Origin of the sequence: Amphibacillus indicireducens, from assembly GCF_039539605.1 — a bacterium.
Classification (GTDB): Bacteria; Bacillota; Bacilli; order Bacillales; family Amphibacillaceae; genus Amphibacillus; species Amphibacillus indicireducens.
Genome location: NZ_BAABDL010000014.1, coordinates 67,892 through 111,681, shown reverse-complemented (window position 1 = coordinate 111,681; position 43,790 = coordinate 67,892). Strand labels below are relative to the sequence as shown.

General features: G+C 38.2%; 36 protein-coding genes, 3 pseudogenes and 1 riboswitch. Of the genes and pseudogenes, 27 read left to right on the top strand and 12 right to left on the bottom strand.

The window, feature by feature from the left end:
* Positions 1–219 precede the first annotated feature (219 nt).
* Positions 220–342: a hypothetical protein gene (locus tag ABD814_RS01420; RefSeq protein ID WP_344909652.1), complete on the top strand. Its 123-nt coding sequence runs from the start codon at positions 220–222 to the stop codon at positions 340–342.
* A gap of 539 nt (positions 343–881) precedes the next feature.
* Here the strand turns inward: ABD814_RS01420 and ABD814_RS01415 are convergent.
* Entirely contained in the window at positions 882–3,047 is a 2,166-nt protein-coding gene (locus ABD814_RS01415; RefSeq protein ID WP_344909651.1) for an EAL domain-containing protein, read from the bottom strand.
* 337 nt (positions 3,048–3,384) lie between these two features.
* Between ABD814_RS01415 and ABD814_RS01410 the strand changes: the two genes are divergently transcribed.
* The 3 genes from ABD814_RS01410 (at position 3,385) to ABD814_RS01400 (ending at position 4,855) form a co-directional block, all read left to right on the top strand.
* Positions 3,385–3,609: a hypothetical protein gene (locus tag ABD814_RS01410; RefSeq protein WP_344909650.1), complete on the top strand. Its 225-nt coding sequence runs from the start codon at positions 3,385–3,387 to the stop codon at positions 3,607–3,609.
* A gap of 71 nt (positions 3,610–3,680) precedes the next feature.
* Complete coding sequence (locus tag ABD814_RS01405) at positions 3,681–4,007, top strand: hypothetical protein (protein WP_344909648.1); 327 nt, start codon at positions 3,681–3,683, stop codon at positions 4,005–4,007.
* A 95-nt stretch (positions 4,008–4,102) separates the two neighbouring features.
* A complete protein-coding gene (locus tag ABD814_RS01400; protein WP_344909647.1) occupies positions 4,103–4,855 on the top strand; it encodes a YecA family protein in 753 nt (250 codons plus the stop codon).
* Between the two features lie 60 nt (positions 4,856–4,915).
* Here ABD814_RS01400 and ABD814_RS01395 read toward each other — a convergent pair whose 3' ends face one another.
* The 6 genes from ABD814_RS01395 to ABD814_RS01370 all read right to left on the bottom strand — a co-directional run bounded on the left by ABD814_RS01395 (position 4,916) and on the right by ABD814_RS01370 (position 11,332).
* Positions 4,916–6,775 carry a beta-L-arabinofuranosidase domain-containing protein gene (locus tag ABD814_RS01395; RefSeq protein WP_344909646.1) on the bottom strand — a complete coding sequence of 620 codons (1,860 nt, stop codon included), beginning with the start codon at positions 6,773–6,775 and terminating at the stop codon, positions 4,916–4,918.
* A 214-nt stretch (positions 6,776–6,989) separates the two neighbouring features.
* Positions 6,990–7,760 carry a hypothetical protein gene (locus ABD814_RS01390; protein ID WP_344909645.1) on the bottom strand — a complete coding sequence of 257 codons (771 nt, stop codon included), beginning with the start codon at positions 7,758–7,760 and terminating at the stop codon, positions 6,990–6,992.
* Positions 7,761–8,083: 323 nt separating this feature from the next.
* The gene (locus ABD814_RS01385; RefSeq protein ID WP_344909643.1) at positions 8,084–9,202 is read right to left on the bottom strand and encodes a YcjF family protein; all 1,119 of its coding nucleotides are present in this window, start codon (positions 9,200–9,202) and stop codon (positions 8,084–8,086) included.
* Between the two features lie 475 nt (positions 9,203–9,677).
* Complete coding sequence (locus ABD814_RS01380; RefSeq protein WP_344909642.1) at positions 9,678–9,869, bottom strand: hypothetical protein; 192 nt, start codon at positions 9,867–9,869, stop codon at positions 9,678–9,680.
* 101 nt (positions 9,870–9,970) lie between these two features.
* The gene (locus tag ABD814_RS01375) at positions 9,971–10,270 is read right to left on the bottom strand and encodes a hypothetical protein (protein WP_344909641.1); all 300 of its coding nucleotides are present in this window, start codon (positions 10,268–10,270) and stop codon (positions 9,971–9,973) included.
* 438 nt (positions 10,271–10,708) lie between these two features.
* Positions 10,709–11,332, bottom strand: a complete 624-nt coding sequence (locus ABD814_RS01370; protein WP_344909639.1) for an RpnC/YadD family protein — start codon at positions 11,330–11,332, stop codon at positions 10,709–10,711.
* Between the two features lie 292 nt (positions 11,333–11,624).
* Between ABD814_RS01370 and ABD814_RS01365 the strand changes: the two genes are divergently transcribed.
* The 3 genes from ABD814_RS01365 (at position 11,625) to ABD814_RS01355 (ending at position 15,107) form a co-directional block, all read left to right on the top strand.
* Positions 11,625–12,791, top strand: coding sequence for a nucleotide sugar dehydrogenase (locus ABD814_RS01365; RefSeq protein WP_344909638.1), 1,167 nt, complete (start codon positions 11,625–11,627; stop codon positions 12,789–12,791).
* Positions 12,792–13,554: 763 nt separating this feature from the next.
* Positions 13,555–13,660: riboswitch (SAM riboswitch) on the top strand.
* 106 nt (positions 13,661–13,766) lie between these two features.
* Positions 13,767–14,864, top strand: a complete 1,098-nt coding sequence (locus ABD814_RS01360) for a 5-methyltetrahydropteroyltriglutamate--homocysteine S-methyltransferase (protein WP_344909637.1) — start codon at positions 13,767–13,769, stop codon at positions 14,862–14,864.
* 54 nt (positions 14,865–14,918) lie between these two features.
* Positions 14,919–15,107, top strand: a complete 189-nt coding sequence (locus tag ABD814_RS01355; protein WP_344909635.1) for a 2-hydroxymuconate tautomerase — start codon at positions 14,919–14,921, stop codon at positions 15,105–15,107.
* A 111-nt stretch (positions 15,108–15,218) separates the two neighbouring features.
* On the opposite strand, the gene ABD814_RS01350 is transcribed toward ABD814_RS01355, so the two are convergent.
* Entirely contained in the window at positions 15,219–16,085 is an 867-nt protein-coding gene (locus ABD814_RS01350; protein ID WP_344909634.1) for an Ltp family lipoprotein, read from the bottom strand.
* 266 nt (positions 16,086–16,351) lie between these two features.
* Here ABD814_RS01350 and ABD814_RS01345 point away from each other — a divergent pair, with 266 nt between their 5' ends.
* Together ABD814_RS01345 and ABD814_RS01340 are read left to right on the top strand one after the other, a co-directional pair.
* On the top strand, positions 16,352–17,425 hold the full coding sequence (locus ABD814_RS01345; protein WP_344909633.1) for a GHMP family kinase ATP-binding protein: 1,074 nt from the start codon (positions 16,352–16,354) through the stop codon (positions 17,423–17,425).
* A 10-nt stretch (positions 17,426–17,435) separates the two neighbouring features.
* The gene (locus tag ABD814_RS01340; protein ID WP_344909632.1) at positions 17,436–18,167 is read left to right on the top strand and encodes a nucleotidyltransferase family protein; all 732 of its coding nucleotides are present in this window, start codon (positions 17,436–17,438) and stop codon (positions 18,165–18,167) included.
* A gap of 73 nt (positions 18,168–18,240) precedes the next feature.
* Here the strand turns inward: ABD814_RS01340 and ABD814_RS01335 are convergent, their stop codons facing one another.
* Positions 18,241–19,884 carry an SWIM zinc finger family protein gene (locus ABD814_RS01335; RefSeq protein WP_344909631.1) on the bottom strand — a complete coding sequence of 548 codons (1,644 nt, stop codon included), beginning with the start codon at positions 19,882–19,884 and terminating at the stop codon, positions 18,241–18,243.
* Between the two features lie 1,042 nt (positions 19,885–20,926).
* Between ABD814_RS01335 and ABD814_RS01330 the strand changes: the two genes are divergently transcribed.
* Together ABD814_RS01330 and ABD814_RS13285 are read left to right on the top strand one after the other, a co-directional pair.
* Positions 20,927–21,229: a type II toxin-antitoxin system RelB/DinJ family antitoxin gene (locus tag ABD814_RS01330; protein WP_344909629.1), complete on the top strand. Its 303-nt coding sequence runs from the start codon at positions 20,927–20,929 to the stop codon at positions 21,227–21,229.
* A gap of 26 nt (positions 21,230–21,255) precedes the next feature.
* Positions 21,256–21,414, top strand: a pseudogene (locus ABD814_RS13285) (type II toxin-antitoxin system RelE/ParE family toxin); the annotation flags it as partial.
* A 301-nt stretch (positions 21,415–21,715) separates the two neighbouring features.
* Here ABD814_RS13285 and ABD814_RS01325 read toward each other — a convergent pair.
* On the bottom strand, positions 21,716–21,901 hold the full coding sequence (locus tag ABD814_RS01325) for a hypothetical protein (RefSeq protein ID WP_344909628.1): 186 nt from the start codon (positions 21,899–21,901) through the stop codon (positions 21,716–21,718).
* Positions 21,902–21,993: 92 nt separating this feature from the next.
* Here ABD814_RS01325 and ABD814_RS01320 point away from each other — a divergent pair, with 92 nt between their 5' ends.
* The 12 genes and pseudogenes from ABD814_RS01320 to ABD814_RS01265 all read left to right on the top strand — a co-directional run bounded on the left by ABD814_RS01320 (position 21,994) and on the right by ABD814_RS01265 (position 36,414).
* Positions 21,994–23,361: a plasmid pRiA4b ORF-3 family protein gene (locus ABD814_RS01320; RefSeq protein WP_344909627.1), complete on the top strand. Its 1,368-nt coding sequence runs from the start codon at positions 21,994–21,996 to the stop codon at positions 23,359–23,361.
* Between the two features lie 312 nt (positions 23,362–23,673).
* The gene (locus ABD814_RS01315; protein ID WP_344909626.1) at positions 23,674–24,108 is read left to right on the top strand and encodes a hypothetical protein; all 435 of its coding nucleotides are present in this window, start codon (positions 23,674–23,676) and stop codon (positions 24,106–24,108) included.
* 113 nt (positions 24,109–24,221) lie between these two features.
* Positions 24,222–25,710 (top strand): annotated as a pseudogene (locus ABD814_RS01310) (amidase).
* A gap of 198 nt (positions 25,711–25,908) precedes the next feature.
* Positions 25,909–26,586: a uracil-DNA glycosylase gene (locus ABD814_RS01305; protein ID WP_344909657.1), complete on the top strand. Its 678-nt coding sequence runs from the start codon at positions 25,909–25,911 to the stop codon at positions 26,584–26,586.
* Positions 26,587–26,663: 77 nt separating this feature from the next.
* Entirely contained in the window at positions 26,664–26,930 is a 267-nt protein-coding gene (locus ABD814_RS01300) for a phasin family protein (RefSeq protein ID WP_344909625.1), read from the top strand.
* A 56-nt stretch (positions 26,931–26,986) separates the two neighbouring features.
* Entirely contained in the window at positions 26,987–28,666 is a 1,680-nt protein-coding gene (locus ABD814_RS01295; RefSeq protein WP_344909624.1) for an ABC1 kinase family protein, read from the top strand.
* A 701-nt stretch (positions 28,667–29,367) separates the two neighbouring features.
* Positions 29,368–30,552: a sugar ABC transporter substrate-binding protein gene (locus ABD814_RS01290; RefSeq protein WP_344909623.1), complete on the top strand. Its 1,185-nt coding sequence runs from the start codon at positions 29,368–29,370 to the stop codon at positions 30,550–30,552.
* Between the two features lie 72 nt (positions 30,553–30,624).
* Positions 30,625–31,995, top strand: a pseudogene (locus ABD814_RS01285) (ATP-binding cassette domain-containing protein); the annotation flags it as partial.
* Positions 31,975–32,925, top strand: coding sequence for a helix-turn-helix domain-containing protein (locus ABD814_RS01280; RefSeq protein ID WP_344909656.1), 951 nt, complete (start codon positions 31,975–31,977; stop codon positions 32,923–32,925). The pseudogene ABD814_RS01285 and the gene ABD814_RS01280, both read left to right, overlap by 21 nt.
* Positions 32,926–32,979: 54 nt before the next feature.
* Positions 32,980–34,062, top strand: coding sequence for a sugar ABC transporter substrate-binding protein (locus tag ABD814_RS01275; RefSeq protein WP_344909622.1), 1,083 nt, complete (start codon positions 32,980–32,982; stop codon positions 34,060–34,062).
* 403 nt (positions 34,063–34,465) lie between these two features.
* Entirely contained in the window at positions 34,466–35,389 is a 924-nt protein-coding gene (locus ABD814_RS01270; protein ID WP_344909621.1) for an AEC family transporter, read from the top strand.
* A 206-nt stretch (positions 35,390–35,595) separates the two neighbouring features.
* On the top strand, positions 35,596–36,414 hold the full coding sequence (locus tag ABD814_RS01265; protein ID WP_344909619.1) for a PD-(D/E)XK nuclease family transposase: 819 nt from the start codon (positions 35,596–35,598) through the stop codon (positions 36,412–36,414).
* A gap of 72 nt (positions 36,415–36,486) precedes the next feature.
* Here the strand turns inward: ABD814_RS01265 and ABD814_RS01260 are convergent, their stop codons facing one another.
* Positions 36,487–37,245 carry a helix-turn-helix transcriptional regulator gene (locus tag ABD814_RS01260; protein WP_344909618.1) on the bottom strand — a complete coding sequence of 253 codons (759 nt, stop codon included), beginning with the start codon at positions 37,243–37,245 and terminating at the stop codon, positions 36,487–36,489.
* A gap of 123 nt (positions 37,246–37,368) precedes the next feature.
* On the opposite strand from ABD814_RS01260, the gene ABD814_RS01255 reads away from it, so the two are divergent.
* The 4 genes from ABD814_RS01255 (at position 37,369) to ABD814_RS01240 (ending at position 42,768) form a co-directional block, all read left to right on the top strand.
* The gene (locus ABD814_RS01255) at positions 37,369–39,288 is read left to right on the top strand and encodes a right-handed parallel beta-helix repeat-containing protein (protein WP_344909617.1); all 1,920 of its coding nucleotides are present in this window, start codon (positions 37,369–37,371) and stop codon (positions 39,286–39,288) included.
* Between the two features lie 201 nt (positions 39,289–39,489).
* Positions 39,490–40,659, top strand: a complete 1,170-nt coding sequence (locus ABD814_RS01250) for a nucleotide sugar dehydrogenase (protein ID WP_344909615.1) — start codon at positions 39,490–39,492, stop codon at positions 40,657–40,659.
* Between the two features lie 136 nt (positions 40,660–40,795).
* Positions 40,796–42,118 (top strand): AAA family ATPase, encoded by a 1,323-nt coding sequence (locus tag ABD814_RS01245; RefSeq protein WP_344909614.1) that lies wholly within the window; start codon positions 40,796–40,798, stop codon positions 42,116–42,118.
* 98 nt (positions 42,119–42,216) lie between these two features.
* The gene (locus ABD814_RS01240; protein WP_344909613.1) at positions 42,217–42,768 is read left to right on the top strand and encodes an RloB domain-containing protein; all 552 of its coding nucleotides are present in this window, start codon (positions 42,217–42,219) and stop codon (positions 42,766–42,768) included.
* Positions 42,769–42,947: 179 nt separating this feature from the next.
* On the opposite strand, the gene ABD814_RS01235 is transcribed toward ABD814_RS01240, so the two are convergent.
* The gene (locus tag ABD814_RS01235; RefSeq protein WP_344909611.1) at positions 42,948–43,187 is read right to left on the bottom strand and encodes a hypothetical protein; all 240 of its coding nucleotides are present in this window, start codon (positions 43,185–43,187) and stop codon (positions 42,948–42,950) included.
* Positions 43,188–43,790 lie beyond the last annotated feature (603 nt).

Here is a 43,790-nt window from a genome sequence, read left to right as displayed (position 1 = left end):
ATTGATTGGTTATTTTTAATTGATTTGATGCGGTTTATTCAGGTTTTATGATTGGGCTATGAATAATCTAGGGATTAATTATATTTTTAAACATAATTATCTTTGTGAAGTGATACATGATTTCAAAGAATTAGTTTTATCTACTGTAAATTAACACGCATATAAGCATTGATATTAGCTACTAATGAGGTTGAAAGATTAACAAAGGAGCTGATAAGAATGACTAATATTAAGCCAATTTCTTATTTTAGGAACTATACTGCGGGTTTGAACGAAGCAAGAGAAAATAGCCCTGGTAATTTGACTAGAAATGGCCGAGGGGAATTGCGATTATCAAACTAGAAGAACTTGATAAATTAAAAGCAACAATTAAATTACTTGAAGTTTTTAGTTATGTCAATAGTTGAATACTCTCATCAATCTGTAAAGGATTTAAAAGATACTCAGGGTAGAATTAAAGATAATTGGGAAGATGAGATCGCAAGTGAAATATTATAAAATATTTTTATTCAAATTGACACATTAGGATAGTTGCCTTTTTGGGGGTTAATCCCAACAAACTATCGCTTTATTTTTGTTGAGAGGAACTATATTTTTTACTACATTGATTCCGATAAAGTTCTAAAGGTAAGAATATTATACGAACACCGAGACTTTGTACATCAGCTATTTGAGCGTGATGTAAAATGTTTGGAGCGAAGTAGGATGTTTAAATAAATATTAATTGCCTAGTTTGTAACAGTAGGACCTTACTTCACTTGCGTTTAACATCGAAAAACACTCACCATTTGGTGGATGTGTTTTACTTTTGACCATTCATCAAAATAGTGTAATGAAACAGGGGATGCCAGTTTTAACTGAGTTCCCCTAAATAAATATCCTCATTTATTATTCCTTTCATTAAAAACTAGTTTTCTCAAGTAAAGTACGGGATCATCCTCAGTCATACTACTGTCTACAAATGATGGTTTTTCTCGTAACAGTGCTGATAGTTGGAATAGGGATGATGTGAGTTTTTCGCGTTTAGTTTCGCTGATGCTGAATTCGACTCCGTATTCGAAAATGTCTTTTTTGATTTCTCTGCTCCAAATGATTTTTCCTGTTAGGTTATAGTGTTCGTCGAGTAGTTGTAGGTCAAATCCGTAGACGATATCCTTGTTTCTTGGGAGGTTCAGGTAGCTAGCAAATTTGATGCTATCTGGACCGATGTCTTGGATTAAGATTTTCGTGTTTCGTTCTAGGGTTATTTCTTTTTCCTGGATTGAGAGTATTTTCATTTCAGCTAGTAATGCGTTTGTTAATTTCACGCGGAAGTATTTTCGTCGGTCTAAGCTTCTTGCTTCATTGTCATTGCTCGGTGTGGCGTATGTCATTTGAAACCATCTTAACATGTCTTGACTGGAAATCGAGGGGCTGAAGTAATAGCCTTGGGTTTCATCGGCTCCCATTTCTCGGATCAGGTCAAATTGTTCTTTTCGTTCGACACCTTCAACGATTGTTTTCACTTTTAGGCGGCTGCAAAGGTCGAGTAGCGAGTTAATGATAATTTGTTGTTTTTCGTTATTTTCTAAATCATCAATTGCTTGTCGGTCAATTTTAACAGTATTAAAGTTGTAGTGGACAAGGTCATAAATGGATGCAAAGCCATCTCCCATGTCATCAAGAGCTAAGCGGATACCAAGACTTTGAATCTTTTCGATTGTATTTATCAGCATTTCATCGTAATTGAGTTTTGTTTCTTCGGTTACTTCGATTTCTAATTGTTCAGGATCAACTTTATGCTTATTTAGTGTCTTCTTAATATAGTTATATAAGTTTGGCATTAAGAAGGTCTCTGGCGCCAAATTTATCGCCACTTTTGGATTTTGTACACCAGCGTCTTCCCATATCCTTAGTTGCTTGATTGCTTTGCCGATCACGAACGCGGTGATGTCTTCGCCTAAGCCCATGTTTTGTGCCAGTGGGATAAATTCATTAGGTGGGACGTTCCCCCAAATTGGATGTTTCCAGCGCAATAGTGCTTCAGCTCCGGTCACTTCTAATGTCTTCACATTAATTTGTGGTTGGTATTCTAAATAAAATTCGGCGTTTTGGATGCTTTGAAATAAGTCAGCTGTAAGTTGGGATTGTCTCAATAGATCAATGCTTTTGTCTTGAATGTAAAAACCTTTCCTTCCAGGTCCCAACTTGACAGCATCAGTTGTTGCAATTGTCGTGTGCTTGATTAAATCAACTACATTCTCACCATCATTTGGGTAGATTCCAATCCCGACATTTGCGGTTAGCTGAAATTTTTGTTGCCTAATTGCCATTGGTTCTTGGACGACTTCAATCAATTGTTTAGCAATTTCATGGATATTTTCACTTTTTTGAATGATCGCGTACCATCCGTCAGTATATGAGTGGAACAGGAAGCCTTTATCGAACATAAATTGATTGAGTCTTCTTGATGTTTCGAGTAAGATTTGCTCTGCTACCTCATGGCCAAGTGTCATTAAAATATTATCATACGTCGGAATAATAATTTTATATAGCGTGAATTTACGTTTCTTTTGTTTGTTTTCGTCGATTGTTTTCTGCAAAAATTTTCTTCCGTAAATGAGGTTAGGTAAGTTTGTGTATACGTCTTGATGATTCGGAATTTTATTGTTTTCCGGGTTGAAGATTTCTTTTCTTTCGGTGACGAATCCGGCAGCAAACTCTATGCGATTCTGTTCGTCTTCAATTGCAACGATTGTCGTATCAAACCAGATTGAGTCACCATTTGGTAGACCAATAAAATAGGAGTGAAAAAATTCCTGTTTTTCTTCAAATGTCTCTTGCATATATTTTAAGTCATGTGGAGCATTTTTTTCGATCAGACGGAATATTTCTTCTTTTGTTAATTTCTTGTTTGTGATCAATTCAAATTGTTTCATTAATTCGTTCGAAATAAAAATGAAGTCTTCACTTTTCATGTCCCAAAGCCAGACAGATAAATGAGCTTTATTAATAAACTGAGTTAGTGATGTCAATTTGAGTGAATAGGGTTTATTTAAACTAAGCATATTAAATGCCTCCTTGGAAATGAAAGGTATTAAAGCGCTTTCATTTATGATCTATTTAAAATTTCAAGAAATACAATCGATACTAATGCTCCGCTGTCCTCCTTAATAGACTTTTATGTATGTCATTTAACTCTAGATTACCATAATTGTTGTCATGATGGTAGAAATACTGTATATATATTGTCAAGGTTGCATTAAATTCATTTAAAATTCGAATTGTGAGAATTTTATATGAACGCCAAGCCTTTTTACATTAACTATTTGGAAGTGATTTAAAATCTAAAGTATCCGTGATAAAGCGATCTCAGACAAATAATTTCAAAAGATAGGTGTTTATATGTCAAAACGAAAAAAACATAAAGATCAAGAAAAAGAAGCAAGTTTGTGGGAAGAAAGTGATGAAACATTTGCTTATATTGCTGGTTACACTTCAGGAGGTGTCCCTTACGGTGTTACCTGGGAAGAATGGGATGAATTATATGATGAAGGTTATCCCGGGGGAAATATCCATCATAAAGATACAAATAGACTAGCTATTGCTGACAAAGATCTTCCGTTTTAATGATAATCTTTATTTATACATAAAAATGGAAGTTAAAAGAGTTTAAATGATTAGAGAAGGAATTGTTGATTTTGTTTTCAAGATCGACGTATTTTAGAGAAATGTATTATAGGGGGAAAATTGAGCGTGCGGAAACGGTGGATGTTGAAATGGGTGCTGAACTGAATGCGACTCTGTCTGACGAGCAGCTATCGGTCATTCAAGAGCTGCTGATCGATACAGACTGGAAGAAAACCAAAGAGGATCTTTCTACAACAGAGTATATGTTGTTTGATGATAATTTGTTGGTTGGTATTTTGGATGTGAGAGATAGAGAGTTGACGATTGGGATTGGGCAGAATCAATTTTTACTTGAGGATGTTGAGGTTGATATTTATTCTGTTATATTTGGTGAGTGATAATGTTTACCATTAAAGAAGGGTGCGCGTTGTTATTTAAGGTTGGGTTGGTGAGTTTTTGCCTAAGAATCTTTATATTTTGGAGGTGTGAGGCTATGGAGTTGTTGCGGGAGTATGTTGGTGCGCTGGTGAATTTGTATGGGATGTTTCATAAGGAGAAGTTGTTGGAAATTTATAATGAGCAGAATGAGGAACAGATCTCGATGGGTGATATAGAGGCGTTGATGGTGGATGAGTCTGTGATGGTGCCTGGGACGTTTGCTTATCCGTATGGGGATTATTTTGCGCATGAGGTTATTGCGATGTATGATGAGTTTGATGAGTGGTTTAGGAAAAAAGGTGATAAGCCTTATTATGTACCGAATAAGGCAGAACTTTTAAGATATGTAGACGATTTTTATTTTGAGAAATCAAAGGCTTATCGGAATTTGTACAGTTATGTTGGAGAAAACTTCATATCGAATAATACTGAAGAATTGAAGGATGTATGTGAGCAAGTATTTGATAATTGTCATTTAAATTTTGATCTGCAATACACGTTGAATGATTTAGTAAGAATGGGTGTGAAATTTTCAAGTGAAAAGCAGATGAAAGAAGTGGTTGATCTTATTATAGATCTTTCGAACAATGTACGTTTATGGGAGAATAATGGCCATACGCCTAATGAGATTGCACTGGTATTTGGCAGACCGAATTTAAGTCCGGTGATAGAAGGTTCGTCTGTTGCTCGTGGAGAAAATGTGATTGATTTTGCTGAACGGAAAAAGCAGAATGTTGGTAGGAATGATCCATGTCCATGCGGAAGTGAAAAGAAGTATAAGAAGTGTTGTTTGGGAAAAGATTTGTGAATAGATAAAGGTGTTAGTGAGATTAGATAAACTCACTAACACCTTTTTAATCGATCGACATTATTTTTTTATCGTAAAGTAAACTTGATATGGGTCATACCCAATATCTCTGATCCGGCTAAATTGAATGCCTGGGTCTTGATTTGTTGTCTTGAAGAAATAGCGCCAGCTACCCCATTCACGTTCATTTTCTTGAACGAGTTCTTCGGTTGGATCGTCGCTTTCCAGATGAAGAATGCGTTCGTGTTCACAGATGCCAGCTAATACGTCTGGGCCGAAGCGGAAAGCGCCGGTGTTTTCGTCATCTGGTAAGGGAATAAAACGCAGTCCGATTGGGAAGGTGATGCTGACTTTATCGCCATTAGACCATTCTTGGGTGAGTTTGTAGAAAGATTGGCTGTCAGTTGTTTTACCAACGAGCTCGTCATTGACATAGATACTTGCTTCTGACATGATCCACTCAGGAATTCTGAGTGCGAGTGTAAATGTTTTTGCCTGATCAAGGTTGATTGTAAAATCATATTTCTTAAAGTCAGGTGTATTTTCATAGGTTGATGTCGTGTCACTTAACTTTTGTTGACCGGCGATCGTTGAAGACGTCAACATACTGCCGTTCATAAAGTCTTGTGTTTGGTTAATGATTAGTGCGTCGCCGCCAAACGTCGTTTCTAGCTCTGAATGGAAATATTGAGAGACATAGATTTCGTCTTGATTTTGATAATAAATGCCTCGATTTAGTTTGGCATTTGCTTGAACCATTGTGCCGTGGCAACAGAAGAAGCTATTTGTTTCTGAACTCCATTCTTTATGCAGGCCGGCCTTCATCGGCAGGAAATAAGTGAGTAAACCTGTCCAAGGGTGATTCTTTTCCGTCCCTGCCACGTGATAGGACTGATGATAGGCTTGTGCCATAATCCCGTTGTAAAGATTGTACTCAATATATTGACCGTAGGATGGATCTTTTGTTTGCTGGAATAGGAAATCAGCCAGGCGAATCATATTATACACCGTACAAAATTCTTGGTTTTTATCGCCGAGGCGCGCCTTGATTTTCATTTTTGGCATCCAAACCTCACCAGACGTATTGCCCCCAGTTGCCAGCGTCCCGCGTTCGGTCACAGCACATGCCCAGTAAGCATGGACAATATCAAGCCATCTTTGTTCACCCGTCACCTCATAAGCGCGCGCACAACCCAGCACTTCAGGAATCGTCGTATTTGCATGCATATTCGTTAGTGGATCTTTCCCTTCTAATAGCGGTTTAAATAGCCTTTGACGATAATATTTTTCTAACAAAAACTCATACTTCTTATTTTGAGTGATAGCAAGTAAATCTGCCCATACCTCAAGCATCCCGCCTGTTTCAACATCTAAAATATCGTCAAATTGTTTTCTTGTGAAACTTTCACTCCACTCCACAAACCAATCGGCAAACTGATCGGCGATCTCAAGTGCTTGGTGATTGTCAGTATAGGTATACATGTCAACCAAGCCCATGAATAGCTTGTGTAGGTTGTACTGTGGTGCCCAAATCTGTTTGCCTTTAGCAATCAAATGTAAGTACTTCTCAGGAATCGGCCCGATCCACTGACCGCCATTATCTTTTTGGCATTCAGCGAGTTCTTTAATGATTTGGTCTGCCTTGACCTTAAGCTCAAGGTCTCCCGACTGATCGTATTCGAGTGCAGCAGCAGATAGCCAGTGACCTAGAAAATGGCCGCGAATCTGACAAACTGGTGTCTCCCAACCTCCATGTGCATCTCTCGGAATCTCACGGCCGTGGAATCGCCCCGCTTCCACGCGGTAATTAAATAGTAGATTATCATTTGTTAAGCTCATTAAATAGTTACGATTCGTTTCTTCACGACGTTTTAAGTCGCCGTCACGAACGATGACGTTTTTACCTTTTAAAACTTTCATTTATCGTGTCCTCCCTATATAAGTGTATACGCTTACAACAATTATGAGCAAAGTTGGAGTGGAAATCAACCGGGGGAAGGATAGGTTTAGTGGGATGATGTATGAATGATGAAATGGCGCTCTGATTGCCTTTTATTGTTTATTTTATGCAGATAAATAGAAGGAGCGATAAATACATGATCATTCGTATTTATCGCTCTGGTTAATTTACAAATTAATAATTTTCTAGAAATTCATCCAGATTACCCATCACATATTCAATCGTCAGTTGGTCTGGTGCGATCACTTGATAGCCACTGTTTTGATAGGCTAGTAACATGCGGTCTTCAAAATCGTTTGGTAATTCGAAAGTAGAGTCGATATCTAATAAGATTTCCATTACGTAGGTGTTTGTATCAAAATCAGCCGCTAAGATGTTTTGGGCATACAACATCGGTACTGCTTTTTGAACAAAATAGATGAATTGTCCTCTTGTTTGGTGCCAGACAAAATCATCTGCGGGCATAATTTCGATTTCGATATCTTCAAATACTTCCTTTGGGTCAGCGGTTTCGTCGGCGACTGTATTTTCTCGGACATCTTGGTTTAATAATTTATTATATTCTTCCTCTGATATGTAACTGACAGTACCGTCGATATCTTGAAGGATGATGTGGCCTTCTGGTAATTCGCCTAGTTCGGCAATCTGTTCTTCATATGTTGCGACGTTACTTTCAGTGGAGGATGGATTTTCTATTTGATCTAACTCATTTTTTTCTGTGATCTTTCTCTCAACATTTTGGTATGCTTCATCTGCATGGTATGCTTTGCTGTTGGATTGTGAGTTTGATTGAATTAAGACGATGATTAGAATCACTAAGACAGTGACAGTAGCAAAAATCAATCCGCGTTGTTTGTTAGAAAAAGTTTGTTTCTTTTGATCATCAATCTTGTCATTCGCATGATCAGGTGCCTTATTTAAATGATGATTACTTTTTTCTCTCATAATCTTCCCCTCGGTGTATAGTGTTTATTCTTATAGTATAGCAGATTTTTTCTAAAAATATGGACTTAACGGTTTTACTGTTTATTAGCAAATGCTAGTCAAAAAAAGAAGAGCCTGCTGAAACCAGGATCTTCTTAATAGAAAATTACTACTCTATCGCAAATATTTATTTTATGCGCGAACGCGTGTAAAAATAGGATTTCGCGTGTAAATCGAGAATATCGCGTGCAAATTTGAATTATCGCGTGTAAATTTCAAAATTCGCGTGCAAATTAAGAATATCGCGTATAAACCAAATAACACCACTAAACTTCTAGTTCATTTCACTGTTTCGATGTTTTCAGCTCTTTTTCAAATTGTTCTTTGACCATTTTGGCGATGTCTTGATGGGTGAGTTCGTTTAGATCGTCGACTTCACTGAGTTTTTCACATACTTTAATATAGGCGAAGGCGAGTGTTGTCGTTAGTGTTGATGCGACGGTTCCGCTGATCAGGCCTCCTGCGACGGTACCGACGCCTGGTATGAATTTCAAAATGTTGCTGACGAGTGATTTACCGATCAGTGTCGCGGTTCCGGTTCCAGCTATCGCCGAGATGATCGTTTGGATCAGGGCTCTGGAGTTTGGGAAGCCGAATATATTTGTGATTTTTGCGATTAGTGTCATTTGCATTCCTGATAGAACGATCGCGTCTGAAAATGGGATTGGTGTGAAACCGACGCCGAATGAGCTGGCGATAAACCCCATTGACCACTTTTTTGCTTCGTTCACCTTGAGTGTGATATCAGATTTTTGGGCGTTGACGAATGCTTTTCTAGTAGCTTCTGGGAGCACGTCAAATGTGAGCTGGACGAGTGTGTTTAGCCCATATGCAGGTACGTCGAAATTGCCGATGATTTGTTTGGGTTCGGCTAATAGTTTGACGATGTTGACAACGGGTAAATTGAGATTGTCTAAGTACTTTGAAAAGCTTTCGTCATCACTAATTGATTGCGTTAGGACAAGGATGACGGGCATTTTTTCTGAGAAAAGTTTGATCCATTCGATTTCTTCTCGTTCGATTCTGCCTGATTCGTAGGCAATGCAGTACCACATCAAGTGAATGTGGTCACTGACGTCATTGCTTCTTGAGCGATTTTCGATTTCGGCTAATATTTCTGAGCGGATCTCTTCTCTAGCGATATCTTCAAGTTCGAGTCCTTTCGTATCAAAAAGATTTACCGGTACAGAGGCTTTCTCGATTTTTTTAAGGTGTTTTGTGATCGGTTGTCCTGTCCCTGTTTCGGCAAGTTTTTCTCTAAAAATGGCGTTGATCAAAGTGCTTTTTCCAACGCCTGTTTTTCCAGCAATCATTATATTTGGTTTGATCATTTGATTAAAATCAGATTCCAATTCTTCAATTAAATTTTCAAGTGAGAAATCTTTTTTCTTTTTTATATCCATGGTGTAGCCTCCGATCTATTGTGATGAGTGTCTCTATTAGTTGAGTTTACCACTTTTAGTTTGTTATTAAACTTAACGAAAGTATAATGACGGTCATTATATAGATTAAAGGATCTCTGCAAGGTATTAGGTTATCGAGGAGTGATCGTGAAATAGTGTTTGGTATGTTTAGTGCACAAAAGTAAAATTAAAAAAGTAGTGTTCATTATTAATTTAACAGGAACTACAGTAATGATTAACGAAAGATTACGGTAGTTCCTGTATTTTAGTTGAGACGTTCGGATTCTTGTGACAAATCGCATATAACATAACTAATTCTTAATTATTCATCGTTTATTGAAAAAAAGTAGTGATGATTAAATTAATTCCTTTTTTTACATGTTTGCACTCGCTTAAAAAGTTAGCTGCGGCCATCCCCCGCGGAACGCGAAGTATTTTCAGATGACGACCTGTAATATGATTAATTCGGGCTAATTCAGATGCAATGTTTTTGTAATTTTTTAACATCGTGAATCTCTAGGTTTGTAACTTCAGCAATAAAGTTTAAATCAATATTTTTTTTCAACATGTTAAGAGCAACTTTTCTATAGCCAATTTCTTCGCCTATTTCTTTTCCTTTCTCTTCATAATAAATTGCTATTTCAATTATCTTCTCATCTTCTAGCAATTTATTGGGCTCATTCATAAGAAAGTCATTCCTTTCTATTTGTTCTATAATTTAATGTAGTTATTTCAGTCTACAAATCTTCTTAATTCTAAAGTCATCCTTTATTTATTCGTTATTTTTTTTATGACTTCAATATCTAGATGAGTGACTTCAGATATAATATCTAAATCAATTTCTCTATTTAACATTGCAATTACAATTTCCTTTGTTACAATCTTTCTCTCCGTAACCTTTCCTTGTTCAAAACCAATTTCTATACCAATAGCTTTTCCTATTTCCATTCCAATTTCTATACCAATATCTTTGCCAATCTTTTTTCCGATCTTTTTCCCTTTCTCTTCATAAGATATTGGCAATTGTAAAACCATCTCAGCTTCCGATAAAATATTAAATTCTTCCATAAAAATTCTCCTTAATTCTTATTTAAATAAATATTAGATACGAAGACCAATAGTTGCTAATGAGTATGATAATTTAGTTGTTAGTTTAAGAGAAGGTAATTGAATTAATCAGCCAGATTAGCAATCGACTTTTTTAAATAACCCCTTTTTTTATTGTGTCTATGTCAGTTCTTGCTTTAATTTCTTAAGTTCCTCAATATCTAGGTGTGTAACTTCTGCAATTAGATTCAGATCCAGTTCTTTTTTGAGCATTTCAATCGCCACTTCTTGTTTGCCGATTTCTTTCCCAATCTATTTCCCGATTTCTTTCCCTTTCTCTTCGTATGAAACGGTCAGTTCGAAAATCTTGTCTGCTTCTGGCAATTTGTCTACTTCGTTCATTAATTGTTCCTCCTCTTCAGCTGTTAGCTTTAAATAAGATTCAAAAAATCCGTATAGTCATTTTTGTTTGGCGGGGTTTAGTTGCATTCGGGTAATCATTCGTAAAAATTCCTTTTTAACTTCGATTCGTTCTTCATCCTTATATCCCATCTCACTTAGTAATGCCGCAGCAATTGGATTGTCTGAGTGAATATAGTCACGCCAGTTTTGTTTTCGTAGGTGTAAAGTTAAATAATTAAATGTGAGTACGTGGAAAAAGTCGAAATCTATTGTATACTGGCTTTCCTCTGGTTGTTGGTCAAGATTGAAAACGGCAATTGGAATAATTGGTTTTTTGTACTTGTTGAACAGCATACTAAAATAATGGTACATGCGTTTATTAAAGTCGGGTTGTCGATAGCTTTGAGGTTCGATATGCACAATAATCACAACGTCGGAATTTTTTAGCTTTGTTTCAATCACAAGATCGAGCCTTCTTGTATCACCATCTAACATATTCGTATAGACTTCTTCGGATAATGGTTTGATTTTTCGAAAGTCAATTTCCTTGTGAACGTCCGGGAAAAAGACTTCGAGAAATTCTTCAAAAAAAGTGCCGATTAACTCTTTGTACAGTTGATCATGTTTTGTGTGGGTCGATTCTTGGGATTTTTCTTTGATGAGTAGTGGCGTGGTTGCCATTGGATCACATCCTTGTAGGTTATGATGTGGGGTCTGGTTGAAGGTTCTAGCTATAATATAGCATGGTTTTGTAGCAGGGGCAATTGGTAAAGTATCTATGAAAATGGTGAATTGATTTAATGTTTCATAGACTTATAAGTAGGATTAGTTGTGCTAGTCTTAACAATGTGAATATGTTAAAATATAGTTCATTAGCTAAAGATAGGCTACCATTTTGTAGTGTTACTGAATGTTCATCAACGTTTGTTGGGTGAATTTTTCACACAAAAAATAAGAAAGTGAAGGTGTACATATGAAAATTGCAGTTGCGGGGACGGGTTATGTTGGTTTGTCGAATGCGGTTTTGCTTGCGCAGAATCATCAGGTGTTTGCGCTTGATGTGATTGCGGAGAAGGTTGAGTTGATTAATCAGCGGGTTTCTCCGATTGGTGATGCTGAGATTGAGCGTTTTTTTGCGGAGAAGGAGTTGGATTTGACGGCGACGTTGAGTCCGGAAGAGGCGTATCGGGGTGCGGAGTATGTTGTGATTTCGACGCCGACGAATTACGATGAGGAGAAGCATTTTTTTGATACGAGTTCGGTTGAAGCAGTGATTGAGGACGTCCTTGAGATTAATCCGGGGGCGACGATGATTATTAAGTCGACGGTTCCTGTTGGGTATACGTTGGAGATTCGCGAGAAGTATGGTGTTGATAATATTATTTTCTCTCCTGAGTTTTTGCGTGAGGGGCAGGCGCTTTATGATAATCTTTATCCATCGCGGATTATTTTGGGTGAGGATTCAGAGCGTGCGCGTCGGTTTGCTGATCTGCTTGTTGAGGGGGCGGAGAAAGAAGATATTGATGTGTTGTTTACCGATTCGACTGAGGCGGAAGCGATTAAGTTGTTTGCGAATACGTATCTTGGTTTACGTGTGGCGTTCTTTAATGAGTTGGATACTTATGCGGAAGTGCGTGGGTTAAATACGAAGCAGATTATTGAGGGTGTTGGTCTAGATCCGCGGATTGGTTCGCATTATAATAATCCGTCGTTTGGTTATGGTGGGTATTGCTTGCCGAAGGATACGAAGCAGTTGCTGGCAAATTACGAGGATGTGCCGAACAATATTATTCGGGCGATTGTGGATTCAAATAGTACGCGGAAGGATCATATTGCGGATAGTGTGTTAGCAAGTAATCCGAAAGTTGTTGGAATTTACCGTTTGACGATGAAGACGGGTTCGGATAATTTTAGAGCGTCGGCGATTCAGGGTGTGATGAAGCGGATTAAGGGCAAAGGTGTCGAGGTTGTTGTTTATGAGCCTGTCCTAGAGGAAGATGATTTTTATAATTCGCGTGTGGTGAAGGATCTTGATGAGTTTAAGCAGGTTGCAGATGTGATTGTTGCGAATCGACTGACTGATGAGCTTAAAGATGTGAAGGATAAAGTTTATACGCGGGATTTATTTAGTCGAGATTAATTTGAAGAGTTAGGGCACCTTGTCGGTAGTGTGATGGGGTGCTTTTTTTATTTGGTAAGGCTGTGGTGGTTGTCAGTTTGGAGATTTGGAGTTAATCGTTAGATATCCGCTTTTGAATCTGGTTGATCTCTAATGAATAGGTGCTAATCGTCAGAAATCCGTCTTTGAATCTGGTTGATCTCTAATGAATAGGAGCTAATCGTCAGAAATCCGTCTTTGAATCTGGTTGATCTCTAACGAATAGGAGCTAATCGTCAGAAATCCGTCTTTGAATTTGGTTGATCTCTAACGAATAGGGGTTAATCGTCAGAAATCCGTCTTTGAATCAGGTTGATTTCTAACGAATAGGAGCTAATCGTCAGAAATCCGTCTTTGAAACTGGTTGATTTCTAACGAATAGGAGCTAATCGTCAGAAATCCGTCTTTGAATCTGGTTGATTTCTAACGAATAGGAGCTAATCGTCAGAAATCCGTTTTTGAATCTGGTTGATTTCTAACGAATAGGAGCTAATCGTCAGAAATCCGTCTTTGAATCTGGTTGATCTCTAACGAATAGGTGCTAATCGTGTCCTCACTCGTGTGAAGTCTATAAACAGGTAACGGTTAGGTGGTTGGACATATTGGGATTGAGTAGGTGGAGGAATTATTAGTGTCTATTTTCTGAATTTTTTTAAAAAGGCTTGCTATTTTCACGTGAGTGGCATAAGATAATAATAATTTAACCTGCGCAGGTTAAGGTTAGTTAAAATTTTATCATAAATATTTCTTATCGAGAGAGGCGGAGGGATTGGCCCTGTGATGTCTCAGCAACCACCTTTTTAAAAGGAACGGTGCTAATTCCAGATAGGCGTGTGCCTTGAAGATAAGAAGGATGTCTCTTTACAGGTAAAGACTTTCTTCTTAGAAGGTCTTTTTTATATTTGTGGGGAGAGTTTTTTATTAATCAATTAAAAATTAAGAAGGTAGGGATTAGTTGTGACGGTTAAAGCGCCATTTCATGCGGATCATGTTGGGAGTTTGTTGCGGCCTGAGCGGTTAAAAAAGGCTCGGCGGGATTATCAGGCGGGGAAAATTGAGTTGGCTGAGTTGAAGCAGGTTGAGCTTGAGGAAGTGAAGCGGGTTGTTGATAAGCAGATTGAGGTTGGGTTGGATGTTGTGACGGATGGTGAGTTTCGTCGGGATTGGTGGCATATTGATTTTCTGGAAAATTTGAATGGTTTTGAGGGGTATGTTCCTGATCATGGTTATTTTTTTGAGGGTGTTGAAACGGAGCCTTATGATGTTCGTAATATAGGAAAAATTTCGTTTAATCCGGATCATCCGTTTATTGATGATTTTAAGGTGTTGAATCAGATTGTTGATGGTCGGGCGGTTGCTAAACAAACGATTCCAAGTCCGAATCAACTGTTCCATGTTGATATTATTAATAATGAAATTTATCCAGACTATGAATCTTATGCGAAAGATATTATTCAGGCGTACCGGGATGCGATTCAAGCTTTTTACGATGCAGGTGTTCGCTATTTACAAATTGACGATGTTTATTTAGCCGTGCTTACTTCGCCAGAGATTGATTTTGATAGTGGACCTTACAAGCGTGATTATTTAATTGAATTAGCTGTTCGAGTAATTAATGAGATTCTGGTTGATAAGCCTGAAGATTTACAAGTGACGACACATATTTGTCGTGGCAATTACCAGTCGACGTATGCATTTTCGGGGAGTTATCAGCTGATTGCGCCGACTGTATTTGCTAAGGAAAAGGTTGATGGCTTTTTCTTGGAGTATGATGATGAGCGGTCTGGTGATTTTGAACCGTTAGCTCATATTCCAAACGGTGGGGCGAAAGTGGTGCTTGGTTTAGTGACGTCAAAAAACGGTGAACTTGAGGATCCTGAGTTAATCAAAGCGCGGATCAATGAAGCGGCGAAGTATGTGCCGTTAGATCAACTGTGTTTGAGTCCACAGTGTGGTTTTGCTTCGACGCATCATGGGAATATTTTGACTGAGGATGATCAGTGGAACAAGCTTGAACATATTGTTAAGATTGCTAAAGAGGTGTGGGGGAATTAAGCTCTGTGACCTGAATTGTAACTATCATTAACGGAAAAAAAGGAGTAAATCGTAATGCCATATGTGACAATAAAAATGTTAGCAGGCCGCACTGATGAACAAAAGCGTGCTTGCGTTGAAAAAGTAACCGATGCAGTTGTTGAAACGACTGGAGCTTCTCGTGAAAAGGTCGTTGTCTTTTTGGAGGATATGGAAAAATCCGAGTATGCGGTTGGTGGCGTTCTTTTCAGCGATCAAGCATAACTATTTTAAGCAAAATAAGGCCAGACCTGAGCGATCGCCATTCAATCGAGTGCTCAAGGTCTGGCTTTTTTCTGGGTAAAACTCAGGTGAATTTTTCACGAAAAAAACATATTAATCTAAGTGATCAATTGCGTATTGTGCTTCTTGTTCGGTGAATTGGTCGCCATATTCTGAGGTCAGTTGGTCTTTGATCGCGTCGTTGGACATGTTCATCATTTCTTGGTAGACTTTGGCTGATTTTAGGGCGTTTTCGTTCCAGTCTGCTTTGATGTTGTCGATCGCGTATTGTGCTTCTTGCTCGGTAAATTGGTCGCCGTAGTCTGAGATCAGTTGGTCGTAGATGTTGGCTTTCGACATGTGCATGATGTCGGAGTATGTTTCGGCTGATTTGAGTGCGTTTTTGTTCCAGTCTGTTTCGATTTGATCGACGGCATATTGTGCTTCTTGCTCGGTAAACTGGTCGCCGTAGTCTGAAACTAATTGGTCATAGACGCCTGCTTTTGACATGTTCATGTGGTCGACATAGGCTTCCGCTGATTTGAGTGCATTTTCATTCCAGTCTGCTTCGAGGTTGTCGATCGCATATTGGGCAACATCTTCAGGGAACTGATCACCATATTCTGATGTGAGTTGTTCATAGATACCGATTTTAGACATATGCATGACGTCAGCATAAATCTCGGCAGAGTTTAGGGCGGCTCTGTATTCGCTCGGCACATCGTCATCGTCATCATCATCGTCAGCTTCTGGACTTGACGTCTCAGTTTCTTCAGTTGTAGTGACTTCTTCAGCAACTGAATCCTCCTGTTCATCATCAAGAATCGGTTCAATATCTTCGTCTAGTATATCCTCATCGATTTCCTCAATTTCGGGTTCTTCTTCAATTGTGGTATGATCAGCTTCCTCACATCCAACAGCAATTCCTAACACCAAAATCAATAAACTATAAAAAAATGATTTCATTAATTTGCGCTTCATCTGATTACTCCTTCTTATCATCATTCTTGATATTATAGACCTAAGTATTAAGTTCGTCAAAAGCAAAATCGACAGTAATTTCACAATCACGAACGACAATTTGTTATAATAAAAAAGATCAACTAGAAATCTAGCAAATGAGGTCATAATTTCATGGAGAATCTATTAAATAAGTTCATAGAGTTGTATGGTGAGCAAAAACGAAGCAGGTGAAGTAACCGCTTCGAATCTGCCCTTTAGGTGCACACGTTGATCATCAGGATGGTGTGGTAACTGGGATGGCGCTTGATTCAAATGTCGAGATGGTTTTTGCACCGACGGATGATGGTTATATTCGGGTGCGGAGTATGGATTTCCTAGATGTCGAGTATTTCCATATTGATTCTGTACCAGATATGCTTCCTAGTTTTTGGGGAAATTATTTGCGTGGTGCGGTGTTGTCGTTGAAGCGGGATCATCGAATCCGGAAAGGCTTCCAGGCAGTCATTAGTGGCAAGCTTCCGATCGGCGGCTTGAGTTCATCGGCTGCGGTAACGACGGCATATTTGATGGCACTTGCAGAGGTTAATCACCTAGAGATTCCAAAACGTGAATTTGTTTTTTACAGCCACTGGGTTGAAACAGAATTTATCGGACTCAAGAATGGCATTTTAGATCAATCAGCTAATATTTTGAGTGAAGATAATCAGTTGCTCGTGATGGATTGTCAAACGAGTGAGCATCACCTTGTCGAAAAATCTACGCAGATGCCTGATTTTGAAGTGCTCGTCGTCTACTCAGGTGTCACAAAAGCATTGATCGGAACGGATGACAATAATCGCGTCGATGAATGTAAAGTTGCCGGCTGGATTATTGAAGAATTAGCTGGCAAAAAGCGTCAGGCTCTAGAAGACGTTAAGCTCCGTGATATTCCAGAAGCACTCTATCAAAAATATCGTGATCAAGTTCCTGGCAAATTTCAGAAAAGAGCCGACCATTATTATACCGAACAACAGCGTGTTCATGCCGGAATCGATGCTTGGCGCAATGGAGACCTCGAGACATTCGGTCAACTGATGTTCGAATCTGGTGCAAGCTCGATCCACCAATATGAATCAGGTTGCCCTGAATTGATCACAATCTACAATATTCTTAAAGAAACAACAGGTGTCTACGGTGCACGCTTTAGTGGTGCAGGTTATCGCGGTTGCTGTGTCGGCTTGATTGACCCAGCATATAAAGCAGAGATTAAAGCAAAAATTGATGCAACATATCCTGTAGCACACCCCGACTATCAAGATATTTATAAAGTGTATTTCTGCCAAACAAGTGACGGCGCGCGAATCGAAAATACATACTGAGGTGAAGCAAATGAAAGTCATTATTTTAGCGGCGGGTTATGCCACCCGTCTTTATCCAATCACAAAAAACAAAGCCAAACCACTCCTAGAAGTTGGTGGCAAAACAATCCTGAATCACATTATGGAGAAAGTCGAAAAAGTAACCGAGATCAACGAAGTCTTCATCGTTACAAACGAAAAATTCACCCCAGCTTTTACTGAATGGGCTGAAAATTATCAAGGCGACAAGCCGATTGTAGTCATTAATGACCAAACAACAACAAATGACAATCGATTAGGTGCGATCGCTGATATGCAGTACGTAATTGAAACAGAAAAAATTGATGAGGACATTATGGTACTAGCAGGCGATAATCTATTTGAATTTGAGTTGACCGAGTTCGTTGAATTTTATCAACAAATGAACGCGGATTGCATCACAGCACACGAACTAGATGATATCGAAGATTTAAAACAAACAGGCGTCGTTTTTCTAAGTGAAGACAATCGCGTCATGTTGTTTGAAGAAAAACCAAACCAACCGAAATCAAATTATGCTGTCCCACCATTTTATATTTACCAGAGAAAAACACTACCATTAATTAAGCAGTACTTGCTTGAAAGTCACAATCCAGATGCACCAGGAAATTTCGTACCGTGGTTAATTAACCAGCGAATAGTTTACGCCTACCTGTTCGAAGGCATGCGCCACGATATCGGGACAATTGACAGTTATCATAAAGTACAGGAATTATTTAAGTAAAATTTAATCGTAATCGATCGATTAAAATAGAAAGAACTGGCCCTGGCCAGTTCTTTTTGCTGATCATTAATAATTAGCTAATCCGAATCTTACTCAATTCATCTAAAAAAGCCGGTTTTCTGTGATAGCGCTGTTCAAGTTCTTTAATGATTTTCGCAGTGTTTTCATGGTCGGTGGCTTTGTTAAATGTTCTAATGATCTTACAAACGCCACGGTATTCTTTGCGATTTGAAGAATGCTCTGCAATTGAACGAATGGAGTGAATAAATATTTCCTTCACTTGTTCAGGGTATTCCGTCATCAGATCGGGATAGAGTTCGCTAACCATAGACGGGTTATTTTTACAGAATGTTAACAGCTTGTCTGTCAGATTTTCTGCTTTTAAGATTTGTAAGTAGACGTGATTTCGGTATCCCGTTTGATCGATATTTTCAGTTATATAGTCGAGCACGGCAGGCCACTGATCTTTTTCGTGCAATTTTTTTAGTTTGCCAAAATAATCATAGTCGCCTGCTAATAAGAGTGACATCCCTAACGATTTCTGATTTTCGAGATCGTTTAACTGTTCATATGCTTGATAGCGGTAGTTTTTCCATCTAGAAACTAGACCGGCGTAATCATGGTCTAACTTCTCACCATCCACACACAACTCCAATGCTTGTTGATAATCTTTTTGTTCAAAGTGTTGTAAAATAATCTGTTCTCTAATTTCTGGAATCGCAATGTTTTCTGCTAAAAATCTCTGGGTCTGCTCATCTGAATCGTATTTTTTAATTAGCTCAGCTTGGAGGAGCTTGATTTCTTTAAGTAGATATCTGTTAGGCTTAGCTTCATTCGAAAGTTTTTCAAGCTCGTTTTCTAATAAAGTTCGGCAGTCTGCTACATCGCAAAGTGGCAAGCAAATTTTGAGTAGTGCTAATTGCCAGTCGCTCCAGCCTTGATATCTTTCATGTTGGGAAGCTTTCACCAGTAGTTGAACAATCTCTAGTTTTTCTTTAGTGGAAAGATGGGCGGTCGTTTGAGCTGTTGCGTAAGCCATATTTTCGATTGCTTGATCAATCACACCACCGATTGCCCCACCTGAATCATCACAATAGCCAATCAGATCGGTCATTTCTGCTAAAATCATTTCGCCGAGGAGGATAATGGTTTTGGTTTCATCGCTGTCAAGGTAGTTCAGCATTTTTTCGAGCACAAGTTCAGCGCCATAGACAGCGTCCCAGGCGTCATTATATGAGACAAATCCGTTATCTGTTGCTGATTCGATATATTCCTTAATTAGCGCTCTTGATGCAAAAATTTCATCTTCTTTTGGTCCAAAGTTTAATCGTAATTCTAGCTCTAATTCTGGATTTTTATTAGTCTGATCAATTAAAAAATCAATTAATTTTTGTTTGGGGAGTTTTTGTAATAAATCTTTTAGTTCAGGTTCTTCTACGGATTCGATTGTGTTTTGGTCACGTAATTCAAAGAAAACGGCGACTTCATGCTTGCAAATGTCACCAAAGTCATAAGGGCAAGTACAGGCTGAAGCAATGATGTTGTTTGCTTGATCAAGTTTCACTTTAACGGTGTATTTTTTTGAGCCGCTGACTGTTGCTTTGTAATCACCATTTTTTGTTTGATTAATTTGTTTGACATATTTATTTAGATAATAATGCTCGCCACGATAGACAATCAGGTCACCAATATATTCTTCAAAATTATTGAGATTCAATTTTTACCCTCCTGTTTATTTCTTAATTCCTCAACTTTCGCAGCAAAATCTTTAGTCTGTCATTAGATTTATTAAGGTTGGCATTGCTTTTAAGTATAGTACTTGACTTAACGACTTAATTGTGGACAAAACACGAATCATTTTGTTGGTGCTAGACGCGTGATTTCCACTCTAGGCGGACGCTTTCAGGCCTACAGGATGTAGGTCATGCAGGCGTTGTCACAGGACGTGACGGTTTTAGCCGGCCTTCCTTTAATCGGCCTCAACTTTTATTGCTCCACTACCGTGTCGCAATAAGGATTTTCGGACTCGATCTTTTCCCGCTGGACAAGGAAGGCTTCGACAGCGATGCATCGCACGTAGAAAATCGCCCTTTATTTTCAAGGAGTCGCCGCCTGCCGTTCCAATCACTTAGTCTGGCTTTCTTACTTACGTATCGCTCTGATAACTTATTCGTCAAGATTCGTGTTTTGATTATGATTTGTGTCCTATCAAAATCGATCCAGTCTACTTACTTTTTATTTTCTGACGAGATAAACTTATTTTAAAAGTAAGGAGAGCTAATCAGAGTGGAGATAAGCAACTGGTGAGACTTCTGCGGGAATAGGACAAGGAAAAGCTTCGTCAGCGATACATCGCACGAAGGAAATCAGTCTTTATTTCCGAGGATGAGCTGAAGATCCACTTTTGTAGCGTACTTTGCTACAAAAGTTAGCTGAAGCCATCCCCGCGAAAAGCGAACCAGTTGCTTTTCGGAACGAATAAATGCTCAAAATATCGATCTGCGATTAAATTTTCCATGTGTATAAGTAAAAGTCAATATGGATAATGAACAATGCGTCTTTCCTAATGCATCAAGGGTTATTTGCTTATTTTCATCTGCGAAAGTTGAGTTAATTCTATTATTACTTCTATTGAGAATAATAACAAGGAAGAGGATGAAATTAAATGATGAAAAGCAATATTCGTAGAACGAAAAGCATATCATTGTATTTCGAATTGACATACAATTGTGTATGATGTTATTTAGGGGATGTTAATCATGTCAAGGACGTCTAATATCACGGTACGGATTGAGCCAGAAGTGAAGCGACAAGCTGAGGAAGTATTAGGACAACTTGGTATTCCAATGTCGAATGCGGTGGGATTATTTTTAAGACAAGTGATTTATCAGCAGGGCATTCCATTTGATGTAAAGCTTACAGAAAATAAGCTATTACGGATTGAGAAACTTGATCAGCAACAGTTTAACTTAGAAATTGAAAAAGGGTTTAAAGATTTGACTGAAGGTCGATTTTCCACAGCGGATCGAGTTGCTGAAAAAATAGAACAGGGTTATGAATAATGAGTCGTTAAGAAGTTGTTTATACTGTTGAAGTAGAAAAGGATTTACGTAATATATACGAATATATTGCTTTTCAATTATTAAATCCAGTAGCGGCAAAAAATCAAACGAACCGAATCATGAGCGCAGTTAAAAGGTTAAATTTAATGTTTATGAGATATAAAGTATATGATAAAGAGCCATGAGAGAGTATTGGCTTACGTATACTACTAGTTTTTAATATGTTTACGCTTATTTTAGCACAAATCAAATATTTGAGCATAGCCTCTTGTGGTCTCTGAGCATTTCATACAATATATTGATAAGTAATCGATGAGTTTCTCTACCACACTATATATAGTCAGCAGTTTCATTGAATATTATAATGATGTTACTAACAAGCCTTTCATTCTCCTATTCAATGTAGTCGATTTGGTTTTGTTCGCAAAAATCGATTGTAATTTGTTTGTATTTTAGTGTTCGATTGATTGTAACAAAGTGTCTCCATCATCTGGTATTTGTTAATTTCATAGCGAAGGGAGGTTGGATAAATTGATCACTATTTTTAACGATTTGATAGGCAAGCTCGGCTTCTTCTTGTTGCCAATCCAATAAATGATCGTCCGTTTCTCCTTCATCTGCTAGAAACAATGCCTCACGTGCAATGATCCCTTCTGAGTTTGTTTCTTGCATTGTTGAAAGATCGATCAATTACGCACTTTACGAATCGCAACGTTTATTATATTATTGCTTTTATAAAAGATAATGACAAGGGTGTGACACAAATGGATGAAAAAAATTATGGAACTGAGCGACAATTGTCCCTAGATGATTTATTTGATGCTCCAGAAGCATTTGGAACGGGTCAATCTGAAAATAATAAGCAACAATCATTTACATTTGGATCAAATAAGAAAACGTTCCCAATTGAATTGGTTAGGGATTTTGATAAATTTATGAGCTATATTCAAAGCCATCCAATTCAGATTACGAAAAAAAGAGGCTATCTTTCAAGCAAACATTTGCCTTTTATCAATCAGCAATTATCGGTACAAGCAAAGGATACAACAAACTATTCTCAGCAGGAGTATTACCCATACATTCACTTTTTCTATCAACTTGCAACTAGTGCACACCTGATTAAAAAAGAATTAACTAGGAATCACTTAACCTTAACTGATAGATGGTCTCTTTATCAAAAACTTTCGGAAGCCGAGAAATACTGTTTTCTATTAGAGACATTTTGGGTCGATTTAGATTGGTCTATTCTTTCAGATCATGTTTACAGTTCGATCGATTTTGTCTTTCCAGAGATGTTAGAAAAAATATCGGTTGAATGCAATGAAGATATGTTAGAAATTGCGAATGATTCGTTACTGTTCAACCTTCTTGAAAAGTGGAGTAATTTTATCTTATATTTTGAGTGGTTCGGTTTATGGGTTTGTAAAAAGGATTACCAAAGGGTGGAACTATATGGTAAAAAGTTAGTCTTTTTTGCTGAAAAGATCAAACTAACTACATTTGCGGTAAAAGTGCTATCTATCTTGTTGGAACAGAGAGATTTATACAAGTGGAATATCCCGTTGCGACGTCGAATGTTTGGGGAGATCAACCCAATTCCAGGTGCGCCACTTCATAATGAAGAAGCAGTTGAAAAAGAGCAGTCTCTGTTTAATGTTGCTTTGATTAAGCTGTTTCCAAGTGGTGGTGTAAAAACAACACTTCCTAGAATGGAGCGTAAATTTGTGAGTGGACGTCATACGTTTAAGGTATCTTTAAATCAATCGACTTGGCGAACAGTTGTCTTATCAGGAGATAACACGATGGATGATCTTCATCATATCATCATTAAAGCTTATCAGTTTGATGATGATCACCTGTATTCCTTTTTTATGGATGGGCAAAAATGGTCTGAAGATAGTATTGTGTCACCGCTGGATTACTCCAGTCAATCGATTGCAACTGAAGTAATGATTGGCTCTGTTGGTATGCACGTGGGACAGCAGTTTATGTATTTATATGATTATGGTGATGAATGGACTTTTAACGTGACAGTTATGGGCATTGAAGAAGGCGAAACTAAACCTATTAAACCGTATATTAGTGCAGAGAAAGGTAAAGCTCCTGAGCAGTACTATTATTATGATGATTAAAATAGTCATAGCCAAAGTAGATTATTTTTTTTCATGTCTTATGCTCATTCGAGCGTAAACTATTATTATCTGTGACAACTTCATACGATATATTGATTATTTTCCGATAAAATTCACCTTGATACTATATATAGTGCCTTCATTTGATAAAAGGAAGAAATTATGTTATAATACAATAGCGGGACATTATACTCTGCCTAACATTAACTTAATATTTTAAATGATTTGATCAATCTCATTTTTAATTGGTAGCGCATTTTAAAAATGGGATTTTTAAATATTATTGTGGTTTGAGGAGGTGTTGTGTCGACTATGAGTAAAAATTATAATCATCGAATTGAACAAAAGTTTGTCGTTAAACATTTTATCGATCAGCTTCGTGAAACGCTTGAAAATGAAGCGCTGGAATTATTTATTCAAAATGAAGAGGAGCAAGATCAGGAAGTTGATGCAGAGGATTTAGATCAAAATGCGTTATCAGTTTTATTTTCGAATCAGGATGCAACTGAGCTATTAATGCAGGCAATGCGTCAGATAGCGATCGGGGATTATCTAGAGACGGTCAAAGACAAAAGGTTTCCTGATAAAAGTGAGCGGAGAGTTTTTGTTAAAACGATCGCGGATCAATTGTTAGCTGTCAGTGTGAGGTTGGAGTCTGATCTGACGCATGTTTTTGTTGAAGTGAGCGGTTTTGAGGAGTCGGACGTGGCAGAGGCTGACTTTCCTTTTAAGAAAGTGAAATCATAATGAATCAAAGCACCTTCGATTGGGTGCTTTTTTTGGTAGATTGTGTTTAAAATGTTTTTTTAACTTCTAGCTTTCTGCTATACTGTTAAAAAGCAATCAAGGAGGCAATTGTGATGGATTTGAAGACATATCAATCGATGGACGCGGTTGGATTGGCTGAATTGGTTAGAAAAAAAGAGGTTTCGCCGCGTGAGTTGGCTGACCTTGCGTTTAATAGACTGGAAGAAGTGAATCCTAAATTAAATGCGATTGCACGGACAAGACGAGAGCGTGCATATCAAGAGATTGATCAATTAATAGATCGTGGGCAACCATTTTTCGGTGTACCACTATTTTTAAAAGATATTTCCCAAGCACTTGAGGGGGAGGTTTTGAGTTCGGGATCAAAGCTGTTGACGAATCACGTTGCAACTCGAGATTCGAATTTCGTTGCCCGTCTGAAGGAAGCCGGTTTTATTATGCTCGGTCATACGACAACGCCTGAATTCGGTCTGAAAAATATTACTGAAGCTGAAGTTTATGGCCCGACTCGGAATCCGTGGAATCTGAAGCATTCACCAGGTGGTTCAAGTGGTGGTGCAGCTGCACTTGTGGCAAGCGGTGTTGTCCCTGTCGCAGGTGCGAGTGATGGTGGTGGTTCGATTCGAATTCCGGCCGGTTTTTCTGGGCTGTTTGGACTGAAGCCGACGCGTGGCCGGACGCCGGTTGGTCCGAGTGCGTGGCGGAATTGGCAAGGGGCATCGATTGATTTTGTGCTTAGCCGTTCGGTTCGCGATAGCGCCGCATTACTTGACGCCCTTCAAGTTATTCAGCCTGAAGCGGCATATCAGACACCGTTATATTGATGGCAGTTATTTTGATTTAACGAAAAATTCTCCGACGAAAAAATTGCGGGTCGCTTATACGACTGCATCCCCTGTTCGGACGTCGGTGAGTGATGCAGCAAAGCAGTCTGTTGCGAAAATGGTTGAGTGGCTCGAGCGACAAGGGCATGAGGTTATTGAACAAGAGGCACCCGTCAATGGGGTCGAGTTAATGAAGGCTTATTATATGATGAATAGTGGTGAAATGAATCAAGTTGTGACCCAGTTGAGCCGTAGCTTAGGTCGTGATCTGACGCCGGATGATATTGAAATCATCACATGGGTGTTGAATGAGGCTGGCAAAAATGTTTCGGCTGCTGCCTATAGTGAAAGTTTGGCCGGTTGGGATTTTGCGGCTGCTCAAATGGCTGAGTTTCATCGTGAATATGATCTGTATTTAACGCCGACAAATGCGCATCCAGCTCCGAAAATTGGTGAGTTGTTGCCGAGTGCGGAAATGCATGAGCAATTGTTAAAGGTGGATCATTTACGACAAGCTGAGCAACAAAAACTTGTCTATGATATGTTTTTACCGAGCTTAACTTATACACCGTTTACGCAACTAGCGAACTTAACGGGTCAACCGGCAATGAGTGTGCCAACGTTTATAACGAGGGAAGGCTTGCCGATGGGTGTTCAATTTGTCGCTGGCAAAGGGTGCGAGGATCAGCTGATTGCGCTCGCAAGTCAAATTGAACAATCTGAATTATGGAAACAAAAAGTGGTCACGGATATTTGATTGATTAAACAGTGGATGTGTGCGAAAATTTTCGTTTGCGTGCGAACGCACAGTGGATGCGTGCGAAAAAATCAAATTGCGTGCGATCGCACAGTGGATGCGTGCGAAATTCCTGATTTGCGTGCGATCGCACGCAAACAGGCGGAGAACTGGCAGCTACCGGTTCTCATTTACTATCGAGAGGATGTGATTCAAAACATGAAACAATTGCTGACAAATGATTGGGAGCCAATTTTAGCCGCTGAATTCGAACAGCCTTATTTTGTTCGGTTAGGTGAGTTTTTAACGAAAGAGTATGCAGAAAAGGTGATTTATCCGGCTCAGGCGGATGTTTTTAATGCGTTGAATTACACGTCGTTTGCCGATGTGAAGGTTGTGATTTTGGGTCAGGATCCGTATCATGGACCGAATCAGGCGCATGGGTTGAGTTTTTCGGTGCAACCGGGGGTGAAGATTCCGCCTTCATTGCGTAATATTTACAAAGAGTTGGCGGATGATTTAGGTGTGACGACTCCGGATCATGGCAATTTGATTAAGTGGGCTGAGCAAGGTGTGCTGTTGTTGAATAATGTCTTAACGGTGCGTGCGGGTGAGGCACATTCGCATCAGGGTGTTGGTTGGGAGCTTTTCACGGAGCGGGTGATTGAGTGTCTAAATGAGAAGCCTGATCCGGTTGTTTATTTTCTTTGGGGAGCGGCGGCGCAGAAGAAGGCGCGTTTGATCGATACGGAGAAGCATTTTCTGATTAAGTCGGCACATCCGAGCCCGTTATCGGCGTATCGTGGCTTTTTTGGCAGTAAGCCGTTTTCACAGGCGAACGAATTTTTACAAGGGGCAGGTCGTGATCCAATTGATTGGGAACTTTCGCCACTTTAATTGTTTAGTTTTGTGTAGAGTGGGAATATAATTAAGATGAAGGAGTTTTTAAAAATTTAAGGAGCTGATCAAAAGTGATGAGTACGTTCAAAAAAGGTGTTGCGCTTGGTTTAGGTTTGGCTGCGGCTGGGTTTGAAAAGGCAGAGCAAGTGATTGATGAGCTAGTTAAAAAAGGTGAAATGACACGTGATGAAGCGAAGGAAGTTATGAAGACATACCAAACGAAGGGCGAGTCCGTCCAGCGAAGTATCTTAACAGACTTAAACTTCGCCACTCAAGATGATATTGCTCGCTTAGAAGCACGCATCGATGGGTTAGAGCAACAACTGAATCGTGAGGAATAAGTTTTTCTGACTAATTTTTAGTGAAAAATTCTCCAACCGATGAGGGAGGACTTGCTTTGATTGAAAAACGCTTTCGTCATTTGCAACGGTATAAGGACATTATCGTTGCTTTTTCTAGAAATGGGTTAGGCTTTTTGCTTGAGCAGCTTGGGTTAAATGATTTGCACATCATTCCGAAGCGGAAGTATCAGGAGCGAAAAGCGAATGTGGAAGAGAAGACGTTGGGTGAGCGAATTCGATTGATTTTAGAGGAGCTTGGCCCGACGTTTATTAAAGTTGGCCAAATGGCGAGTACGCGTCCGGATTTGTTGACAGATGATATAATTGATGAGCTTGAGAAGTTGCAGACACACGCCCCTCCATTTCCATTTCAAGAGGCGAAGGCAATTATTGAGGCTGAACTTGGTGTTCCAGTTGGTGAGGTTTTTGCAAAAATTGATCATGAACCGCTGGCGGCTGCTTCGATTGGGCAGGTGCATCTCGGCGTGTTGAAGTCGGGGGAGCAGGTGGCGATCAAGGTTCAACGACCGAATATTGCGAGTAAGATTGCGACGGATTTTGAGATTTTGAAGGAGTTGGCGTCACTTGCGGAGTTGCGGATTGAATGGGCTGCGCAGTACCGGGCGCGTGAAGTTGTTGATGAGTTTGCCTCGATGATTTCACAGGAGTTGGATTACGTTGTTGAGGCGCGGAATTCGAAGCGGATTCGGAAGCAGTTTTCAGCTGATGAGCTCGTCAAAGTTCCAGAGATTTTTGATCAGTATACGACATCAAAAGTGTTGGTGATGGAGTATGTTGAAGGTGTCAAGCTGAGTGAGATTATTGAAGGCATGTCTGCCCGGTTTGAGCCGAAACAAATTGCCGATCATTTAGCGCGAATGACTTTTCAACAGGTGTTGATTGATGGCTTTTTCCATGCGGATCCGCACCCAGGCAATGTCCTCGTTCGTGAGGACAATCAAATTGTCTTACTTGATTTTGGTATGGTCGGTCGGTTAACGGCAACGATGAAAGAGAATTTTGGGATGATGTTGATTCATATGATTCAGGAAGACACGGCCGGGATGGTTGAATATTTATTAAAGATGGGTGATACACCTGAAACGGTTGATCGATCGGCACTTCAGGATGATGTTGATTTGTTGATGGATAAATATTATCGGGTTGCATTAAGTGAGATTAGCTTGGCGGATGCGATTCGTGAGTTGTTTCATGTCGTTCAAAAGCATCAAATTTCATTATCTCCTGATTATACGACGTTGGCAAAAACGTTGTTGACACTGGAGGGGACGATTGAGCAGCTTGATCCTGATTTGAGCATTATTGAGGTAGCCAAACCATTTGGTAAGCAGTTAATTCGCGAGCGTTATCGACCGAAGCGGATTTTGCGTGAGACGATCGGTCAAATTACCGATTATATTGAACTTTTTTCTGGTTTTCCTGATCAGGTTAAAAAAGTATCGTCGGTTGTGAAAAATGGGCGTGTGCGGTTTGAAATTACGACACCTGATTTAGATAAAATTTTGAAAAAGCTTGATCGAATTAGTAACCAGTTGTCGTTTGCGATCGTGATGCTTGCTTTTAGCATTATTATGGTGGGCTTGATTATTGGTACAGCACTTGTCGGTGAATCAACAGTACTCTGGTCAATTCCAGCAATTGAAATTGGTTCATTCGTCGCTGCATTTATGTTTTTATGGTTGATCTATTCGATCTTTAAATCGGGACGGTTTTAAACAAAGAGTTGAATCAAGCGGATGATTTGATTCAACTCTTTTTTGTTGTTTAGAAAATTGTAAAATCCATTAGTTTTGGATAACTTTGTGCTTCTCAGATGTCTAAGGACCATTATGAGTAATGTCTTACAACTTGTCGCTTATCAAAGGTATTTTAAGTGAGATACCTGATGATAAGCTCTTATTCGTTGTAAATCGCATCGATTCAGAGGTTGATCTCTGATGATTAGCCTCTATTCGTTAGAGATCAGGTTGATTTAGAGGTTGATTTCTGACGAGTAGCTCCTATTCGTTGTAAATCACACAGATTCAGAGGTTGGTTTCTGACGAATAGCCCCTATTCGTTGTAAATCATACCGATTAAGAGCCTGATTTCTGACGAATAGCTCTTATTCGTTGTAAAACGCACCGACTCAGAGGCTGATTTCTGACGAATAGCTCCTATTCGTTGTAAATCGCATCGATTCAGAGACTGATCTCTGATGATTAGTGCTTATCAGCATGCAGATTCCTACAAGATCCATCTCTCGATTGCAATGCAACTGTCAGTAGAAACCCTCACTGATTGAAGTTTTGCTTTATCCTTATTTAAAAAATTACTAGTCATACTAAAATAATCCTATTGAATGCGCTTACAACGATGGCTAGTCGCTCATATACTTAAGGTGCAAGGAAACCAAATCTTGAAAGGGGAAAAAACAATGATTAAAAGTAGAAAGTGGTTGTTGCTGTTAGTTGCTATTTTAGCTGTGTTCATGTTAGTTGCATGTACAGAGGATACGGGTGGAGAGACAGACGATTCAGTGCAAGATCCAGCTACAGAAGTTGAATCAGATAGTGAAGATAAGTCTGGTGGAGAGGTGAATATCGGAATTGTTTTACCAACTCGAGACGAGCCACGCTGGGTTCAAGATGAACAGCGATTCAAGGATGCGCTGGAAAACTCAGATTATTCGGATCAATATTCGACTGAAATTTTATTTAGTCAAGGTTCTTCAGCAAACGAGCTCCAAAATGTTGAAACATTAATTAGTCGTGGCATTGATACATTAATTATTGCTCCTCATGATGGGGACGCAGCAGGTGCAGCAGTTCAAGCTGCAGCAAATGAAGGTATTACAGTTATTGCTTATGACCGTTTAATTACAAATACTGAAGCAGTTGATTATTATGTTACTTTTGATAGTTTTGCAGTAGGCGAGGCACAAGGAAATTATTTAATTGATCATGCAGAAGGAAAGGGTCTTCCACTTTATCTATTTGCAGGAGCAGCTTCTGACAATAATGCTTTCTTATTCTTTGAAGGTGCTTGGTCCGTTTTACAACCGAAAATTGCAGATGGCACTTTTGTAGTGGCAAATTCGAGTGAAGCGGAAGCATTAGCAGATAAAGCTGAACTGACACGTGATGAACAAGGTCGTATCTTAGGCCAAGTCACAACAAACTGGGATCCAAATGAGGCAATTAATAAAGCACAAACTCAGTTAACAGCGGCAGGTGATGAGATGAAGGGTGATGTCTTCATTTTAGCGCCGAATGATGGAACTGCACGTTCAATTGCCGATACATTTGCAGCAGATAGTGATATAACGAGTTATTTGATTACAGGTCAAGATGCTGAAATGGCTTCGATTCAGTATATTATTGATGGCAAACAATCAATGACTGTCTTTAAAGACGTTCGTAACTTAGTCACAGATGCAATGGTGATGGCGATTATGCTTTTAGAAGGCGCCAATCCTGAAACGACAGGATCGTATGATAACGGCGCGAAAGACATTCCCGCTATTCAATCTGAGGTCATTGTTGTTGATCAAGACAATGTTCAATCTGCCTTGATTGATTCAGAGTATTATGATGCAAGTGACTTTACTGGATTAGAATAACAATTAAAGCGAAATAGTGATTATTTAGATCACTATTTCGCTCAATTTAGAATGATATAAGGTGGGTGAAAAATGTCTAAGTATATTCTTGAAATGCATGATATCAGTAAGACATTTCCTGGTGTAAAAGCTTTAGATGAAGTGAATTTTAAAGTAGAGCAAGGAGAAATTCATTGTTTAGTTGGTGAAAATGGTGCCGGAAAATCAACTTTAATGAAAGTATTAAGTGGTGTCTACCCATACGGTGAATATCAAGGAGATATTGTCTATCAAGGGAAAGTCCAACAGTTTAATAAAATTAATGAAAGTGTTGATGCTGGAATTGTAATTATTTATCAAGAGCTTGCTTTATTTCCCGATCTCCCAATCTATGAAAATATTTATATCAATAATGAAGTGAGAGATAAAGGGATCATTAATTGGAATCAAACCATTGTCAAAGCAAGAGAAATGCTAGACAAAGTAAATTTAAAAGCAAATCCGAAAACATTAATTAAAGATCTAGGCGTCGGCAGTAGACAACTTGTTGAAATCGCCAAGGCGATGAGTAAAAATGTAAAGCTACTTATTTTAGATGAGCCGACAGCAGCTCTGAATGAAACCGATAGTGAAAATTTACTCCAATTAATCAAGGAGCTAAAAAAACAAGGGATCACTTGTATTATGATTTCTCACAAACTACAAGAAATTGTTGATATTGCTGATAAAGCAACGGTATTACGAGATGGCAAAACAATTTGTACCCTTGATGCCAAAAAAGGTGAGATAGATGAGCGAACAATTATTAAGCATATGGTTGGGCGAGAGTTGAATGCGATTTATCCAGAGCTACCAAAAAAGGAAATTGGTGACCGTGTATTCGAATTGCACAATTGGTCTGCGTATGATTCACAGCTGGGACGTCATGTCGTAAAAAAAGCTGATTTACACGTGAATAAAGGTGAAATAGTTGGTATTGCAGGGTTAATGGGTTCGGGACGTACTGAATTAGCTTTAAGCATTTTTGGTAATCAACGCAACTATAAATTAACCGGTGATCTTGTTATTAATGGTCATAAAAAAGACTTAAAACATACGAGTGAAGCAATCGCTGAAGGGATCGCTTATGTTACTGAAGGTCGAAAAGATAATGGGTTATTTTTAACACAAAATATTACTCAGAATATTTCAGTTGCAAAGTTAGCGGGTATTTCTGATCGCGGCATTATTAATAAAAATGAAGAAATAAAAGTTGCTGAACACTATAAAAAGTCACTTGGAATCAAGGCTTCATCAATTGAACAACTTGTTGAAAAGTTAAGTGGAGGTAATCAACAAAAGGTGTCATTAGGTAAATGGCTTTTTGTTGGACCAAAAATATTAATTTTGGATGAGCCAACAAGGGGTATTGATGTTGGCGCAAAATTTGAAATTTATACAGTAATGAATGAGCTAATCAAACAGGTGGGTGGTGTTTGGATTGGTGCATTATACGGTAGGCAGTTTCCGGTGATTGTGTTTCGAGATCAGCAGAAAAGCTTTCGTTCACAAGCAATCAAAATTGTTCAAGATGCTTTCAAAAAACGTCATCAAACGATCGATCAAGGTTGGCTAATTGGGATTGGTGATGTGTATCCTTCGCTTGATCACGTCCAAAAATCTTATCAAGAAGCATTGATTGCAATGATTGATATGGATCGGACCAACCATTATCGCTTTTATCAAGACCTCCCAATTGGTGATAACAACTGTGATAGACAGCTTGATAAATATCGTAAACAACAGTTTTTTGATCAAGTACGTTTAGGTGAGTGGGATAATATTTCGCAAAAATTAACGACACTGATTCAGTGCTATGAAAAGGACCAGTCCCCATTGGAAACTACTCAACAAAAAATCTTAGAATTAATTTGGATGATTTCTAGATTACTTGATGAAATGAATATTCATTTAGAATGGAAATCACTTAAGCTTTATAGTGAAACGTATCAACAGTTTATTGAAGAAATTCGTCTGTTCCTTAACCGATTAAAAGAGAAGTATCAAACTTATCATCAAAATTTAGAAAGTGATGTGATTAAACAAATTAAACAATACATTATTGATCATTCTAGTGAAGAAATATCGCTCGATTTATTAGCCGATCGTGTTGGTTTAAGTACTATTTATATTAGTAAAATGTTTAAAGAAAAATTGGGCATTAATTATATTGATTTTTTAACAGAATGTCGGATTGAAAAAGCGAAAGAATTGATTCAAAATCCTGAAAAAAGTATTAAAGAAATTTCTTATGATGTAGGTTATCATGATCCCAACTATTTCAGTAAAGTTTTTAAAAAGACAACAGGTATCTCACCAATGACTTTTCGAGAAAGAGTTTTAACTAATCGATAATCAATTAAATTTTAAGTTAGATTAAGTTGAGATCAAGCAAAGGAGGCGAGATGAATGAAATTATCTTATCACTTGTTGATTATTTTAAATCTGCTGAGCGTATTGATGTTAATGGGGTGTTTGGCCTCAACTAATCGAGAGTTGGATAATGGTATAGAAGAGGAGATCAGCAATGGAGCTGATAGTCTTAAAGAGCCGATTTCAAATGAAATGTTAACAATTGGGCTTTCGATGGATACGATTGAGGAAGAACGTTGGTTAAAGGATCGTGATATGTTTGTTGAAGCGGTAGAAAAACTTGGAGCAAGGGTTGAAGTTAAAACAGCAAATGGGAATGATGCGCTTCAAATTTCGCAAGCAGAAACCTTAATTAGCCAAGGAATTGATCTCTTGGTGCTCGTTCCTCACAATGCTGAAGCATCGACAACTATTGTTGGAAAGGCACAAATGGCTGATATTCCAGTTGTCTCATACGATCGTTTGGTTAAAAATGCGAATATAGATTTATATATTTCATTTGATAATGAACAAATCGGTGTACTCCAAGCAGAAGCTATGACGAAAATTGTACCGAAAGGGAATTATGTTTATATAGGTGGCCCCGTTACGGATAATAATGCACTCTTAATGCGAGAAGGTGTCTATAGCGTTTTACAACCATATATTGAACGAGGTGATATTACGGTTGTTTATGATCAATGGACAGATGCGTGGTTGCCGATTAATGCCAAAAAGAATATGCAAGCGGCATTAGAGGTAAATGGCGATCAAATTGATGCCGTCATTGCTGCCAATGATGCAACGGCAGGAGCTGCTTATGATGCATTGGAGGAATATGGTTTGTCAGGTGAGATTCCAATTGTTGGTCAAGATGCTGAGTTATTAGGACTTCAAAGGATCGTTAATGGTGGACAAATCATGACTGTTTATAAATCGATTAAAGCGCTGACTGAACAAGCAGCTGAAATTTCGGTGCAAATGGCACGAGGTGAAACGATTGAAACAGATTTAACGATTAATAATGGTAAAAAAGATGTCCCAACAGTATTATTAACACCTGTTGCTGTGACAAAAGATAATATCGAAGAGACTGTGATTGCTGATGGCTTTCATGAAGCGGAAGATATCTTTCAGTAAGTTCAACTTGATATGACAGAATGGAATACAAGTCCATCGAAATGCAGTCAAGTTGGCTGAAATACAGACAAGTCCATCGAAATGCAGACAAGTTGGCTGAAATACAGACAAGTCCATCGAAATGCAGTCAAGTTGGCTGAAATACAGACAAGTCCATCGAAATGCAGACAAGTTGGCTGAAATACAGACAAGTCCATCGAAATGCAGACGAGTTGGATGAAATACAGACAAGTCCTCCGAAATGCAGTCAAGTTAAGTAAAGTACGTATGACTGATGATCAATCACACACGAATATGACAAAGTTAACTGTTTTCGTTATACTAAATATAACGTTTCCTCTCTTACTCGAATAAAGAGAGGAATTATTTTTGAGAAAAAGATCAGGAAGTAGAGGGGACAAAAGTGGCGGAACTATTATTGATTCTACGGGAAATTATCGGGCCAGTCTTTGTGCTGATGCTCGTCGGTTATATTATTCAGATCAAGTATAAGCTTGATTTATCAACATTGGCAAAGGTCAATATTTATTTCTTAGCTCCGGGTTTTATTTTTAATGCGATGTATCGGGCTGAATTTAGTGGGTATTTTTTCTTTAGTATTCTCGGTTTTTTTATCTTGTTTGTGGCAATTATTTTTCTGATTTCAACGTTGGTCGGAAAAGCGCTCAAACTTGAGGGAAATCGTAAGACGTTGTTTACCAATAGTACGATTTTCTTTAATTCAGGAAATTATGGTGTACCAGTTAATGCGCTTGTTTTTCAGGGGGATCCTTTGGCGACATCGATCCAAGTTGTCGCACTGACCTTTCAAAATATCTTTCTTTTTTCATATGGTATTTTCTCAATTCGTGTGTCATCAAAAGGTAAATGGCGTGCGTTGCTCGGTTATTTTCGGATGCCTGTTTTATATGGTTTAGTTGCGGGGCTCCTGTTGAATTTTTTCAACGTGCCTTTGCCTGATCTTGTGCTCGTACCTGCTGGTCATATTGCGAATGCAATGGTTGGCATGGCTTTACTCACAATCGGTGCGCAAATTGCGACGATTAAATTGACAAAAGGACTTAGACTAGTCTATCTGAGTATGTTGATCCGTTTAATTGGTGGACCGATCATTGCTTACTTGATGATCCTTGTCTTTGGTCTTGAAGGCATTACCGCGCAGGCGCTATTTATAGCTTCAGCGATGCCAACATCTGTCAATAGTTCGGTTGTTGCTCAGGAATATAGTGATGATCCAGCGTTTGCGACACAGGCTGTGATGTTCTCAACGCTCGCATCAGCGATTACGGTGACATTTGTCATTTATCTTGCCCGAATCTTATTTTAGAAAATCAAAGCTGTCGACTGCTAAACAAGTTGACAGTTTTTTGCTGACAAATAATTAAACAACAGCTATTTTCAGCCTGTTTTTGATCAATTCAATAAAAATTCAACAATTTACCTCATATTTCAACGCAATTTTATCGAAAGGAACTTTTTTACAAAGTAATCAAACTATGATAACTTAATGTAAAACGAAAGGAGTAGTTGGATATGGAATATGAGAGAAAGTTTATTTTATTAAAGCAGTTTGAGTCGATATTTTTTCAGAAAACAAAGGGATGTCAGCTTGTGTTGCGAAGTTTCTTAAACGCAATCTTGAGCAAGTCACTGAGGGGATCAATTAAGGAGATCGCGAGTGTTCAAAGTCAGCGCTGTTATTTTGCGTCTGATCAACAGTCGAGCTGGCTGATTGATGCGCTGATAGATGAAAGGAGTCATGTGACGATTCGGATCCAGGTGCACGATCATGATTATTTTCAAAAGCAGTCGAGTAAGTTCGCGATTAATCAGCGGCTCGGTCAGATCAGTTCGACAACTCAAGCTGAGCGTTTTATGATTCACATTTTGAATTTCAATCTATTGCTAGAAAGTGACCATTACCACCACCGCTTCCAATCGACCACACCCACATACACCAGTCACCGAGAAACTCAGCAAATTCATTATATCGAATTGCCGAAGTTTACCACCGAGAGGCCTCAGACAACTCTAGAAAAATGGCTTTACTTTATTTGTCACCTCAACGACAAGCAGCACCCACAACGATTTATTGAGCTTGTTAAGCAAGACCCCTATTTCAAATTGGCAAGTCATTTAAGCAAGCGCAAGATAAATCCTCCAATCTTGATCAAAGAAGAGCCATTGAATCTGATCGAATGGCAATACTATGGCGAGCAACAGGAAAAAGAACGAATCGCCTTGAGAATGATGCGCTCAGACATCCCCTATGAAAAAATTATTGAATTTACCGACTTAACCTTGGCGGATCTCGATGAATTAGCGTTAACGATTCCAATGCTTGATTCGTGAAAAATTCACTCGCGTTTGTTTGGGGAAAACTCACCTACGTGCGTTCAAGCGCAAATCGCGAATCCTAAATAATCAGTAACTGTTTTCTCGATACTGTTTTGGCGATTTACCAATAATCGCTCTGAAATTACGGTGAAAGGTGCGGAGTTGATTGTAACCGCACTGAGTAGCCACTTCACTAATTGAAAAGCCACTATTTTTCAGTAAATAACATGCCTGTGAGATTCGGTAATTGTTTAAATAATCGGTAAAGGTCATGTTTGTCATTTGGACGAATAGTTTTGATAAGTATGGATAGTCGTAGCGCAAATGCTTGGCGACGTCTTTTAATGAGCAGTTGGATTGATAGTTTTCATCAACAAATAATAAAATCCGGTGCAATAGTCTCGTTTTAGTCGAGCTTTCAATTTTAATAAACTCAGTTTGATCAATCAGTTCACCACAGAGCTGGTAAAGGAAACTTTTTTGCTTATAGATTGATGTTAATGTTTCCAAATTAGGTAGTGAATCAAGTTTAATCACGGGATTACTTGGGCTTGAGCCTTTATATTCGGTGAAAAAATCGCCAATTAATTCTGGCGAAAACAAGATAATTGTCACTTCAGATTCACCAATTATTTTCATATCATGAATGTGATTGCTAAAAATAAAAATTAGTTGATTCGATTCTAACGTATATTCAACATGATTAACGGTCACTAGCAACTTGCCTTTTTTAACAAAGATTAGCTCGTATGCACGGTGGAAATGGAGTGGAAATTGATATTCAGTTAAGGGCATCCAGTGAAAAAACTCCTTTTCCTCAACACCATGTGATTGAAAAAAGACCATTACTAAACCTCCTCACATACACGAATAATGTCTTAAAGTATACTACATTAGGAATAGAACTGTCTAACCGATCGCACTATAATGGGGTTAATTCAAGTTAATTATAGAAAGGTGGAATTTGAAGTGGATTACCATGTAGCTAAAACTGGGTCTGATCAAGCAACTGGAACAAAAGATGATCCATTTTTGACAATTAATCAAGCCGCTTCACTTGCTATTCCAGGGGATACAGTAACCGTTCATGAAGGAGTTTATCGCGAATGGGTTAAACCTAGATATAAAGGATTAAGTGAACATCGTCGGATCACATATCAAGCGGCGGAAGGTGAGCATGTTGTCATTAAGGGATCTGAAGAGATTAAAAATTGGGAGCTCGTTGAAGGAACTGTCTGGAAAGTTGTGATCCCGAATCCATTTTTCGGTGACTATAATCCATATCTAGAAACGGTGTTTGGCGACTGGCTTGTCACGGTTGAAGAAATTAAACATTTGGGTGACGTCTATTTAAATGGGCTGTCATTTTATGAAGTAAGTAGCTATGAAAAGTTAAAAAATCCTGAAGTGAGAACAGAAACTTATGACCACTGGACACGTCAAGTCATTCCTGTTCATAATCAGGATCAGACAAAATATGTCTGGTATTCAGAAGTAGATCATCAAAATACAACGATCTACGCTAACTTCCAAGGAGCAGATCCGAATCAGGAATTAGTTGAGATTAACGTGCGTCGTTCTTGTTTCTATCCAGAAGAAACAGGTATTGATTATATTACCGTTAGAGGATTTGAAATGGCGCAGGCCGCTACACCGTGGTCGCCACCAACGGCTGATCAGCCTGGATTAATCGGTGCTAACTGGAGTAAAGGCTGGATCATTGAAAACAATCTGATTCATGATGCCAAGTGTAGCGCGATCAGTATTGGTAAAGAAAAATCAACTGGCCATCATTACCGGACTGTTCGTCGTGACAAGCCTGGCTATCAATATCAATTAGAATCTGTTTTTGATGCGGAACGAAAAGGCTGGAGTAAAGAAACGATTGGTTCACATATCGTTCGTAATAATACAATTTATGATTGTGGACAGAACGGGATTGTTGGGCATTTAGGTTGTGTGTTCAGTGAAATTTATGACAACCATATTTACAATATCGCCTTAAAACGTGAATTTTATGGGCATGAAATCGCTGGCATTAAACTGCATGCAGCGATTGATGTCCAAATTCATCATAACCGAATTCATAATTGCTCGCTCGGATTGTGGTTAGACTGGCAAACACAAGGCACTCGAATTAGTAAAAACATTCTATACAAAAATAATCGTGACTTATTTGTTGAAGTGAGCCATGGTCCATATCTTGTTGATAACAATATCCTTGGGTCTGATTATGCCCTTGATAATATTGCCCAAGGCGGAGCTTATGTCAATAATTTATTTGCTGGTAAAATGGTTCATCGCAAAGAATTAAAACGTTCGACGCAATATCATTTACCACATAGCACAAAAGTGGCTGGCTTTGCGCTTGTTTACGGTGGTGATGATCGTTTTTACAACAACCTTTACTTTGGTAAAGCTGGTCTTGAAGGTGTTGGAACGGCGCACTATAAAGGCTATCCATCTTCATTAGAAAAATATATCGAAGTTGTCCATGAAATGAATGCTGATCATGCGGCCTTTGATCGTGTCGAACAACCTGTTTATATTGATCAGAACGCATACTTAAACGGTGCTGATCCGTATGAAAATGAAGCAGATAAGTGGGTTGATCCAGACTTTGATCCAAACTTTGAGATTATTGATCAGGGCGATCAGGTGTTTCTTTCTTGTGAACTACCAGAGAATTTTGATCAAATGATCGGACAGATTCAATCGACATCAACATTACCACGGGTTAGAATTGTTGATGCACAATTTGAAAGCCCGGATGGTTCGGATCTAGTTGTTGATCAGGATTTACTTGATCAAGTCCGCTCCGATGAAAGTCCTGTTGGTCCACTCAACAATTTAACTGCAGGTAAGAATAACATTAAAATTTGGGGATAAAAGCAATTCAAGCTAGAGTAGGGGAAACTACACTCTAGCTTTTTTGTTTGCAACCAGAAGGAAATTTTTCATAAATTAGTGGTCTATAAAGCTTTTAAAGATTTCTAGGTTTTATATTGTGAAATGGTGAGCATATGATATAATGATATAGGTAGAAATAATCAGATTGTTTGTTTTAAAATAATTAAATGAGGTGTAAATATGAAAATTGCTGTGGCGGGTACGGGTTATGTTGGGTTATCGATTGCGGTTTTGTTTGCGCAGAAGCATGAGGTCTTTGCCTTAGATGTGATTGAGGAGAAGGTTGACTTAATTAACAAACGAATTTCGCCGATTGGTGATGATGATATTGAGCGCTTTTTCGCTGAGAAAGAATTGAATCTGACGGCAACGTTATCACCGAAAGAGGCATATGAAGGTGCGAAGTATGTCGTGATTTCAACACCGACGGATTACGATGAAGAAAAAAACTTCTTTGACACGACTAGTGTGGAAAAGGTAATTGAAGATGTGCTGGAAATTAATCCAGATGCAACGATGATGATTAAATCGACTGTTCCGGTTGGCTATACGGAAAAAATGAGAGCAAAATATCAGACAGATAAGTTAATTTTTTCACCGGAGTTTTTACGTGAAGGAAAGGCGCTTTATGATAATCTTTATCCGTCACGTGTCGTGATTGGCGAGGATTCAGAGCGTGCTCGTGAGCTTGCGAGTTTACTAGTTGAAGGGGCAGAAAAAGAGAATGTCGACGTGCTTTACACGGACCCGACAGAAGCAGAGGCAATTAAATTATTTGCTAATACATACTTAGGTCTTCGTGTCGCATTCTTTAATGAACTTGACACTTATGCTGAGCGTAAAGGTCTTGATACGAAACAAATTATCGAAGGGGTTGGCCTTGATCCACGAATCGGTAGTCATTATAATAACCCGTCATTTGGCTTTGGTGGTTATTGCTTGCCGAAAGATACGAAGCAATTGCTAGCAAACTATGAAGGTGTACCGAATGATATTATTAAGGCGATTGTTGCTTCGAACCAGACACGTAAAGAGCATATTGCGGACTCGATTATGAAGCAAAATCCGTCTGTTGTTGGTGTTTATCGCCTAACAATGAAATCTGGCTCCGATAATTTTAGAGCATCATCAATACAAGACGTGATTAAACTGGTTCAGAAACAAGGTGTTGAAGTCGTTGTCTATGAACCTGTTCTTGAAGGCAACACAACATTCAATGGTTTACGTGTGATCAATGAGCTTGACCAATTCAAGCAAGCTGCCGATGTGATCATTGCGAATCGAATGAACGACGAGCTCAACGACGTCGTCACAAAAGTATATACGCGTGATCTCTATCAACGTGACTGATTTTTCCTAAAAACAATGAGTGTCGAACATACTCATTGTTTTTTTGTGGAATTAAAATTTAAATAAGGAAAACTAATTTATAATTGAATAAATAAGATGTAAGTTGTATATTATATGTAGAAGGAGGTTGATTAAAATGCTATTGAAACTGGAGTTAGAAAACTTTCTGTCGTTCAAAGATCGTCAAATCTTTTCGTTAGTAGCTGATTATAACCGTTCTGAAATATTTAACGATAATATTTTGGGGAAGATTCCAAGTATTGCAACAAATAAGAATCAATATATTTTAAATGGTGGTATTATTTACGGGTCGAATGCAGGTGGAAAAACCAACTTTATTGTTGGGGTAGGCGTATTAAAAAACTTAGTTACATCATCAGAAAACGACCATATACTAAAAAATAATTTTGGTTTTCATTTCTCAGATCGTTTTAAACCTTCGATACTGAATATTGAATTAATTAAGGAAATAGAAGAGGAAAAATATTTTATTAATTATCAGTTAGAATTTGTGAAAAATAAGATCAGCAAAGAACGTATATCTTATAGGGATGTGCTGAAAACAAAACTTTCGGAAGAAAAGGTTATTTTTGAAAGGGAAGGTCAGCGGATTACAACATTTGATTTATCACTTAAACCAATTATTAATTACTTTGAACCTAGAAACTTTATTGATGAAACTTTGATGTATAATTTTGTTAACAAAATTAATTATGAGTTTTTTGAAGAATCGATTACAGGTAAGGCCTATCAAATTTTGAAGGCTTGTTATGATTATATCGATAAAGATATTATTATTTTGGATGATGAATTTGATAAAAGTTATATAGCTGAAAATCTCAAGCATGATGAGTCATTAAAAGATCAAATATTAGCTGCATTAGATGATATTGATATAAAAATTGATGATTTTGATATTGTTGATACAACGGAACAAGAAATTGAAAACTTTCTAGCAGATATTGAGGGGGATATTCCTGATGAGTTAAAAGAAAGCTTTATAAATAGAAGGCGTAAAAATAGATCCTATACAATAAAAACTTTACGCACAATTGAAGGTGTTTCATATTCATTAGATCTCCGTCAGGAATCATTAGGGACAATTAAGTTTATTCATGAGTTTATTCAAATATTTGATTGTCTAACGAATCATAAATTATATATTGTTGATGAAATAGAAAATCATTATCATCCAATGATCCAGCGCTATACTCTTGATCTATTTCTAAACCAATCAGACACAAAAGCACAATTCATTTTTACGACTCACAATACTGATTTTTTAGAAATGAATAATATGTCAAAGGAACAGATTTGGTTTATTCAGAAAGATAATCAATTGCTTCAGTCTGAATTATATTCATTAGCTGAATTTCAAGATGTTAGCTACCAAAATCATAATTGGCGAAATATGTACAATGAAGGACGATTAGGTGCGATACCTAAGGTGATTTATTAATGACAAGAAAAATTAAACCAGTTTTTCATATGTATATAGAATCCTTTCAAAATAAAACTAACTGTGAGAATGAGCATTTTTAAAGGTTTGCAAGAAAGTTGGATAATATAACAATCAGAATTATTAAAAGAGAACAAGAATTTAAAAATATTCTTAAAGAAGTGAAGAAGAAGAAAAATCGAAAAAAATATCAGTATGATCATTTTATTGCAATTTTTGATGGGGATATTGACTATAATGATAGAGAACATAGTCTAAATAATAGATGTAAAGCTATCGAAAGTTTAGCACAAGATTCACAAGTGAAAATAATGATATCAAATAGATGTTGGGAAAATTGGATTGCCTTACACTTTGAAAAGTTCAATCGCTTTACGGAACCTGGAACTATTTTTCCGATTCCAAACTACGAAAAAAATAAGCCATGGTATCACAATAACTTTGCAACACTCTATGAAAAAACAGATACAGCGATTGAAAATAGTCAGTGGCTAAGAAAGATGAAGTATCAAGATATGCAGTTTAATCAGGATATTAAACAAAACCCAAACTATAAAGATAAACAAGAAATTAGTACTGTCTTGTCAATGAATCCAGTTACCTATGTTGACTTATTAATTCTGCTCTTAAGAAAAGTAAATAGTGAATGAAATCTTTAGTGATGCTTACTTAACAAGACTAAAGATTTTTTTGTGAAAAATTCACCTCCTGATGTTTGAGTTGAGTGCCTATTTGTGTGCGCCCGTCCACAAATTGAAGATACCATCCCGAAATCCATATTTCAACTCAAATAAACTAAAACACCACTCCCTGAGCAGGAAAGACGGTGTTAGTCTCGGTTGCGCCATTCTTTGAGTTTTTTCTCGACATCGGCACTTGGGATAAAGAAAGCATTTTTAATTTCAGTAATATATAATGTTCCGTTCTTCTCTTCAGACGTGTGAAAGTGTTTCGTTGGCATAATGAGATAATAGTAGCTAGTTGGACTGTAGACTAAGGCGACTTCTTCTTTGAAATTTTCATCATAAAAAATGATCAATGCGATTAGATTGCAACTTTGTTTGATCAAACACTCACACCTCCCATCAAATCTAATCATATTATATACTTAGTACTCAACTTTCGCAGCAAAATCTTCAGTCTATACTTAGATTGATTAAGGTTGGCATTGCTTTTAAGTATAGTACTTGACTTAATGACTTAATTGAGGAAAAAACACGAATAAATTTGTTGGTGCTATGCCCGTGATTTCCACTCTAGGCGGACGCTTTCCGCGGGATCGGCCTCGGGCGCACAGGATGTGGGTCAGTTAGACGTTGGGACTGCGGTTACTCGTCCCACCAAAAGATCTGCCACAGGACGTGGTGGTTTTAGTCTAACATTCCTTATTGCTCCACTACCGTGTCGCAATAAGGATTTTCGGACTCGATCTTTTCCCGCTGGAGTCGCCGCCTGCCGTTCCAATCACTTAGTCTTGCTTTCGTACTTACGTATGGTTCTGATAACTTATTCGTAAAGATTCCTGTTTTGATTGTAGTTTGTGTCCGATCAAAATCTATCCAGTCCACTTTCTTTTTATTTTCTGACAAGATGAACTTATTTTAAAAGTATGGAGAGCCAGTCAGAGTGGAGATAAGCAACTGGTGAGACTTCTGCGGGAATAGGATGAGCT

Excerpts from the sequence above, each read along its gene's own strand:
- ABD814_RS01275 (WP_344909622.1), top strand. The coding sequence starts at position 32,980 with ATGAAATTATCTTATCACTTGTTGATTATTTTAAATCTGCTGAGCGTA.
- ABD814_RS01325 (WP_344909628.1), bottom strand. The coding sequence starts at position 21,901 with ATGCAAGAAACAAACTCAGAAGGGATCATTGCACGTGAGGCATTGTTT.
- ABD814_RS01330 (WP_344909629.1), top strand. The coding sequence starts at position 20,927 with ATGTCAAGGACGTCTAATATCACGGTACGGATTGAGCCAGAAGTGAAG.
- ABD814_RS01265 (WP_344909619.1), top strand. The coding sequence starts at position 35,596 with ATGGAATATGAGAGAAAGTTTATTTTATTAAAGCAGTTTGAGTCGATA.
- ABD814_RS01280 (WP_344909656.1), top strand. The coding sequence starts at position 31,975 with ATGAATGAGCTAATCAAACAGGTGGGTGGTGTTTGGATTGGTGCATTA.
- ABD814_RS01300 (WP_344909625.1), top strand. The coding sequence starts at position 26,664 with ATGAGTACGTTCAAAAAAGGTGTTGCGCTTGGTTTAGGTTTGGCTGCG.
- ABD814_RS01375 (WP_344909641.1), bottom strand. The coding sequence starts at position 10,270 with ATGGAAGAATTTAATATTTTATCGGAAGCTGAGATGGTTTTACAATTG.
- ABD814_RS01400 (WP_344909647.1), top strand. The coding sequence starts at position 4,103 with ATGGAGTTGTTGCGGGAGTATGTTGGTGCGCTGGTGAATTTGTATGGG.
- ABD814_RS01340 (WP_344909632.1), top strand. The coding sequence starts at position 17,436 with ATGAAAGTCATTATTTTAGCGGCGGGTTATGCCACCCGTCTTTATCCA.
- ABD814_RS01395 (WP_344909646.1), bottom strand. The coding sequence starts at position 6,775 with ATGAAAGTTTTAAAAGGTAAAAACGTCATCGTTCGTGACGGCGACTTA.
- ABD814_RS01370 (WP_344909639.1), bottom strand. The coding sequence starts at position 11,332 with ATGGCAACCACGCCACTACTCATCAAAGAAAAATCCCAAGAATCGACC.
- ABD814_RS01245 (WP_344909614.1), top strand. The coding sequence starts at position 40,796 with ATGCTATTGAAACTGGAGTTAGAAAACTTTCTGTCGTTCAAAGATCGT.
- ABD814_RS01305 (WP_344909657.1), top strand. The coding sequence starts at position 25,909 with ATGAAACAATTGCTGACAAATGATTGGGAGCCAATTTTAGCCGCTGAA.
- ABD814_RS01260 (WP_344909618.1), bottom strand. The coding sequence starts at position 37,245 with ATGGTCTTTTTTCAATCACATGGTGTTGAGGAAAAGGAGTTTTTTCAC.
- ABD814_RS01290 (WP_344909623.1), top strand. The coding sequence starts at position 29,368 with ATGATTAAAAGTAGAAAGTGGTTGTTGCTGTTAGTTGCTATTTTAGCT.
- ABD814_RS01410 (WP_344909650.1), top strand. The coding sequence starts at position 3,385 with ATGTCAAAACGAAAAAAACATAAAGATCAAGAAAAAGAAGCAAGTTTG.
- ABD814_RS01415 (WP_344909651.1), bottom strand. The coding sequence starts at position 3,047 with ATGCTTAGTTTAAATAAACCCTATTCACTCAAATTGACATCACTAACT.
- ABD814_RS01355 (WP_344909635.1), top strand. The coding sequence starts at position 14,919 with ATGCCATATGTGACAATAAAAATGTTAGCAGGCCGCACTGATGAACAA.
- ABD814_RS01390 (WP_344909645.1), bottom strand. The coding sequence starts at position 7,760 with ATGAGAGAAAAAAGTAATCATCATTTAAATAAGGCACCTGATCATGCG.
- ABD814_RS01365 (WP_344909638.1), top strand. The coding sequence starts at position 11,625 with ATGAAAATTGCAGTTGCGGGGACGGGTTATGTTGGTTTGTCGAATGCG.
- ABD814_RS01350 (WP_344909634.1), bottom strand. The coding sequence starts at position 16,085 with ATGAAGCGCAAATTAATGAAATCATTTTTTTATAGTTTATTGATTTTG.
- ABD814_RS01315 (WP_344909626.1), top strand. The coding sequence starts at position 23,674 with ATGAGTAAAAATTATAATCATCGAATTGAACAAAAGTTTGTCGTTAAA.
- ABD814_RS01320 (WP_344909627.1), top strand. The coding sequence starts at position 21,994 with ATGGATGAAAAAAATTATGGAACTGAGCGACAATTGTCCCTAGATGAT.
- ABD814_RS01420 (WP_344909652.1), top strand. The coding sequence starts at position 220 with ATGACTAATATTAAGCCAATTTCTTATTTTAGGAACTATACTGCGGGT.
- ABD814_RS01385 (WP_344909643.1), bottom strand. The coding sequence starts at position 9,202 with ATGGATATAAAAAAGAAAAAAGATTTCTCACTTGAAAATTTAATTGAA.
- ABD814_RS01250 (WP_344909615.1), top strand. The coding sequence starts at position 39,490 with ATGAAAATTGCTGTGGCGGGTACGGGTTATGTTGGGTTATCGATTGCG.